General features: G+C 43.1%; 55 protein-coding genes, 1 tRNA gene and 1 pseudogene. 15 read left to right on the top strand and 42 right to left on the bottom strand.

The features are described from left to right. Nucleotides 1-485: 485 nt before the first annotated feature. From der to trmJ, 19 genes are all read right to left on the bottom strand, one after another. On the bottom strand, nucleotides 486-1,970 hold the full coding sequence (der, locus tag Q8W40_RS21405) for a ribosome biogenesis GTPase Der (protein WP_104400488.1): 1,485 nt from the start codon (nucleotides 1,968-1,970) through the stop codon (nucleotides 486-488). Nucleotides 1,971-2,131: 161 nt separating this feature from the next. Next, nucleotides 2,132-3,289, bottom strand: a complete 1,158-nt coding sequence (gene bamB / locus Q8W40_RS21400) for an outer membrane protein assembly factor BamB (RefSeq protein ID WP_305400113.1) — start codon at nucleotides 3,287-3,289, stop codon at nucleotides 2,132-2,134. Nucleotides 3,290-3,301: 12 nt separating this feature from the next. Next, nucleotides 3,302-3,916 carry a YfgM family protein gene (locus Q8W40_RS21395; RefSeq protein WP_101110818.1) on the bottom strand — a complete coding sequence of 205 codons (615 nt, stop codon included), beginning with the start codon at nucleotides 3,914-3,916 and terminating at the stop codon, nucleotides 3,302-3,304. Nucleotides 3,917-3,928: 12 nt separating this feature from the next. After that, nucleotides 3,929-5,197 (bottom strand): histidine--tRNA ligase, encoded by a 1,269-nt coding sequence (hisS, locus tag Q8W40_RS21390; RefSeq protein ID WP_305400112.1) that lies wholly within the window; start codon nucleotides 5,195-5,197, stop codon nucleotides 3,929-3,931. Nucleotides 5,198-5,214: 17 nt separating this feature from the next. Continuing rightward, nucleotides 5,215-6,339 (bottom strand): flavodoxin-dependent (E)-4-hydroxy-3-methylbut-2-enyl-diphosphate synthase, encoded by a 1,125-nt coding sequence (gene ispG / locus Q8W40_RS21385; protein WP_305400110.1) that lies wholly within the window; start codon nucleotides 6,337-6,339, stop codon nucleotides 5,215-5,217. A gap of 25 nt (nucleotides 6,340-6,364) precedes the next feature. After that, nucleotides 6,365-7,363 (bottom strand): cytoskeleton protein RodZ, encoded by a 999-nt coding sequence (gene rodZ, locus Q8W40_RS21380; protein WP_305400108.1) that lies wholly within the window; start codon nucleotides 7,361-7,363, stop codon nucleotides 6,365-6,367. Beyond that, a complete protein-coding gene (pilW, locus tag Q8W40_RS21375) occupies nucleotides 7,353-8,108 on the bottom strand; it encodes a type IV pilus biogenesis/stability protein PilW (RefSeq protein WP_305400106.1) in 756 nt (251 codons plus the stop codon). Before pilW ends, rodZ begins: the two co-directional genes overlap by 11 nt. Nucleotides 8,109-8,153: 45 nt before the next feature. Further along, nucleotides 8,154-9,272 carry a bifunctional tRNA (adenosine(37)-C2)-methyltransferase TrmG/ribosomal RNA large subunit methyltransferase RlmN gene (locus tag Q8W40_RS21370; RefSeq protein WP_104400495.1) on the bottom strand — a complete coding sequence of 373 codons (1,119 nt, stop codon included), beginning with the start codon at nucleotides 9,270-9,272 and terminating at the stop codon, nucleotides 8,154-8,156. A gap of 241 nt (nucleotides 9,273-9,513) precedes the next feature. After that, on the bottom strand, nucleotides 9,514-9,945 hold the full coding sequence (gene ndk, locus Q8W40_RS21365) for a nucleoside-diphosphate kinase (RefSeq protein ID WP_101110824.1): 432 nt from the start codon (nucleotides 9,943-9,945) through the stop codon (nucleotides 9,514-9,516). A gap of 82 nt (nucleotides 9,946-10,027) precedes the next feature. Then, nucleotides 10,028-11,320 carry an aminopeptidase PepB gene (pepB, locus tag Q8W40_RS21360; protein ID WP_305400103.1) on the bottom strand — a complete coding sequence of 431 codons (1,293 nt, stop codon included), beginning with the start codon at nucleotides 11,318-11,320 and terminating at the stop codon, nucleotides 10,028-10,030. 242 nt (nucleotides 11,321-11,562) lie between these two features. Beyond that, a complete protein-coding gene (iscX, locus tag Q8W40_RS21355) occupies nucleotides 11,563-11,763 on the bottom strand; it encodes a Fe-S cluster assembly protein IscX (RefSeq protein WP_305400101.1) in 201 nt (66 codons plus the stop codon). Nucleotides 11,764-11,775: 12 nt separating this feature from the next. After that, entirely contained in the window at nucleotides 11,776-12,114 is a 339-nt protein-coding gene (gene fdx, locus Q8W40_RS21350) for an ISC system 2Fe-2S type ferredoxin (protein ID WP_305400099.1), read from the bottom strand. Nucleotides 12,115-12,138: 24 nt separating this feature from the next. Next, the gene (hscA, locus tag Q8W40_RS21345) at nucleotides 12,139-13,992 is read right to left on the bottom strand and encodes a Fe-S protein assembly chaperone HscA (protein ID WP_305400098.1); all 1,854 of its coding nucleotides are present in this window, start codon (nucleotides 13,990-13,992) and stop codon (nucleotides 12,139-12,141) included. Between the two features lie 13 nt (nucleotides 13,993-14,005). Beyond that, a complete protein-coding gene (hscB, locus tag Q8W40_RS21340) occupies nucleotides 14,006-14,521 on the bottom strand; it encodes a co-chaperone HscB (protein ID WP_305400096.1) in 516 nt (171 codons plus the stop codon). Between the two features lie 104 nt (nucleotides 14,522-14,625). Next, nucleotides 14,626-14,949, bottom strand: a complete 324-nt coding sequence (gene iscA, locus Q8W40_RS21335; RefSeq protein WP_305400094.1) for an iron-sulfur cluster assembly protein IscA — start codon at nucleotides 14,947-14,949, stop codon at nucleotides 14,626-14,628. A 64-nt stretch (nucleotides 14,950-15,013) separates the two neighbouring features. After that, nucleotides 15,014-15,397 carry a Fe-S cluster assembly scaffold IscU gene (gene iscU, locus Q8W40_RS21330; protein ID WP_101110831.1) on the bottom strand — a complete coding sequence of 128 codons (384 nt, stop codon included), beginning with the start codon at nucleotides 15,395-15,397 and terminating at the stop codon, nucleotides 15,014-15,016. 33 nt (nucleotides 15,398-15,430) lie between these two features. Next, complete coding sequence (locus Q8W40_RS21325) at nucleotides 15,431-16,645, bottom strand: IscS subfamily cysteine desulfurase (RefSeq protein ID WP_305400092.1); 1,215 nt, start codon at nucleotides 16,643-16,645, stop codon at nucleotides 15,431-15,433. Nucleotides 16,646-16,695: 50 nt separating this feature from the next. Next, nucleotides 16,696-17,202, bottom strand: a complete 507-nt coding sequence (gene iscR, locus Q8W40_RS21320; RefSeq protein WP_104400502.1) for a Fe-S cluster assembly transcriptional regulator IscR — start codon at nucleotides 17,200-17,202, stop codon at nucleotides 16,696-16,698. A 113-nt stretch (nucleotides 17,203-17,315) separates the two neighbouring features. Beyond that, a complete protein-coding gene (gene trmJ, locus Q8W40_RS21315) occupies nucleotides 17,316-18,047 on the bottom strand; it encodes a tRNA (cytosine(32)/uridine(32)-2'-O)-methyltransferase TrmJ (protein ID WP_305400090.1) in 732 nt (243 codons plus the stop codon). A 233-nt stretch (nucleotides 18,048-18,280) separates the two neighbouring features. On the opposite strand from trmJ, the gene suhB reads away from it, so the two are divergent. Continuing rightward, nucleotides 18,281-19,084, top strand: a complete 804-nt coding sequence (gene suhB, locus Q8W40_RS21310; RefSeq protein WP_305400088.1) for an inositol-1-monophosphatase — start codon at nucleotides 18,281-18,283, stop codon at nucleotides 19,082-19,084. A 188-nt stretch (nucleotides 19,085-19,272) separates the two neighbouring features. Here suhB and secF read toward each other — a convergent pair whose 3' ends face one another. The 7 genes from secF to Q8W40_RS21275 all read right to left on the bottom strand — a co-directional run bounded on the left by secF (nucleotide 19,273) and on the right by Q8W40_RS21275 (nucleotide 28,038). Further along, nucleotides 19,273-20,220: a protein translocase subunit SecF gene (secF, locus tag Q8W40_RS21305; RefSeq protein WP_305400086.1), complete on the bottom strand. Its 948-nt coding sequence runs from the start codon at nucleotides 20,218-20,220 to the stop codon at nucleotides 19,273-19,275. 9 nt (nucleotides 20,221-20,229) lie between these two features. Then, nucleotides 20,230-22,086: a protein translocase subunit SecD gene (secD, locus tag Q8W40_RS21300; RefSeq protein ID WP_305400084.1), complete on the bottom strand. Its 1,857-nt coding sequence runs from the start codon at nucleotides 22,084-22,086 to the stop codon at nucleotides 20,230-20,232. A 21-nt stretch (nucleotides 22,087-22,107) separates the two neighbouring features. Next, nucleotides 22,108-22,440, bottom strand: a complete 333-nt coding sequence (gene yajC, locus Q8W40_RS21295; RefSeq protein ID WP_101110838.1) for a preprotein translocase subunit YajC — start codon at nucleotides 22,438-22,440, stop codon at nucleotides 22,108-22,110. Between the two features lie 88 nt (nucleotides 22,441-22,528). Next, entirely contained in the window at nucleotides 22,529-23,659 is a 1,131-nt protein-coding gene (gene tgt / locus Q8W40_RS21290; protein ID WP_104400506.1) for a tRNA guanosine(34) transglycosylase Tgt, read from the bottom strand. Nucleotides 23,660-23,901: 242 nt separating this feature from the next. Next, the gene (gene queA, locus Q8W40_RS21285; protein WP_305400083.1) at nucleotides 23,902-24,954 is read right to left on the bottom strand and encodes a tRNA preQ1(34) S-adenosylmethionine ribosyltransferase-isomerase QueA; all 1,053 of its coding nucleotides are present in this window, start codon (nucleotides 24,952-24,954) and stop codon (nucleotides 23,902-23,904) included. 192 nt (nucleotides 24,955-25,146) lie between these two features. After that, a complete protein-coding gene (locus tag Q8W40_RS21280; protein ID WP_305400082.1) occupies nucleotides 25,147-26,322 on the bottom strand; it encodes a S1 family peptidase in 1,176 nt (391 codons plus the stop codon). Nucleotides 26,323-26,529: 207 nt separating this feature from the next. After that, nucleotides 26,530-28,038 carry an alpha/beta hydrolase family protein gene (locus tag Q8W40_RS21275; RefSeq protein ID WP_305400081.1) on the bottom strand — a complete coding sequence of 503 codons (1,509 nt, stop codon included), beginning with the start codon at nucleotides 28,036-28,038 and terminating at the stop codon, nucleotides 26,530-26,532. A gap of 363 nt (nucleotides 28,039-28,401) precedes the next feature. Between Q8W40_RS21275 and Q8W40_RS21270 the strand changes: the two genes are divergently transcribed. The 3 genes from Q8W40_RS21270 to Q8W40_RS21260 all read left to right on the top strand — a co-directional run bounded on the left by Q8W40_RS21270 (nucleotide 28,402) and on the right by Q8W40_RS21260 (nucleotide 30,593). Further along, on the top strand, nucleotides 28,402-28,845 hold the full coding sequence (locus tag Q8W40_RS21270; RefSeq protein WP_305400079.1) for a CBS domain-containing protein: 444 nt from the start codon (nucleotides 28,402-28,404) through the stop codon (nucleotides 28,843-28,845). Between the two features lie 199 nt (nucleotides 28,846-29,044). Beyond that, the gene (locus Q8W40_RS21265; protein WP_305400077.1) at nucleotides 29,045-29,593 is read left to right on the top strand and encodes a PadR family transcriptional regulator; all 549 of its coding nucleotides are present in this window, start codon (nucleotides 29,045-29,047) and stop codon (nucleotides 29,591-29,593) included. A 10-nt stretch (nucleotides 29,594-29,603) separates the two neighbouring features. After that, a complete protein-coding gene (locus Q8W40_RS21260; RefSeq protein WP_305400076.1) occupies nucleotides 29,604-30,593 on the top strand; it encodes a BtrH N-terminal domain-containing protein in 990 nt (329 codons plus the stop codon). A 66-nt stretch (nucleotides 30,594-30,659) separates the two neighbouring features. Here the strand turns inward: Q8W40_RS21260 and Q8W40_RS21255 are convergent, their stop codons facing one another. Next, complete coding sequence (locus tag Q8W40_RS21255) at nucleotides 30,660-31,565, bottom strand: hydrogen peroxide-inducible genes activator (RefSeq protein WP_126610091.1); 906 nt, start codon at nucleotides 31,563-31,565, stop codon at nucleotides 30,660-30,662. 188 nt (nucleotides 31,566-31,753) lie between these two features. Between Q8W40_RS21255 and Q8W40_RS21250 the strand changes: the two genes are divergently transcribed. The 4 genes from Q8W40_RS21250 (at nucleotide 31,754) to Q8W40_RS21235 (ending at nucleotide 35,203) form a co-directional block, all read left to right on the top strand. Next, a complete protein-coding gene (locus Q8W40_RS21250) occupies nucleotides 31,754-32,362 on the top strand; it encodes a peroxiredoxin C (protein ID WP_101110847.1) in 609 nt (202 codons plus the stop codon). A 216-nt stretch (nucleotides 32,363-32,578) separates the two neighbouring features. Then, a complete protein-coding gene (locus Q8W40_RS21245) occupies nucleotides 32,579-33,316 on the top strand; it encodes a copper homeostasis protein CutC (protein WP_305400074.1) in 738 nt (245 codons plus the stop codon). A gap of 72 nt (nucleotides 33,317-33,388) precedes the next feature. Then, complete coding sequence (locus tag Q8W40_RS21240; protein WP_305400072.1) at nucleotides 33,389-34,312, top strand: LysR family transcriptional regulator; 924 nt, start codon at nucleotides 33,389-33,391, stop codon at nucleotides 34,310-34,312. Nucleotides 34,313-34,480: 168 nt separating this feature from the next. Then, nucleotides 34,481-35,203, top strand: a complete 723-nt coding sequence (locus tag Q8W40_RS21235; protein WP_305400071.1) for a YadA C-terminal domain-containing protein — start codon at nucleotides 34,481-34,483, stop codon at nucleotides 35,201-35,203. Nucleotides 35,204-35,401: 198 nt separating this feature from the next. Here the strand turns inward: Q8W40_RS21235 and phoU are convergent, their stop codons facing one another. From phoU to Q8W40_RS21215, 4 genes and pseudogenes are all read right to left on the bottom strand, one after another. Further along, nucleotides 35,402-36,100 carry a phosphate signaling complex protein PhoU gene (gene phoU / locus Q8W40_RS21230; RefSeq protein WP_101110851.1) on the bottom strand — a complete coding sequence of 233 codons (699 nt, stop codon included), beginning with the start codon at nucleotides 36,098-36,100 and terminating at the stop codon, nucleotides 35,402-35,404. 63 nt (nucleotides 36,101-36,163) lie between these two features. After that, the gene (gene pstB / locus Q8W40_RS21225) at nucleotides 36,164-36,985 is read right to left on the bottom strand and encodes a phosphate ABC transporter ATP-binding protein PstB (RefSeq protein WP_101110852.1); all 822 of its coding nucleotides are present in this window, start codon (nucleotides 36,983-36,985) and stop codon (nucleotides 36,164-36,166) included. A gap of 2 nt (nucleotides 36,986-36,987) precedes the next feature. Beyond that, nucleotides 36,988-38,364, bottom strand: a pseudogene (pstA, locus tag Q8W40_RS21220) (phosphate ABC transporter permease PstA); the annotation flags it as partial. A 295-nt stretch (nucleotides 38,365-38,659) separates the two neighbouring features. Next, a complete protein-coding gene (locus tag Q8W40_RS21215) occupies nucleotides 38,660-40,867 on the bottom strand; it encodes an ABC transporter permease subunit (protein ID WP_305400066.1) in 2,208 nt (735 codons plus the stop codon). 195 nt (nucleotides 40,868-41,062) lie between these two features. Here Q8W40_RS21215 and ppk1 point away from each other — a divergent pair, with 195 nt between their 5' ends. Both ppk1 and ppx read left to right on the top strand, forming a co-directional pair. Beyond that, nucleotides 41,063-43,162, top strand: coding sequence for a polyphosphate kinase 1 (ppk1, locus tag Q8W40_RS21210; RefSeq protein WP_305400064.1), 2,100 nt, complete (start codon nucleotides 41,063-41,065; stop codon nucleotides 43,160-43,162). Then, entirely contained in the window at nucleotides 43,149-44,645 is a 1,497-nt protein-coding gene (gene ppx, locus Q8W40_RS21205) for an exopolyphosphatase (RefSeq protein ID WP_305400063.1), read from the top strand. Before ppk1 ends, ppx begins: the two co-directional genes overlap by 14 nt. Nucleotides 44,646-44,722: 77 nt before the next feature. Here ppx and Q8W40_RS21200 read toward each other — a convergent pair whose 3' ends face one another. The 3 genes from Q8W40_RS21200 to phoB are packed head-to-tail and all read right to left on the bottom strand — an operon-like array spanning nucleotide 44,723 to nucleotide 47,682. After that, nucleotides 44,723-45,670, bottom strand: coding sequence for a PstS family phosphate ABC transporter substrate-binding protein (locus tag Q8W40_RS21200; RefSeq protein WP_305400062.1), 948 nt, complete (start codon nucleotides 45,668-45,670; stop codon nucleotides 44,723-44,725). Then, nucleotides 45,667-46,974, bottom strand: a complete 1,308-nt coding sequence (phoR, locus tag Q8W40_RS21195; protein WP_305400061.1) for a phosphate regulon sensor histidine kinase PhoR — start codon at nucleotides 46,972-46,974, stop codon at nucleotides 45,667-45,669. Before phoR ends, Q8W40_RS21200 begins: the two co-directional genes overlap by 4 nt. 18 nt (nucleotides 46,975-46,992) lie before the next feature. Next, entirely contained in the window at nucleotides 46,993-47,682 is a 690-nt protein-coding gene (gene phoB, locus Q8W40_RS21190) for a phosphate regulon transcriptional regulator PhoB (protein ID WP_101110881.1), read from the bottom strand. Nucleotides 47,683-47,864: 182 nt separating this feature from the next. Between phoB and rdgC the strand changes: the two genes are divergently transcribed. The 4 genes from rdgC (at nucleotide 47,865) to Q8W40_RS21170 (ending at nucleotide 51,666) form a co-directional block, all read left to right on the top strand. Continuing rightward, a complete protein-coding gene (gene rdgC, locus Q8W40_RS21185) occupies nucleotides 47,865-48,776 on the top strand; it encodes a recombination-associated protein RdgC (protein ID WP_305400060.1) in 912 nt (303 codons plus the stop codon). A gap of 157 nt (nucleotides 48,777-48,933) precedes the next feature. After that, on the top strand, nucleotides 48,934-49,896 hold the full coding sequence (locus Q8W40_RS21180; protein ID WP_305400058.1) for a hypothetical protein: 963 nt from the start codon (nucleotides 48,934-48,936) through the stop codon (nucleotides 49,894-49,896). Nucleotides 49,897-50,022: 126 nt separating this feature from the next. Next, nucleotides 50,023-51,408: a prephenate-dependent tRNA uridine(34) hydroxylase TrhP gene (gene trhP / locus Q8W40_RS21175; protein WP_305400056.1), complete on the top strand. Its 1,386-nt coding sequence runs from the start codon at nucleotides 50,023-50,025 to the stop codon at nucleotides 51,406-51,408. Nucleotides 51,409-51,411: 3 nt separating this feature from the next. Next, a complete protein-coding gene (locus Q8W40_RS21170) occupies nucleotides 51,412-51,666 on the top strand; it encodes a YfhL family 4Fe-4S dicluster ferredoxin (RefSeq protein ID WP_101110861.1) in 255 nt (84 codons plus the stop codon). Between the two features lie 45 nt (nucleotides 51,667-51,711). Here Q8W40_RS21170 and Q8W40_RS21165 read toward each other — a convergent pair whose 3' ends face one another. Genes Q8W40_RS21165 through Q8W40_RS21135 form a run of 7 tightly spaced genes read right to left on the bottom strand, consistent with a single transcriptional unit; the run spans nucleotide 51,712 to nucleotide 57,000 of the window. Then, on the bottom strand, nucleotides 51,712-52,044 hold the full coding sequence (locus tag Q8W40_RS21165) for a DUF1904 domain-containing protein (RefSeq protein WP_305400053.1): 333 nt from the start codon (nucleotides 52,042-52,044) through the stop codon (nucleotides 51,712-51,714). A gap of 54 nt (nucleotides 52,045-52,098) precedes the next feature. Then, entirely contained in the window at nucleotides 52,099-53,304 is a 1,206-nt protein-coding gene (locus Q8W40_RS21160; protein WP_305400051.1) for a tetratricopeptide repeat protein, read from the bottom strand. A gap of 2 nt (nucleotides 53,305-53,306) precedes the next feature. Then, nucleotides 53,307-53,921, bottom strand: a complete 615-nt coding sequence (locus Q8W40_RS21155) for an energy transducer TonB (protein WP_305400049.1) — start codon at nucleotides 53,919-53,921, stop codon at nucleotides 53,307-53,309. Nucleotides 53,922-53,930: 9 nt separating this feature from the next. Next, the gene (locus Q8W40_RS21150) at nucleotides 53,931-54,338 is read right to left on the bottom strand and encodes an ExbD/TolR family protein (RefSeq protein WP_101110865.1); all 408 of its coding nucleotides are present in this window, start codon (nucleotides 54,336-54,338) and stop codon (nucleotides 53,931-53,933) included. Further along, on the bottom strand, nucleotides 54,335-54,880 hold the full coding sequence (locus tag Q8W40_RS21145; protein ID WP_305400047.1) for a MotA/TolQ/ExbB proton channel family protein: 546 nt from the start codon (nucleotides 54,878-54,880) through the stop codon (nucleotides 54,335-54,337). The genes Q8W40_RS21150 and Q8W40_RS21145 overlap by 4 nt, the downstream gene beginning before the upstream one ends. Nucleotide 54,881: 1 nt before the next feature. Then, nucleotides 54,882-56,213, bottom strand: coding sequence for a MotA/TolQ/ExbB proton channel family protein (locus Q8W40_RS21140; protein ID WP_305400045.1), 1,332 nt, complete (start codon nucleotides 56,211-56,213; stop codon nucleotides 54,882-54,884). A 1-nt stretch (nucleotide 56,214) separates the two neighbouring features. Beyond that, a complete protein-coding gene (locus tag Q8W40_RS21135; RefSeq protein ID WP_305400044.1) occupies nucleotides 56,215-57,000 on the bottom strand; it encodes a DUF3450 domain-containing protein in 786 nt (261 codons plus the stop codon). Between the two features lie 268 nt (nucleotides 57,001-57,268). Here Q8W40_RS21135 and Q8W40_RS21130 point away from each other — a divergent pair, with 268 nt between their 5' ends. Then, nucleotides 57,269-57,397 (top strand): hypothetical protein, encoded by a 129-nt coding sequence (locus Q8W40_RS21130; RefSeq protein WP_305400043.1) that lies wholly within the window; start codon nucleotides 57,269-57,271, stop codon nucleotides 57,395-57,397. Nucleotides 57,398-57,488: 91 nt separating this feature from the next. Here the strand turns inward: Q8W40_RS21130 and Q8W40_RS21125 are convergent. Further along, nucleotides 57,489-57,565, bottom strand: a tRNA-Trp gene (locus Q8W40_RS21125). Between the last annotated feature and the right edge of the window lie 106 nt (nucleotides 57,566-57,671).

Here is a 57,671-nt window from a genome sequence, read left to right as displayed (position 1 = left end):
AAGGGCTTTGGGAACATTTGATCTTTCACGATTAGATTTCCTTTTAGATATATACGTTCTAATCACATTGTAAGGTACGTATTCATGCTATTTTTCAATCATCAAACGGTGTTGATTGGGGTCAAGTTGCGAATACAGATCTTTTCCGATCTTCCGCACTAGGACACCTGATCAGCGATCAGCATCAAAAAGAACATTTATATAACCACACCCCGAAAGCATAAGTTACATATGCTGTATTTGAATTTTAAATAGTCATAAAAACCACAACAAGGAAATAAGCTAGCGATTTTTAGAATTTAATATTCGATCAAAATTCAATTGTCATTCGAATGTAAGTGAACATTACAATGTTTGGAATTACACTTAAGATATTGTTTTTAAATGAATATATCTTAATAGATATCTATTTATTGGCAGATCCGTCAGATAAAAATACCGTAATTGCCTTCGAATACAAAAAAGCGCCTTTCGGCGCTTTTTAGTTATTTGTTTCGATTTTTCATCATCGACATAAGTCGTTTGCGTTTTCGCTCTTGCGACAACGTAAGTTTGTTGGACTTACCTTCAAATGGGTTGTCGCTGCTCTGGAATTGAATTCGGATAGGTGTACCCATAATTTCCAAAGAACGACGGTAGTAGTTCATTAAGTAACGCTTATAGGAGTCTGGCAATTCATGTACTTGGTTGCCGTGAACAACAATGATTGGAGGGTTGTATCCACCAGCGTGCGCATATTTCAATTTCACTCGGCGACCACGTACCATCGGTGGTTGGTGATCATCTTGCGCCATTTTCATGATTCGAGTTAGAACAGATGTACCAACACGAGTCGTTGCAGATTTATACGCTTCCTGAACCGATTCAAACAAGTGTCCTACACCAGTACCGTGCAACGCTGAGATAAAGTGGATTCGTGCAAAATCGACAAAACCTAGACGGCGATCAAGCTCTTTCTTCACATGCTCTTTTACATCAGTATCTAAACCATCCCACTTATTCACCGCAATCACAATGGAGCGACCAGAATTCAGCGCAAAGCCTAATAGACTTAAATCTTGATCAGATATGTTTTCTCGAGCATCAATAACCAGCAACACTACGTTAGCGTCTTCGACAGCTTTCAACGTCTTAACAACTGAAAACTTTTCTACCGTCTCATTGATACGTGTACGGCGACGTACACCTGCTGTATCAATCAGGACATATTCACGTTCATCACGCTGCATTGGAATATAAATAGAGTCACGAGTAGTGCCTGGGGCATCAAATACTACGACTCGCTCTTCACCAAGAATACGGTTTGTAAGCGTCGACTTCCCTACATTAGGACGACCAATGATAGCCAGCTTTATTGGTTGATCTTGTAAGCGTTTGAATTCAGCTTCCGCTTCTTCTTCGGTGTAATCCAGTTTTTCTTCTGGGTCTTCAAAATCCGTGAGGTCTTCTAACTCACCTTCAGCATTTGCAATGAGTTCTTCTGCAAATGGATTAAGTGCACGGTCAATCAATGCTGCTACACCGCGACCATGAGATGCCGCAATTTGATACATGTTTTCGACACCAAGCTTCCAGAAATCGGCGCACGCTGCATCGGCATCAATACCGTCTACTTTGTTCACCACCAGCATAGCTGGCTTCTCTATTTTTCGAAGGTGCATCGCAATGGCTTCATCCGCTGGTGTTAAACCAGCACGACCATCAACCATAAAGAGAACCACATCGGCTTCATCAATCGCTGCCAGCGACTGCTGTGCCATCTTTGTTTCTACGCCCTCTTCCGTTCCATCAATACCACCAGTATCGATAACGATGAAATCATGTTCACCCAGTTTTGCTTGACCGTATTTACGATCCCGAGTTAATCCAGGGAAGTCGGCCACTAACGCGTCACGCGTTCTAGTCAGACGGTTAAAAAGCGTCGACTTACCAACATTAGGACGCCCTACAAGAGCAACTACAGGAATCATATGTACCTCTACAATCTCATTTCTTAATGTAGCTATAGGTAAATCATTAGCACTAAAGCTTAGAACTTAGAACTTACCTATAACCACACTTGTTTAATTATCAATAAAACGGCTCTTGACTGAGAACAGCCAAGAGCCGATTGTGAATTATATCACGTTATTTACTGGATCTGCAGTTTCTTTACAGCACCAGAACGCGTCACTACAACGTAACCTTCGTCAACAACAATAGGTCCTACAGCAAAGCCACTGTCGTCTATAAGTTGCTGAGCCACAAACTTGCCAGAGTCCTTCTCCAGCCAATGTAGATAGCCTTCAGTATCGCCAACGACTAACTTGCCGTCGATAATTGAAGGAGCCGTTAATAAACGGTGCTCTAACTGTTTGTTGCTCCAGATTTCTGTACCACTACGCGCATCAACCGCGACGAGATGATCTTTATCTGTAACTAAGTAAAGGTTACTGCCATCCGTCACCATATCGGTTGCAGATGAATAAGTACGCTTCCAAGACGGCGCACCAGAACGTAAGTCAATCGCGACAAGCTGACCGTTTACACCGACAATGTATAACGTGCTACCAATAATGATAGGCGATGCATCGGCATCAACTAAACGATCAATTTCAGTGGAACCTTTAGGCGTCCCCACTGGCTGTTGCCAAATCAGTTGCCCACGAGCCACAATCGCGGCCGCAATTCGACCGTTCGCTGTCCCCCAGAACACACCGCCAGAAATGGTGACCGGAGAACTGTCTCCACGAAGCGTTAAGCTGGGGACTTCTGAACTCACCGTCCACTCTTGGGAGCCGTCTTCTTGGTTTAAGGCGACCAATATGCCGCGAGAAGTATGGACCATCACAAGGTTAGCGTCGGTAGCAGGTGCTGCAAGTACCTCACCCTCTACTGAAGTACGCCAAAGTAGCTCACCGTTTTCTGCAGAAAGCGCTATCAATTCGCCATTTTCGCTACCGATAAACAACTTACCAAACGCCGCCGCAATTCCACCAGACAAGCGAGCCGTGTTTTCTGACTCAACAGTGGTAGACCAGTTTGCTTTACCCGTATTAGGATCCAGCGCTTTTACTTGCCCATCACGACTGGCAACAAATACGTTGTCGTATGCATAGACAGGTTTCAGTTTGGAAAAATAATGCCCAACACCATCACCAACCGAAGTAGACCAGTTACTTGCTGGTGTAAATTGGCTTTCAACAATAGGCAAAGGTGCCATTATGATGGTGTCTTCTTCGCCCGCGCATCCAGCTAAGCCGGCTACAGCCAAGGCGCACATCACAGCTCGGTTGAGCATTTTCTTCATTCGATACAACCCTTACTTCGCCAGATCGTCCAGCTTCATTTGCAGAGCTTGGCTCGCATCTGACTGCTGTTGTGCTTCTGAGTAGGCAGCATACGCACCTTCAGAGTTACCCTGACGAAGCAAGATGTCGCCTTTAAGCTCAGCAACACGACCAGCCCAACCCGCTTCTTTAATCGAATCGAGCTGAGTAAGCGCTTCATCGTACTTTTCTTGCTCTGCAAGCACGCGAGAAGTACGTACTGTTAGCAAAGAAACGATAGCTGTATCTTTTGTGTTTGCTTTAGCCCAATTTAACTGCTCTAGAGCCTTATCCAGCTCTCCTGCTTCAACAAATGCTTTTGCTAATTGCAGCGCAGCTAATACTGAATATTGAGATTCTTTATTCGCTTCGATAAACGCCAGTGCATCAGATGATGACTCTGCACCAGAGTTCTGTATTTGAGTCAGTACTTTATCGTACGCTTGAGAAGCTGCACCTTGCGCTTCTGCTTGCGAGTCCTGATAAAAACGCCAGCCAAAGATACCGCCTAAGCCAACCACCGCACCTACGATGACCGCTTTACCATTCTCTTTCCACCATTCTTTAATGGCTTCTACCTGTTGTTCTTCAGTATCGTAGAGTTCCACGTCCTGTCCTCTTTAGATCAAATGCTTAAGTTGCGCGGCAACGTCTGCCTGTGCAACTGTTGTTTGTTCGCCGCCTGTTAAGTCTTTGACGACTACAGTACCTTCCGCTACTTCGTTTTCACCAAGTACCAAGGCTACGACCGCGCCAACTTTGTCAGCACGCTTAAATTGTTTCTTGAAGTTACCGCCACCGAAGTGCGTCATCACACGTATACCAGGCAATGACTCTCGAATTTGTTCTGCCAGCTTCATGTTCGCCATTAGTGTGCCTTCACCAGCGCTTACCATATACACATCGACTGCACGACGTGTGTCTGCCAGGTCTAGTTCTTCTAACATAAGAACTAAGCGCTCTAGCCCCATAGCAAAACCTACTGCTGGGGTAGACTTACCGCCCAGCTGCTCGACAAGCCCATCATAACGACCGCCACCACACACTGTGCCTTGAGCACCTAAGCTTTCAGTAATCCATTCAAAAACGGTACGATTGTAATAATCCAGACCACGCACAAGACGCTGGTTAACTTGGTATTCGATACCAGCGACGTCAAGAAGTTCACACAATCCTGCAAAATGTGCTTTAGATTCTTCGTCAAGGTAATCGGACAACTGAGGAGCATCAACTAGAATCGCTTGAATATCTGCATTTTTGGTATCCAGAACACGCAGAGGGTTCGTATGCATACGACGTTTACAGTCCTCATCGAGAATATCGATGTGCTGTTCAAGGAATTCAATCAACGCCGTGCGATAGTTAGCACGAGCTTCTAATGAACCAATTGAGTTTAACTCTAGACGCACATGTTTTTCGATACCGAGTTCTCGCCATAGACGAGCTGTCAGCATGATCAGTTCAGCATCGACATCGGGACCATTCAGACCGAATACTTCCACACCACACTGGTGGAATTGACGATATCGACCTTTTTGAGGACGCTCGTGACGGAACATCGGTCCCATGTACCACAGACGTTGCTCTTGATTATAAAGCAAACCATTTTCAATACCTGAACGAACACAACCGGCTGTCCCTTCAGGGCGCAAAGTCAGGCTATCGCCATTGCGGTCTTCAAAGGTGTACATCTCTTTTTCAACAACGTCGGTCACTTCACCGATGGCGCGGCTAAATAGATGAGTCATCTCAACGATAGGCATGCGAACTTCACTGTATCCGTACGCACTGATTACATGTTTAACCGCGCTCTCCACTTTTTGCCAAAGAGGAGATTGTGTAGGGAGGCAGTCATTCATGCCTCTGATTGCTTGTATCGTTTTTGCCACAGTTATTACCGTCGAGATTATTGTTTATCGATTAAATTGATGTCGATGCGATTGCTTTCATCAAGCACCGACGCTTTTGCACGAATTTTGGCTTCGAGCTTGCTAACCAAATCTTCATTATCAAAGCGCTCTTTTTGACGTTTACCGTCTTCATAAAAAGCGCTTTTCTTGTGACTTCCTGCTAACCCTAAGTGAGAAACTTCTGCTTCACCTGGACCATTTACCACACAGCCAATGATAGAGACATCCATCGGCGTAATAATGTCTTCTAAACGTTCTTCCAAAGCATTAACAGTATTGATCACATCGAACTCTTGACGAGAACAGCTTGGGCAAGCGATAAAATTAATACCGCGGGAACGAATTCGAAGGGACTTTAGAATATCGAAACCAACTTTAATTTCTTCTACAGGATCGGCTGCCAAAGAGATTCGAAGTGTATCTCCGATGCCTTCAGTCAGAAGCATACCAAGACCCACCGCGGATTTAACTGATCCGGCACGCGCGCCACCTGCTTCGGTGATACCGAGATGAAGAGGTTGGTCAATCTCTTTCGCTAGAAGACGATAAGAATCAACGGCTAAAAAGACATCAGATGCTTTTACACTGACTTTAAATTGGTCGAAATTCAAACGATCGAGGTAATCAACATGGCGCATTGCTGATTCTACCAGTGCTTCAGGTGTAGGTTCACCGTACTTCACTTGCAGATCTTTTTCCAAAGAACCGCCATTAACACCGATTCGAATAGGGATATTTTTATCACGAGCACAATCGACAACCGATTTTACTCGTGCTTCATTACCAATATTCCCGGGGTTTATTCTTAAACAGTCAACACCGTACTCCGCTACTTTCAAAGCGATTCGATAGTCGAAATGAATATCGGCAACCAAAGGAACATTGACTTGCTGCTTTATCAGTTTAAAGGCTTCTGCTGCTTCCATAGTAGGAACAGAAACGCGAACAATGTCAGCACCAACGGTTTCCAGTGACTTAATTTGAGCCACTGTTGCTTCAACATCCGTTGTTCTGGTGTTGGTCATGGACTGTACCGCGATAGGGGCACCGTCACCGATCGGCACATCACCCACATATATGCGGGTCGATGCACGACGTTTAATAGGGGATTCGTGTTGCATAATGGCTTTTAGACTTACTCAGCTTCTAGGGTAATTTGAATCTTGCTACTTTGCCTGCAGTATACCCAGAAAGGTCTACAGCTTCACCAGCAAATGTCATTGAAACACCTTCAGGTGCACCTAATATTACGCTATATGGAGCCTTGCCACTTAAAGAAAGTTGGTGACCCGCTTTTTTTACACCCGTAGCAAGCACTTTGCCTTCTGCGTCTTTAACCTGAATCCAGCAATCAGCCGAAAACGACATTGAAACTGGGTTAGCAGATGCCGTAGAATCTGAAAAAGCGACGTTAGTACTCTCAGGCGATTCAGCATTAGATGATTCGCTTGATAAAGAAGACGAAACATCACTTGTTGCTGTGTCAGTAATTGAGCTATCAGTGTCTGAAGATTCGGTATTTGAAGGGTTGTTAACTTCTTCGTTGGCAGATGTAGTGTCTTCTGTTGAAACAGCTGCATTGGCAGTTGGCTCAACCTCTTCATTCTGTTGAACTGGTTGAGCTGAAGCGATATTGAGCTCTCTTTGGGCTTCAAGTACCGCCAAATCAGCTTCTGACTCTTGAGAAAGGGAATCTGAAGAAGAAGTCAGCTCCGAAACTGAAAGTGTGTCTAGGCTCTGATTTTGCCACCACCACACAGAAGATATGCCAACCAACACCGCCAGTACACCCCATGTAATTAACATGATTCGACTGTCGTGTTTTTCTCGATTGGTTTTTCTGGAAAAGCTCTGCATGGACTGTTCTTTATGGTTCACCTCTTCTTCCAAAAGTGGCAAAACATCATCATCACTCAGTCCAACAGCCTTGGCGTAAGATCGCAAATAGCCACGGGTAAAAGTGGCTACTTGATCTGACTTGAAGTTGTTATCTTCAATGTTTTGTATCACCGCCAAGCGGAGACGAAGACGGTCAGCAATGTCTTTTTGCGTTAACCCCAGCTTCTCTCGCTGTTGGCGCAGTACATCACCAGGAAGCGGCAATGTAGAAATAGTCATATTTTCTGCAGTTTGTTCAATACTCATTCGCTACGTACTTCTGATATTGAATCGAGTCTGGGTATTTGTCTTTTAATACGCTCGCGTATTTACTTGCAAGAGTGTTATTGCCTGCTTGTTTTTCTAATTCAATTAGCAAGCCCAAACTCGAAGCTTTATACCCATATCTATTATGAAATTTTAAAAGTCTAACCCTAGCTTCCCGATACTTTGCTTTTTGAATTTCTATTTGTGTTAGCTGAAGTATAGAAACAACTCGGTTTGGGTCATGATCCAAAGAACGGGCAAAATAATACTCAGCTTTATCCTGATCGCCGCTTTTTAGCGCGCACATTGCCGCATTTTGATAGCTGGCTGCAATCAGGTAGTAATATGGCTGTTCAATAGCACGGTTAAAGAATACATCGGCTTCATCGTATCGACCGATTTTACAAAGAAACGTACCGTAGTTATTGAGTACATCGCCGTTCTTAGGCGACTCCCTAAGTGCCTTTTTATAGGCTTGCTCTGCCTGACCGATCTCGCCAACTTCTTGATAAAAGTGAGCCATTGCGATCAGTGAACGATAATAATCTGGTGCGTAGCTTACTGCGGTTTCAAGGTTTTCTCTCGCCCGAACCATATCTTTGGACTCAAGATAACTTAAACCTAAGCTTATACGCGCTTCTGCCGCCTTTATCTTATCAAACTGATTATTAGCGGATTGTTCAGTAACTGTAACACAACCTACTAACAAACTAACCAGAAATATGTTCGCAATTCTCACTAACATCACACTCCCTTACTATCTGGGGAGTCTTTCTGGTCAATTATCAACTCAGATTGACTTGACCTCGATTGGTTCCCCGTGCTGTTTAAGTTTTGTCCGTTTTGTTCGATCGATCACATCTCCAACTAGCTGACCACAAGCTGCATCAATGTCATCACCACGAGTTTTACGCACAGTTACCGTGTAATCATATTTCATCAACGTTTTCATAAAACGATCGATGCGCGAGTTACTCGGCTTGCGGTATGGTGAACCAGGATAAGGGTTAAAAGGAATCAAATTTATCTTCGACGGAGTATCTTTTAACAATTCTGCGAGTTGTCTTGCATGTTCCATATCATCATTCACATGATCAAGCAGAACATACTCAATCGTAACTTTGCCACGGTTGGCATTGGATGACGCAATATAGCGCCTAACGGAATTGAGAAAATCCTCGATGTCCCAGCGATCATTAATAGGCATGATCTCACTTCGAAGCTCATCATTTGGTGCGTGTAAAGAAATGGCCAGTGCAACATCGATGTTACCTGTCATTTGATCGAGGCCAGAAACCACCCCTGAAGTTGAAACAGTCACGCGTCGCTTTGATAGGCCAAAACCTAAGTCATCAAGCATGATCTCCAAAGAAGGGATCAGGTTTTTCATGTTCAGTAGCGGTTCGCCCATTCCCATCATCACGACATTAGTAATCGGGCGGCGACCCGTTTCTTTCTGCAAGCCAATTTCTCGTGCTGCACGCCAAACTTGGCCAATGATTTCCGACACTTTTAAGTTGCGGTTGAATCCTTGCTGAGCGGTAGAGCAAAATTTGCACTCAAGTGCACAACCCACTTGGGAGGACACGCAAAGTGTCGCTCTATCGGCATCAGGGATGTATACCGTTTCGACATCTTGATCACCAACGCGCATAGCCCATTTGATGGTTCCATCAGTAGAGTGCTGAGCTTCAGAGACATAAGGCGCACGAATTTCTGAAACACGCATAAGCTTCTCTCGAAGCTTCTTATTGAGATTGGTCATGTTCTCAAAATCGTCGACACCAAAATGGTAGATCCACTTCATGACCTGATCAGCACGAAATGCTTTCTCACCTAATTCATCGGCGAAGTATTTTCGTAGCCCTTTACGGTCAAAATCCAGTAGATTTACTTTTTCGGTGCTCATGTTGTCTCTCGCAGGTGTAACTGTATTTAAGGGCGCGAATTGTACAGCCTTTACCCAGTGACAACAAGGGGGTGAAAGTAAGGTTATTTATAAAGGATTAATTTCAAATTGATTAATTTTCAAACAGAAGAAAAATAACAAGTATGAGGCTTTACATTGAGGGAGAAAAGTTAAGGAATTTAGAAGCATTGCACCTATGAACAACCATAAGTGCAATGATGAGTTCACACTCTAGAAAGCATTAATCTTCTCGAGGGCAAATTTCAGATGCAGGGAAGAAAAACTCTATTTCTCGCGCTGCGGATTCAGGGCTATCACTTCCATGAACGGAATTGTAACGCATGCTTACCGCGTAATCGGCACGAATGGTTCCACATGCAGCTTCTTCTGGGTTTGTTTTACCCATTAACTCACGGTATCGAGCAATTGCATTTTCACCTTCAAGAACCTGAACCATAATCGGTCCAGATGTCATGAACTCTTTCAAACCTTCAAAGAAAGGCTTACCTTCATGCTCAGCATAAAATCCACTTGCTTGGTCATCTGATAGATGAACCATTTTAGCAGCGATAATTCTTAAGCCTGCTTTTTCAAATCGATGGTAGATTTCACCGACAAGATTTCTTTTCACAGCATCGGGCTTAATGATGGAAAACGTTCTTTCTAGAGCCATAAGATGTCCTTCGTTCTTTCGTTATAGTATCCGAGGGTTACATTTAATTTGCTTCCCTCGGATTTTTTAAGTTGAATTCAGTTTATTTCGCTTGTTCTGTCAAAATTCGAGCGAGTGTACGTACACCCATACCCGTTGCGCCAGCCGACCATTTGTCACTCGCACTCTTACGATACGTGCCAGCACAGTCGAAATGCAACCAACCTTTCTTGTAGTCATTCACAAAATACGACAAAAAGGCTGCAGCAGTACTCGCACCAGGAGAATAGTGACCGCTACTGATGTTTGACAAATCAGCAAAGTTTGAAGGCAACATTGAACGGTGGAAATCCGCCAGAGGCAGAGGCCATAATCCCTCACGCTCTTCAACAGCATAACCTACTGCCTTGGATGACAGATGCTGGTCAAATGACAACAGAGCATGGTAATCATTACCCAATGCATTTTTTGCTGCACCAGTCAAAGTCGCGCAGTCGATGATCAGTTCTGGGTTTTGTTCACTAGCAAACAGAAGACCGTCAGCAAGAACCAAACGTCCTTCCGCATCCGTATTCATGATTTCGACAGTCTTGCCATTTTTGTAAGTGATGATGTCACCTAGCTTGAAAGCTCGACCCGAAATCATGTTTTCCGCACAACAAAGGATTAATTTCACACGCTTATTAAGCCCGCGAAGGATAGCCAAACCAAGACCACCTGTAATTGTACCCGACCCACCCATGTCAGCTTTCATAGCATCCATAAACCCAGAAGGCTTAATGCTGTAACCACCTGAATCAAATGTAATACCTTTACCAACTAAACAAGCAAAAACAGGCGCATTTTCGTCACCCGTTGGGTTGAAGTCCAATTGAAGCATTGCAGATGTGCGCTCTGAACCACGACCAACTGCATAAATGCCTTCCCAGCCTTCTGTTAGTAAGTCTTTGTCCTTCACAATTCGGTAAGTCACGTGCTCTGGCGCGAGAGATTTAATAAACTCACCAGCCATAGTTGCAAGTTGACGAGGGGCAACTTCTTCAGCACTTTTGTTGATGATATCTCGGACCCAGTTTCCTGCCTTAATACGAGAATTCAATTCGTGTTGAGCACTCTCTTCTAGATCAACCCACTCAACAGAATTGGTATTTTTAGGTCCGCGGTAGCCTTGGTAGAACGCCCAAATGCTTTCTACATCCCAGCCTTCGCCTTGCAAAAATACGGATTTAATTCCCTGACCGTCCAGCTTACGCCCTGCGCGCTGAATCACATCGACTAACTCACCATCGGTGTGGTGAATCGTTGTACCTTGTTCTGTAAAAGATAAAATTGCGTTTTCGCCCCATTGAGGGAGTGCCGCTTGTGATGAAATGAATACCGGCATTTGTGTAGACATGATTTCTCCTTGTCTTGTCGTCGTAATCTTCGCTGATTTCTATTACGACTTTGTTTCTTTTCACGAGTTGCGGAATGTTAGCATTATGTTCGTAGAAAATGTCATTTGCATAAAAAAAACGGGCTATCTAGCCCGCTTTTTTCAGTAAATAATGTTAAGTCGAATAAACAACCCAACATATAACACAAGTTCTTAGATCTTAAAGATCTGTGTTGACCGAGCCATTTACGTCTTCGATTCAATTAATCAGCTTCATCCATCCAACAGAGGATAATGGCTTCCAGAATTTTTTCATTTGATCGGCTTGGATCATCTTCAAACTCTTCAAGCTCACATATCCAGCGATGCAAATCTGTAAAACGTACGGTTGTAGGATCGGTGTCAGGAAAAAGATCGCATAACTCAATTGCGATATCTCTCGAGTCTGTCCATTTTAAGCTCATTTCGCTTCCTTATTAATGATCTTCAGCAGCGTGATTCAGCGTGTACTTCGGGATTTCGACGACTAAGTCTTCATCGGTGATCACCGCTTGGCAACCTAAGCGGGACTCAGGCTCTAAACCCCATGCTTTATCCAGCATGTCATCTTCAAGCTCTTCACTCTCATCTAATGAATCGAATCCTTCACGTACAACGATATGACAAGTAGTACAGGCACAGGATTTCTCACAAGCATGTTCGATTCCGATGCCATTTTTCAATGCAACATCAAGAACAGTCTGACCAGTTTGTCCTTCTAATACCGCGCCTTCTGGGCAAAAGTCTTCATGGGGTAATACAATAATCTTTGGCATTTTAAATTCTCAAACTTTTAACTGTTATATGTCATCAACTGATTGACCAGATAACGCTGATCGAATCGATTTGTCCATGCGACGAGACGCAAAATCTTGACTGGCTTTGTCTGTCTCTTTGATACCTTGCTCAATTACATCGGCATTGTCTTGGTTACGCAAAGCAACCAAAGCTTCTATCGATGTCAGCAACACCTGCCTTTCTTCCTCAGAAAGCAACTCATCGCCATCAGCTTGCAATGCAGAAACGAGGCCTTCGATTACACGATCCGCTTCTACCCTTTGCTCCGCAATTGCTCTAGCGTGCATGTCGATTTTTGCGTGAGTCATGGACTCTTTTAGCATGTTAGCGACTTCATCATCACTCAAACCATACGATGGCTTCACTTGAATTTCAGCCTGTACTCCAGTGCTCTTTTCCATTGCAGTTACTGACAGCAAGCCATCCGCATCAACCTGATAAGTCACACGTATATGTGCCGCACCTGCAGCCATAGGTGGTATGCCTTTTAGTGAGAACTTAGCTAATGAGCGACAATCATCAATCATTTCGCGCTCACCTTGTGCAACGTGAACGAGCATGCCCGTTTGCCCGTCTTTAAACGTAGTAAATTCTTGAGCTTTAGCGACTGGAATTGTGGTGTTTCTTGGGATGATTTTTTCAACCAAGCCACCCATGGTTTCAATCCCCAATGATAAAGGGATCACATCAAGTAGTAGCATCTCGGAATCTGGCTTATTGCCCGCTAAGATATCCGCTTGAATTGCAGCCCCAATAGCAACAACCTCATCCGGATTGATGCTTGTGAGTGGTGTTTGTCCAAAGAATTCACCAACCATGTCACGAATATGGAGCGTACGCGTTGAACCACCTACCATCACGACTTCTTGTATTTCATCTGTTGAAACACCTGCATCTTTAAGCGCACGACGGCAAGAAAGCAGTGTTTTCTTAACAAGTGGTTGAATAAGTTCATTGAACGTTTCACGAGACAGCGAACCAGACCATGACCCAAATGTCACGTCTGTAAATTCAGTGTTCGACAGCTCGATTTTCGCTTGAGTCGCAACGTCCAGTAACACACGTTGCTGTTCATTAGAAAGCGCACCTAAAGTGTTTGACTGCTCTTTAATGTAGTCCGCCACTATGTGGTCAAAGTCATCACCACCTAAGGCAGAATCACCACCAGTAGCAAGGACTTCAAAAACACCTTTGGATAAACGAAGAATGGAAATATCAAACGTTCCTCCACCCAAATCGTAAACGGCGATCACGCCTTCTTGCGCGGAATCGAGTCCATAAGCGATGGCAGCGGCTGTTGGCTCGTTCAGCAATCGAAGAACATTCAACCCCGCAAGTGTCGCGGCATCTTTCGTACCTGCCCGCTGCGCATCGTCAAAGTATGCAGGAACCGTAATCACTACGCCTGTCAATTCTCCACCGAGCGCTTCCTCCGCACGTTTACCCAATGTTTGCAAAATTTCAGAAGAAACCTGGATTGGATTAACGTTACCTTTTGATGTCTCAATTAATGGCAGACCACTTTCACTGTCAATAAAAGTATAAGGAAGAAAGGGATAGCGTGTTTGAATATCATCTAAAGAACGACCAATAAGCCGTTTTGCAGAAATAATCGTTTGCTTGGGATCGGACTGAGCGTGCTCACGCGCTTTTTCTCCGACTAATGTAGTATCAGAACCATAATAGACAACCGATGGCAAAATGCTTTCATTCTGCTCATCGACTAGTGGTTTTGCCGTTCCGCTAAGAACAGATGCCACCAGTGAGTTCGTCGTCCCCAAATCAATACCAGCCGCCAAACGATGCTCGTGTGGTGCTGAACTTTGACCCGGTTCTGCAATTTGAAGTAATGCCATTGAATGTCCTTTATTATCCGAGCAGTTTGTCTTCTAACTGCTCTATTTCATTTTGTAATTTGGCAATAAATTTTAGCTTACGAATACCATTCGCAGCGTTTTCCAGTGTGTTATCAGTTAATGCCTGAACCATCTCACTCAAAAGCGATTGATACAGTTTACTGACCTTTTTCTCAAAATCGAATAATTCAGATTCAGGATCTGATGATGACTCAATATCCTCTAACGCTTCCCTTAGCTCCATCTGTTCCATTAAAAACATAGGATCTTGCATCGTATTTTGCTCATTCCGAATATCTACCCCTTTAAGAGAAAGAAGGTATTCAGCACGAGAAATCGGTTGTTTTAGCACTTGGAAAGCATCATTGATTTGCGCCGCTTTTTGCACAGCAAGAAGGCGATCTCGCTCGGATGCAGTAGCGAATTTATCTGGATGGAATTGGCGTTGAAGCTCTCTGAACTGAGTGGATAACGCAGTAACATCAAGATCAAACTGGCGAGAAATACCGAACAATTCAAAATGATCCATTTTCTGACTCTCAGTGAAATCTGGGCAAAAAATAAAGATAAGTGGAAAGCACAAAACGCAGCGTTCACTGCGTTTTAAATCGATGTATTTGTTGAGCTTATTTATCAGACATTAAAGCTTTCACCACAACCACACTCACCTTTAACGTTGGGGTTGTTAAACTGAAAACCTTCATTCAAGCCTTCTTTTACGAAGTCCAACTCAGTCCCGTCTAGGTATACTAAGCTTTTAGGATCAATGATTATTTTCACACTGTCCTGCTCAAAAATTTCATCTTCTTCATTAAGAACATCAACAAATTCGAGAACATAAGCCATTCCGGAGCAACCTGTGGTTTTCACCCCAAGTCTTAAACCGATGCCTTTGCCTCGATTATCTAGAAATGATCTGACACGGCTTGTCGCCGCTTCTGTCATGGTAATGGCCATACTGCAACCTGCTAATCTTTAGTGAAATTAAAATGGAAGAAGCGCTAACTCCTTCCATTTACAATTATGACTCGTGTTTCTTTTTGTAATCAGAAACAGCAGCTTTAATTGCATCCTCAGCAAGGATAGAACAGTGAACTTTTACCGGTGGCAATTCAAGTTCTTCAGCAATTTCTGCATTTTTGATAGCCGCTGCTTCATCAATACTCTTACCTTTCACCCACTCGGTGATTAGAGAGCTAGAAGCAATGGCACTACCGCAGCCATAAGTTTTAAATTTCGCGTCTTCAATGATGCCTTCAGAAGACACTTTGATTTGCAGTTTCATAACGTCGCCACATGCTGGCGCGCCAACCATACCACTACCAATGGATGGGTCTTCTTTATCGAATGAACCAACGTTACGTGGGTTTTCGTAATGGTCTATAACTTTTTCGCTGTATGCCATAATTTTTACCTCGAATCCTCTATATCCTTGAGACTAGTGGTGAGCCCATTCAACTGTGCTCAAATCTACACCTTCTTTGTACATATCCCATAGAGGAGACATGTCGCGCAGTTTGTCCACTGCAACACGAATCTTTTCAACGGCGTAATCAATGTCTTCTTCTGTCGTCATACGGCCAAAAGAAAAACGAATGGAGCTATGCGCTAGCTCGTCATCCAACCCTAGAGCACGCAGAACATACGAAGGCTCAAGGCTTGCTGATGTACATGCAGAGCCAGAAGAAACAGCTAGGTCTTTCAGTGCCATAAGCAGAGATTCACCCTCTACAAATGCAAAACTGATATTGAGGTTGTGTGGAACGCGTTGCTCTAGATCACCATTGATCGTCAATGCTTCCATTCCATCAAGACCTTTCAACATACGATCACGCAATGACTTTGCATGGTCGAAATCTTTTTGCATTTCTTCTTTTGCAATACGGAAGGCTTCACCCATACCAACAATTTGGTGAGTCGCCAAGGTACCAGAACGGAAACCACGCTCGTGACCGCCACCATGAATTTGCGCTTCTAGGCGAATACGTGGTTTGCGACGAACGTACAGTGCACCAATACCCTTAGGACCGTATGCTTTATGCGCAGACATAGAAATAAGATCGACTTTCATTTCCTGAACATCTAGTGGCACTTTGCCAGCAGATTGTGCAGCATCAACATGAAAGATAATCTTACGCTCACGGCAAAGTTCGCCGATAGCAGAAATGTCCTGAATGACACCAATTTCGTTGTTAACATGCATGATAGATACCAAAACGGTATCCTCTCGTATTGCCGCTTGAAGTTTATTCAGATCAATAATGCCATTGGATTCTGGCTCAATGTATGTCACTTCATAACCTTCACGCTCTAGCTGACGGCACGGATCAAGAACCGCTTTATGTTCGGTTTTACACGTAATAACGTGCTTACCTTTTTTGCCGTAAAAGTGTGCCGCACCTTTAATTGCTAGGTTGTCAGATTCTGTTGCGCCCGAGGTGAAAATTATTTCTCTTGGGTCAGCGTTTAATAGTTCAGCGATTTGCTCACGAGCAGTGTCTACTGCTTCTTCTGCCTGCCAGCCATAACGATGAGAACGAGAAGCAGGGTTACCAAACGTCCCATCCATCGTCATGTACTGAACCATTTTTTCAGCAACGCGCACATCAACTGGGCATGTTGCTGAGTAATCAAAATAAATGGGCAGTTTCATTTGTTACTCCAATGTAATATTGTCCGCTTAAGCGGTTATATAGACGCTATCTATGAGCGTACATTTACACCGATGGGAGCGGTGCTTGTATTTTTTTGTCCAAACCCATGATTGATCACCAAGTCGATACCCTGACGATCAGATATTTCTAATACTTCATTGTCCAACATCAGCTCGCCTAGAGTGATATTGTTTAAAAACTCACTAATTCTAGCACTCAAGTCACGCCATAGTGTGTGAGTTAGGCAGCGGGAGCCACCTTGACAGTCTGCTTTGCCATTACATTTAGTTGCATCGACAGATTCATCTACGGCAGCGATCACCATACCGACAGCAATATCATTTGCATCAGTACCAAGACGGTAGCCACCACCAGGTCCGCGTACACTTGCAACTAAACCAGCTTTACGTAACTTAGAAAATAATTGTTCTAAGTAAGATAAAGAAATACCCTGACGCTCTGAAATATCAGCCAGCGGCACTGGGCTTTCTTGTGAATGCAGAGCAACATCTAACATTGCCGTTACTGCATATCTTCCTTTAGATGTAAGTCTCATATCACACCGTATCCACAGTAAGTTTGTGGATAGAATTTTTCCATACCCGACTAAATTGGTCAAGTATTTATTTGACTGTTTTAGTCAGGTATTTAACCACATAGCTTAAGTGGTCATTTTTTATTCAACAGATTCTTTTGTACAGACGTTAAAATCCCTCTAAGAATGTTGATTTCTTGGGCTTCAGGGCGTGCTCTAGAAAATAAACGTCGTAATTTATTCATCACCTGACCAGGGTTTCTGTCATCTAGAAACTGAGTTTGAGTGATTACCTTTTCAAGGTGCTCATAGAACATCTCAAGCTCTTTGTGCCTAGGATAATCGTTTTCTTGTTGGTTTGGGTGCTCACTTGCAACGTCATTGAGATGGGCTACTCGCACCTCATATGCCAAGGTTTGAACGGCCATAGCAAGATTCAAAGAACTGTATTCTGGGTTAGCGGGGATGCAAACATGGAAATGACAACGTTGTAATTCGTCATTGGTTAATCCCGTTCTTTCTCGTCCAAACACAAGAGCAACAGGGTGGTTTTTACCTTCCAAAGAGAATAGCTCTCCACACTCTCTGGGCTCTAACATAGGCCATTCTAATGTTCTAGAACGCGCACTAGAACCAACAACAAGACCGCAGTCTTCAACGGCCTCTTCTAGCGTATTCACTACTTTTGCGTTAAGAGCAATTTCACTAGCACCGGCTGCTAACGCAACAGATTGGGAGTCGACTTCACATTGAGGATCAACCAAGACCATGTTGGACAGCCCCATCACTTTCATTGCACGCGCTGCGCTGCCAATATTTCCTGAGTGTGACGTACCAACGAGAACAACTTTTACTTGGTCTAACATGGTGTAATTTACCGACTATTTAAAAACCGCGAAATAGTATCACAACACTTTAAAAAAGGTTATCCCTCTCCCTCAGACAGCCGTAGATTCCTTCACATTACTGAAAAAATAGCTACCAAGTTTATTGTTCAAAATAAGTTGCAAGCTCAAAAAATAACCACTTCCTTTTTACCGATACTCTGATATACTCCCCGCCGCTTTATCGTTCTTTAACATCCGTTGGGAAAAACTGTATGCATCCAATGCTTAACATTGCTATTCGCGCTGCGCGAAAAGCAGGCAATCATATTGCTAAATCACTAGAAAACGTTGACAAAATTGAATCTATTCAAAAGGGCAGTAATGACTTTGTTACTAACGTAGACAAAGAAGCAGAAGCTCTGATCATCGATACTATTAAAACCTCTTACCCAGAGCACTGTATCGTTGCTGAAGAAAACGGTCTTATCGAAGGTAAAGATAAAGACGTACAATGGATCATCGACCCACTGGATGGCACTACAAATTTCTTAAAAGGTCTACCTCACTTCTCTGTATCTATTGCTGTTCGAATGAAGGGCAAAACAGAAGTGGCTTGCGTATATGACCCAATGCAAAATGAGTTGTTCACAGCTCAGCGCGGTTCTGGCGCTCAACTAAACAATGCTCGTATCCGAGTAACGCCACTTAAAGATCTTCAAGGTACTGTTTTAGCAACAGGCTTCCCATTCAAGCAAAAGCAGCATTCAGAATCTTACATGAAGATTGTTTCTGGTCTGTTCACTGAATGTGCCGATTTCCGACGTACTGGCAGCGCAGCACTTGATTTGTGTTACCTAGCGGCAGGCCGTGTAGACGGTTTCTTTGAGCTTGGCTTAAAACCTTGGGACATGGCTGCTGGTGAGCTTATTGCTCGTGAAGCGGGTGCTATCCTAACTGACTTTGCAGGCGGCACGAACTACATGCAGTCTGGTAACATTGTTGGCTCTAGCCCACGTGGTGTAAAATCAATTCTAAAACACATCCGCGAAAACGGGAATGAAGCTATCCTGAAGTAAATCTTCACTGTCACAAGCTGAATTTCTAAAACACCCAGTAACTTTATGCTCTCAAGCAGCAAAGTTACTGGGTGTTTTTTATTGTCACTTGCAAAGTGTCTAACCTTAAAATATCAACCCACAACTCCAGAATACAAAAAAGCCACCTGAGTTAGGTGGCTTTAAGGTAAGACTTAGTTGTCTGTGGACTAAGGTAACTCTTCGAGTTCTTCGCCTTCTTTCTCGATCTGTGGAGGCATAAGGTGCTCGCGCGTAATGCCAAGCTTCAATGCTAATGCAGATGCTACGTAAATAGAAGAATACGTACCCACTGTAATACCAAGAAGTAACGCTGTCGCGAAGCCATGAATCATCGCTCCACCTTGAGTAAACAACGCGATAACCACAAACAAAGTGGTACCAGATGTAATCAAGGTACGACTTAGAGTTTGGGTAACAGAGCTGTTCATTACCTCAGCAGATTCACCTTTACGCATCTTACGGAAGTTTTCTCGGATACGGTCAAAGACAACGATGGTATCGTTGAGTGAGTACCCGACAACCGTTAGCAAAGCGGCTACGATGGTTAAATCGACCTCGATTTGCAGTAAGGAGAACACCCCTAAAGTGATGATAACATCGTGCGCCAATGCCAATACGGCACCTGCTGCTAAACGCCATTCGAAGCGAATTGATACATAGATCAAAATACAGATAAGTGCTGTCAGAATTGCCAGACCACCCGCTTCTGTTAACTCATCGCCAACGTTCGGACCAACAAACTCAATACGACGCATTTCTAGGTTTTCACCAGTGCCCTCTTTTATTGCATCAAGAATTTGATTACCAAGAGTTTCACCTTTAACTCCGTCACGCGGACGAAGACGAACCATCACCTCACGAGATGAACCGAAATTTTGAACGGTCGCATCACCAAAGCCTTTCGCTTCAAGTGCCGCACGTACATCTTCCAAGTTTGCCGGTTGCTCAAAGCCGACTTCAATCAGTGTACCACCAGTGAAGTCTAGCCCCCAGTTCAACCCTTTACCCACTAGTGTGCCTATTGCACCCACGATAAGTAAAACAGAAAGAACAAAGGCACCTTTCGACCAACGCATGAAGTCGATCATTTTGTCTGTTTTCAATATCTGAAACATGATAATTCCTTAGATCGACAACTTGTTGATGCGCTTGCCACCATAAAGCAGGTTCACGACACAACGTGTACCGATAATGGCAGTAAACATGGAGGTCAAAATACCGATAGACAGTGTGACAGCGAAGCCTTTAATCGCACCCGTACCTACTGCGAATAGGATGATTGCAGTAATTAGAGTGGTGATGTTGGCATCGGCAATAGTACTGAATGCGTTAGCATAACCTTGATGAATCGCTTGCTGAGGGTTTCGTCCATCACGAAGTTCCTCTCGTATACGCTCAAAGATGAGAACATTCGCATCTACAGCCATACCAACGGTCAATACAATACCTGCAATCCCTGGAAGCGTCATTGTCGCACCAGGAATCATCGACATCACACCAATGATCAAAATGATGTTAGCGATAAGCGCTAGGTTGGCAAAGATACCAAACTTACGGTAGTAAACCAGGCAGAACAACATCACAGCAACCAAACCAAAGATACACGCTTGAATACCCATATCGATGTTTTGCTGCCCCATAGAAGGACCGATTGTACGCTCTTCAACAATGGAGATTGGCGCGATTAGTGCACCAGCACGAAGCAGCAACGCAAGGTTGTGAGCTTCTGCGGCAGAATCAATACCAGTAATTCGGAAGCTTCGACCAAGTGCCGTTTGAATGGTCGCTTGGTTAATAACTTCTTCATGCTTGTTGAGAATAACTTTGCCTTCAGGTGTACGGCGACCACTGTCTTTGTATTCAGCAAACACGGTAGCCATCAACTTGCCAACATTCTTTTTAGAGAAGCTGGACATCTTACTGCCACCTTCACTATCTAAGTTAATGTTAACTTGCGGACGACCGTATTCATCAGCACTCGAACTTGCATCAGTGATGCTTGAGCCACCAAGAATAATGCGCTTTTTCAGAACGACAGGGCGACCATCACGATCAAACTTGATTTCACTGCCTGCAGGAGCACGACCACGCGCCGCCGCTGCCAAGTCAGCTTTATCATCCACTTCACGGAATTCAAGTGTTGCAGTTGCACCTAAAATTTCTTTCGCACGAGCAGTATCTTGAACACCAGGAAGCTCAACAACGATTCGGCTGGCACCTTGACGTTGAACTAATGGTTCAGCAACACCAAGCTCGTTCACACGATTACGCAAAATAGTAATATTTTGCTCAACCGCATAGTTACGAATTTCTTGCAAGCGCTGCTCGGTGAATGTGGCTTTAAGGGAAAAGCGGCTGCTTGTGCTGTTGTCGACAAAAATCATGTCTTGATGCGTTCTTTCAAGCAAGCTTTCAGCTTGTTCAAGCTGCTCTGCGTCTCTTAAAACAATTTCAACGGCATCTTTACCTGATTTGCGAATAGCACGATAGCGAATACGTTGCTCACGTAATTCACTACGAAACGCTTCTTCTTGCTGACCAACAAGCTTTTCCATCGCAGCGTCCATGTCTACTTCCATAAGGAAGTGAACACCACCACGAAGATCCAGACCCAGCTTCATCGGCGTAGCGCCAATGGCATCTAGCCACTCTGGTGTAGCAGGTGCAAGGTTAAGAGCAACAATGGCTTCTTTTCCTAATGCTGTATTGATAGCATCACGCGCACTGATTTGAGTATCGGTATCTAAAAAGCGAACAAGAATGGAGCCATTTTCTAGTGCGATGGACTTTTTAGGGAGGTTTTCTTTTTCAAGAACTTCGGTAACAGCATCCAGCGTTGACATATCCACTGAGGCACCACGTGCCCCAGTAACTTGAATAGCCGGATCTTCACCATAAATATTCGGAAGTGCATACAATGCGCTGACAAGGATGAGAGTCATCACCATCAGGTACTTCCACAAAGGATAACGGTTTAACACAGCGAGGATCCTTTAGCTGTTTTACAGAGATTTCAGTGTACCCTTTGGCAGCACTGCAGTAACAAAGTCTTTCTTAATAGTCACTTCGTTGTTGTCGTTCAATGCAATTGCAATGTAGTCGTTGTCTTCAGAGATTTTTGCAATCTTACCAACTAGACCACCATTGGTTAGCACTTCATCACCTTTCTGCATTCCTGCCATTAGGTTTTTGTGCTCTTTTGAGCGCTTAGCTTGTGGGCGGTAAATCATGAAGTAAAAAATAACCGCAAACATACCCAACATGATGATCATTTCAAAACCACCACCTTGTGGAGCACCTTCACCCGCGGCGTGTGCAACAGAAATCAAACTCATTGAGAAACATCCTCTATATTATTTTATTTAGTAGTCAATAAATTGGGACGTATTGCCCGACTTTCAAGAGCCGGGCAATAACGCACAACTATTTATTCAACGGTGGCACTTCGCGGTTGCGACGTGCGTAAAAATCTTCAACAAATTGGTCGAAGCGATCTTCATCGATGGCAGTACGGATACTTTCCATAACACGTTGGTAGTAACGTAGGTTGTGAATAGTATTCAATCTAGAACCAAGGATTTCATTACAACGGTCTAGATGATGCAAATACGCCTTTGAATAGTTTTGGCAAGTGTAACAGTCACACTCAGGATCCAAAGGGGTTGTATCGGTTTTATGTGTCGCATTGCGGATCTTGATCACACCGCCAGTCACAAACAAGTGTCCGTTGCGTGCATTTCGTGTAGGCATCACACAATCGAACATGTCGATACCACGGCGCACACCTTCCACTAAGTCTTCTGGTTTACCAACACCCATAAGGTATCTAGGCTTGTCTTCAGGTAACTGAGGACAGGTATGCTCAAGCACTCTATGCATGTCTTCTTTCGGTTCACCAACCGCCAATCCACCAACAGCATATCCATCAAAACCTATGTCTGTGAGGCCTTTAACCGACACGTCTCGCAAATCTTCATAGACACCACCTTGGACAATACCAAACAATGAGTTTTGGTTATCTAACTTGTCAAAGTGGTCACGGCTGCGTTGTGCCCAACGAAGTGACATTTCCATGGATTTTTTAGCTTCGTCGTGCGTCGCAGGGTATGGCGTACATTCGTCGAAAATCATGACAACATCAGAACCTAAATCTTTCTGAATTTCCATCGACTTTTCGGCATCCATGAATATTCTGTCACCATTTACAGGGTTGCGAAAATGCACGCCCTCTTCGGTAATTTTTCGGATATCACCAAGGCTGAATACTTGAAAACCGCCTGAATCCGTAAGAATAGGACCGTGCCAATTCATGAAATCGTGCAAATCGCCATGCATTTTCATCACTTCTTGCCCTGGGCGTAGCCACAGGTGGAACGTATTGCCTAACAGAATTTCAGCGCCTGTCCCCTTCACTTCTTCAGGAGTCATCCCTTTTACGGTACCGTAAGTACCTACAGGCATAAATGCAGGGGTTTGAACAGTTCCACGTTCAAAAGTAAGCTGCCCACGGCGAGCATTACCATTTGTCTTTTTTAATTCGTATGTAAGTTTCACGAAGCCTCCAATACGCCAGAGAAACAATCTGACTATTTACGTACTTTGCGCCAACCAGCTTTAGCTCATCGCGCTCCTTCACACTCTGTTTAAGAGATGTGACAGGATTATCCTTTCCTAAAACCCCTAAGTGACCCCGTGATGCTTTATTCAGCATAGTGACATCACTTTGAGATAAGCTTCACTGGCTCCTTGAGTGAAACAAACGGGAGTATATCGAAATACGCCCGTTGATTGTCTGATTAGCCCCACTTTTTGGTGATAAACATGGCATCACCATAACTAAAGAAGCGGTACTGTTCTTGAACAGCATGTTCGTATGCTCTCATCACATTATCGTAACCCGCAAATGCGCTGACTAACATGATGAGTGTTGATTCAGGTAGATGGAAATTGGTAATCAAGCAGTCAACCAATTGATATTCGTAACCTGGATAGATGAAGATTTCGGTGTCACCAAAAAATGGTTCGAACTCAACACCTTTCTTTTTTGCTTCTTGAGCCGCGCTCTCTAATGAACGTACCGACGTCGTACCAACAGCAATAACCCGACCACCGCGTTTTTTAGTTGCTGCGATTGCGTCAACCACATCTTGAGGAACTTCGACATATTCCGCATGCATGTGGTGATCGTTGATATTATCAACCCGCACTGGCTGAAAAGTACCCGCTCCTACATGCAAAGTAACGTAAGCAAATTCGACACCTTTACTTTTTATTTGTTCCAACAGTGCTTCATCAAAATGTAAGCCTGCCGTAGGCGCCGCTACCGCTCCTGGTTTTTCGTTATATACCGTTTGATAACGCTCTTTGTCGGTGTCTTCATCAGGGCGATCAATATAAGGCGGAAGTGGCATGTGCCCAATATCATTAAGAATATCTAAGACGTTCTTATCTGACTTAAATTGAATCTCAAATAGTGCATCGTGGCGCGCAACCATTTCAGCAAGATATTCATCATTTTCACCGAGGAAAAGCTCTGTTCCCGGCTTGGGTGGCTTCGAACAGCGAACATGAGCCAGAATAGTATGCTCATCTAACACTCGCTCAACTAACGCTTCTAACTTGCCTCCAGAAGCTTTGCGACCAAACATACGAGCAGGAATAACGCGTGTGTTATTAAATACCAGTAGATCGCCAGGTTGTACCTGTTCTAGAACATCTTTGAAGGTACCATCGATTAACGCTCCGCTGTCGCCTTCAAGTTGAAGTAGTCTGCTAGCAGTACGTTCAGGTTGTGGGTAACGAGCGATCAGCTCATCAGGAAGCTCAAAATGAAAATCGGATACTTGCATTGCTATTGGTCTTTATAAAAATGACTGAGAATTACGCAGGGGAAGTAGTATAGGCGTCACATAGTCAATAGCAAGTATTGATGATGGCTTTATTGTAAACGGGCGTATCGACTTGGTTGTTGAAAATATCTCGAACACTTGAGCATTGTGATGATAAAGAGCACTATTCCTGAAAACAGTGCCCTTTAATACCTATTTTCGCCTTAGCCAACCCAACATTCCCAACAGAAATAGGAAGAATAGACTTGGAGATGAGGCACCGTCGGGTGCAACGAAATTACAGTTAGCCGTAGATATACTGTTATTACACTGCGCGTCTTTTTTTGCTTGCTCTTCCGCTTCAATCACGATATTCGGCTTAGTGACAGCACTACTAGGCAGTGTTGTGGAGCTGACATAATCATAAATCCAAGAGTAATAAGTACTGACTTTTGAATAGAAGGCGGGCTTGGTTAATGAACCACAGGTGGGCGAAACTAAAGGACCACCACTCACAATCCCTACTTGAACATCGGTAGCGTCTGCGGCTTTTGCCATCAACGGACCACCACTATCACCTTTACAAGTATCATTACCGTAAACGGTTCCTGCCGCCTCATCGAGTACATATTTTTCGGTCGGTAATGTGCAAATTTTAGATTGATTAGCCCCCGACTCTAGAAGGACAGGTAGCCCTTCAATGGAATTTAATCGAATAAAGCAATCAGCAGTTGGGTAGAAAGCAAGTTGAGTAGTAAGCAGTTCGTCTGTTTTCTTGGTAGCCGCTGGATCAGTAAATCCCCAGCCAAAGGCATCCACATTACTCGGTCTATTGTTATTCCCAACATTACCCGTATCTGCCTGGGCTTCATACCATTCGGTATTGAGTCGATTTTCGATCTCCGACATCACCCCCGGAGAAGCAAGTGTTACTGGTGTCACGTCAGTTACGGGAAGTTGTAAGCGAATCAAAGCCACATCGTTATCAAGAGCCAGACGCTCCACAATTGATGAACCATCAGCTTTAACAATGATTTTGGCTCTATCGCTATAGCTTGGGTGCACAACAACATGGCTTGCCATGTAGAAGTCGCGAGTGGCCGCACCTTTAAGGGATTTAGATCGCGTGGTTATGGTTAAATTACTTGGGTGAGTAACCTTGTACAGCCCATTGTCTAGTGGAAAAACAACGCAGTGCGCTGCCGTAAGTACCCAGTGCGGGGATAAAAGTGTCCCCCCACAAAATGGAAACTCGGCCATATCACTCGAGCGAATAGCAACCCGGTTTCCAGACGTAAGATCAGTAACCGCTTTTCCTTCTACAATCGCTGATGCATTGGTACTACAAAGCCCAATCGCAATTGCCATACCCGCCAGTATTTTCTTCATAATCTTGCCTTGAGATATCAAACTGCGAACAGTGTGAAAGAATCAAAAAGCACAAAGAACCGACAACCTAGACTTATGCGAGATAGCACATATAAATATTTGTTTCTGAAACGAAATCCTTTCATTAAAAAACAATTCGACTCGCAAAACAGATAAAAATGCCCTCATACTATGAGGGCTTAAAGTTGAAACCTAAGGTACGCTTAGCTATTTGAGCCATTCAATCATATCTTTGAGCACTCGTTGAGTCGCGACTATCCCTACTTCGCCACCCACATCACAAAGACCGCTACCACACGTATCGAAGTGATGTCCGGCATTTTCAAGTAAGTGAAGTTCACTTCCATTGGCACATTGCGTCACACTTCTTTGGTCAATAAAGTCAATCTGAGATTTTTGCGCCGGACCATTCTCGATATCGCCACTTAACGCATTACATAAACGTAGTGCCTGACTGACCGAAACTATTTCATCACTCATCCCGTGTGTAATAAACATGGCTGGAGCATGAGTGGGGTTTTGTTCTACAGATTGAAGTAAGCTATTTTTCTGGATGATCGCCTCATCGCCAGTAAGTTCGTTCCAGTGACTTTTTCCTGTTAACGTCGTTATCATCCAACCTATATAGTTACAGTCCAATGTATTAACTTCGGCTGTTTCACAGCGAGATAAATATTCATTGTTTTGTACTTCTTTCAATTGGTGAGCAAAATCAGGTACAGGGAACATCGGAGCGATTTTATCAATAACGCTAGGGAACTGTTGAGACAACCACACCGACATATGACCACCAGCCGATTGCCCCATAACGCGAACCGATTTTTGACTATCCGTAAATTTAGCATTGTTGCTCTGCACCCATTGGAAAGCATCTTTCACGTCTTGCTTGCTATCTTCGATAGTAACGTTGTTACACGCAGGTCCAGCATCGCCAAGCTGACCTGCAAGTCGATAGAAAGGCATGTATACGACAAACCCAGCATTTGTGAAGTGAGCGATTTGTGTTTCTGCGCTGCGCCCAGTATCCAACCTTTGCAACCAGCCGCCACCATGGATCATCATTAACGGCGTACCACTTGTTAAATCTGCATTTCTATAAACTCGCATTTCTAAGTGACAAGCACCCGTATCAGAATAGGTTGTTTTATAAGTATTTCGTTGGACCAAAGGCAACTCAGAAATATCATGCTCTAACGTCGAGATGGGTAATGCAGCATGGTGACCTGGCATCCATGCATCTTGCACATAATTTAAATCCTCGCTATTACCGTAGTTTTCTCCACGATGATCGAAATCACGCAAGCAATATTCCAAGCCTGATTCCTTCTTGAACTCTAAACTATTCAAACACTGGTTATCAGAGTAATACCAATCTCTACCTGCGGTTGCAGGCTCAACAGCCTGGCATTGACCATGGCGTTGATACAAATTAGGTAAAAATTCATTTCCTTTCCGGCTGGATAGAGCACGCAAGCAATAGGCTGCATGTTCTTTCAAGGAATCTAATTCAGGATTATCGTTCGGCTGCTCCAAAAGTTCTTTCAAGCGAGTATCATGATGTTTGAAATACCCCATACTGGCTTCCATAGGAGAGCCAGGCTCACTCGGTTGATTGGTTAAATAGAGGTTCAACAAAATATCTGGTAATGCTGGAGTAGCGTAAGCAGGCAAGCTACTAGAAGCGCATAATGCCGCAAGTGTAAGTACCTTTTTCATAATCATCCTTTTGGTATTTGGGGCACACTGACAAATTGAATCCCATTTTTTGTCAGATATTTAAGCCAACTACCCAAATCGAGATAAATTGTTGTGCTCGCAAGGAGTGAGCGATTTGAGCAATTGACCGACCGTTCGAAGTGTGAAGTATCTCGAATTATCCCCTGAACCATTGATACAAATTTATGCGATCAGCTGCATGAAATTAATCCCGCTTATTGATATTTTCATCCAAAGAATTCATCACCTTAATTCCTCACTAATACTTTTCGTGAATTAAGCCAAAATAGCGATTTACGTCCCAGTTAATATGCAGATAACTACCTATATTGAATGTAGGATGACAATAAGCAGGAGGTCGAGATGATCAAGATTGAAGATATGATGACTCGCAACCCTCATACTCTTTTGCGGTCTCATTCACTACAAGACGCCAAGAACCTTATGGCCGAGCATGACATTCGTCATGTCCCTATCATTGACACCGATTCAAAACTTCTTGGTGTTGTTTCTCAACGAGATGTATTAGCAACTCAAGAATCGGTGCTCACCAAAGAGGCACAAGCAGGCTCCTTCACTCTCACCACGCCAATAGACAAAATAATGGTTTCAAAAGTTATTGCTGTGTCACCAAAAGCGGGGCTAAGAGAAAGTGCGATATATATGCAAAAGCATAAAATTGGGTGCCTGCCTGTTGTTGAGCATAGTAAGTTAGTTGGCATTATTACGGATACAGATTTTGTTGGTATCGCCATTAACCTACTTGAAATAGAAGAAGATACAGAACCCGCAAAGGCTGATTTTTGATTTCATTTTCAACACAAGCTAAGGTCCGAGGTTAGGTCCGTAGTTGAATTGAAAGCGTAATAAGCGCGCTGCCTTTTAAAAGAAGTGCGCGCCCTTTTCGTCTTAGTATTAAGATAAACCACTAAATTCACGCTCACAGTTCTATATTAATATTTCACTAGTGTTATATTTAATTAATGATTTATAGATTCAAAATACGATGCTATCAAATACTGAATTAATGCTACTTCACCTCCTCCATCAAGATGGAAACATGTCGGGCTACGACATTAATCGTTTGGTTGAACAACGGGGTTTTCGAGAATGGGCTGAGATTGGCATGACATCCATTTACGTCAGCCTAAACAAACTCGCCAAAAAAGAGCTCGTTAGAGCAGAGCTGGATACAACAAAGAAAGGAAAAGGTCCTACACCTAAGAAATATTTTTTGCTTCCTGCGGGAACAAACCACCTTAAACAAGAAGTAAAAAATGGGATTCAGGCACTCCGGTTAAAGGACTCTCGATTTCGCCTGTGTATTTCAGCTCTTTCGATTCTTAACAGGGAAGAACAAAAGATGTTGTTTAAAGAAAGGGCTATCGCACTTAAAAATCGAAGACATGAACTAGAACACACGACATACATAAATCAAGGAGGGGAAAAGCTCCCCCAAAACGTGCGCTGGCTGTTCCAATATTCATTCGACGCCCTTCAAATGGAAGTCAACTTTGCAAATAGCGTACTGAAGGATTTATCAGCAGACAGTTAAAGGATCGCTTATGACTCACGTAATTCAGCCTTTTGATACTTTCAACGGCGTACACTGCGAAACAAACACCACTGGATGTTTGCTCAAACAAGCAGGTATAGAACTTTCTGAGCCCATGCTTTTTGGCTTAGGAGAGGGACTAGGGTTTGTTTATTGGAATATGAAAAGCATGGGATTCCCCTTTATTGGGGGACGGCTAAAACCAGGAGAAATAACCCGCAACCTCGCAAAAAATTTATCGTTAGAGGTTGAATTCAAAGAGACAAGTTCAGTCAAAAAGGCGTGGAGCAACGTAAAAGAAGCCTTAGACAATGATATCGCCGTTGGCTTGCAACTGGACTGTTACCATCTAGAATATTTTGGTGCGAAGGTACATTTTGCCGGGCACTTTGCTGCGATGTATGGCTATGACGATGAATTTGCTTACTTGGTTGATACCTCCCCTTCACATGGCTTGGTCAAATCTAAGCTAAACAATCTCGCTATGGCTAGAAATGAAAAAGGTCCGATGGCAGCCAAAAATTTGATGTACACCATTCAACCTCCCAAAAAACCGTTTGATTTGAATCACGCCCTAAAAACATCCATCACAAATAACGCACGTCAGCACATAAACCCACCCATAAAGAATCTTGGCTATAAAGGGATTTTAAAAACCAGCCAAGAGCTGAAATCATGGTTCAAACAGAGCAAGAACTTAGAATATGAATTCACAACCACAGCGATGATTATGGAAAAAGCGGGAACAGGCGGTGCTCTATTTCGCAATATATATCGAGACTTTTTGGAAGAAGCTTATTCAAGCTTGGGAGCACCAGAGCTTAATCAAGCACAGAAGATATTCGAAGGGGTTGCGAAAGATTGGACTCAAGTTGCCCAATGTATTCATGAAGCAGGGGAAAACTTCGATGAAATACGCTTACTAGAAGCTTGTGAACTTTTAGAAAGCTTATCAGAAAAAGAATTCAACGCGATGAGTCTACTGGCTGACCAAAAATAAACAAAACTATATACCCAAGTAATCTCAAAGAATATGTGCAGCAAACAAACCATGCTGCACAGTCAGTCACAAGAGCTCTGAAACCAAATCGGCTAATTTATGGAAGCTTTCAAGCCGTGAGGAGCTCGGTCGCCAAACTAAACCGATATCACGATATGCATGCTGACCTGGCGGTTCAATCACTACCAAGTTTTGGTTTTCCAGCAGCCCATGCTCTATCGCCATCTGAGGAATAAAAGTCGTCCCAAGTCCATTTGCCACCATTTGAACGAGCGTATGGAGGCTAGTAGCAGTAAATGGGTTAATTTTTTCTTTTTTAGTTAGCTTACAAGCGGAAACAGCGTGTTCGGTTAAACAGTGCTCATTCTCTAAAAGAAAAACAAACTCATCGGGTAAGTCGTCGTAGCGAATCGGCACTCGAATCGTGCTGGCATGATTTGCACTAATCACCATCCTAAAGGGATCCTGCCCAACAATTTTGCTGTCCATACCGCCAATGTCGACAGGCAAAGCTAGGATCAGTACATCTAGCTCACCGTGGCGAAGTGCTGCCAACAAATTCGTGGTGGTATCTTCTCTTAGTAACAAATTGAGGTTTGGAAAGCGCTGATTCACCTCTTGAACTAGGTCGCTCAGTAGAAATGGAGCGATCGTCGGGATGCAACCAACCCTAAGCTGCCCTTGCATTGACTCCCCTTGGCATAGGCTTCCTAATTCAACAAGATCTTGCCCTTTAGCCAGAAGCTCTCTTCCTTGCTGCACAACCTTGTCCCCGACAGGGGTAAAGACTAACGGGCTCTTCTTGTCTTTTTTCTCATACAAAGGGCATCCTATCAGTTCTTCTAGATTTTGGATGCCTTTACTCAGCGTTGATTGGCTAACAAAACATTTCTCTGCCGCATCACCGAAATGGCGGGTTTCAAATAGAGTAATGAGGTAATGTAGCTGCTTTAAACTTGGCCACTTATTCATATGATATTTTTACAATTTTGTGAGACTTTTTATGAATTGATTACAGAATAAGCTCATCGCTTTTTTCGATTAACTTAATCTATTAATTTCGCTTTTTTCTATCCTACTTTATGTACTATAGTTTGTCTCGTTGAAACAGGAAGCCAATTCACAATGGTTGGCAATAACTCTATTTTAGGAGCAAAAAAATGGTACTAGTAGGTCGTCAAGCCCCTGACTTTACTGCTGCAGCAGTTCTAGGCAACGGTGAGATCGTTGATAACTTCAACTTTGCAGAATTCACTAAAGGTAAGAAAGCGGTAATTTTCTTCTACCCTCTAGACTTCACATTCGTTTGTCCTTCTGAGCTAATCGCTTTTGATAACCGCCTGGAAGATTTCCAAGCGAAAGGCGTTGAAGTAATCGGTGTTTCTATCGATTCTCAGTTCTCTCACAACGCATGGCGTAACACTGCTATCGAAGATGGCGGTATCGGTCAAGTAAAATACCCTTTAGTTGCTGACGTTAAGCACGAGATCTGCAAAGCATACGACGTTGAGCACCCAGAAGCTGGTGTTGCTTTCCGTGGTTCATTCCTAATCGATGCTGACGGTCTTGTACGTCACCAAGTAGTTAACGATCTTCCACTAGGTCGTAACATCGACGAAATGCTACGCATGGTAGACGCACTAAACTTCCACGAGAAGAATGGTGAAGTTTGTCCTGCACAATGGGAAGAAGGTAAATCAGGTATGGACGCATCTCCAAAAGGTGTTGCAGCATTCCTATCTGAGCACGCTGACGACCTAAGCAAGTAATAACCACTTAACTCTCACCAAGCTCAACGGTGAGTGTGGCTGAATTAGATAGCAAATAGCACGCAGCCAAGATTAAGTCGTAGTTAGCCTTAGAAAGCCCGAAGATGATTCTTCGGGCTTTTCTTTTTTACTTACATGAGTATTACCTCACATACTGAAATAGTTAACTTGTCTATTCTGAATAGACTATTTCTGACGTGGAAAGCCAAACAGTCAATGAGTTATCAACTTGAAGTGTGTGTCGACAACCTAGAATCCTTACTTAATGCCATCGAAGGTGGAGCGACACGAATAGAGCTATGCTCGTCACTCTCTTTAGGTGGGCTAACTCCCAGCCTAGGCTTAATGAAGCAAGCCTCTCGTCTATCCAGTATTCCTATCTATGCCATGATCCGCCCAAGACAGGGGGACTTTCTCTTCAACGAAAGTGATGTTGAATGCATGGTTGAAGACATCGAAGCGGCAAAAGAAGCTGGGTTAGATGGTATTGTGATCGGTGCGTTAACCCCCGATGGGCAAGTTGATAAGAATATCTGCAAACAACTCATTGCTGCCGCAGATCGAATGGGCGTAACTTTTCATCGAGCCATTGATCAATGCTGCGATGTTATTCAAGCGCTTGAGGATATTCAGGAATTGGGGTGTGAGCGCATATTAACATCAGGTCAAGCAAGTAATGCACTTTCAGGTGTCAGCACGATCAAGCTAATGAAAGAACATGTTGGGGATTCAATAAGTATCATTGTCGGTGCTGGCGTAACACCTTCAAACGTAAAACAGATTGTGGCAGAAACAGGGGTCACTGAAGTTCACCTTTCCGGTAAAACAACTCGTTCAAGCCACATGCTTTATGTGTCTGAACAAGCAAAAATGGGCAGTACCGATATCGACGATTTTTCAATTCCAGTGACAAATACAGATACTATTCGCTCTGTCGCTCAGCAACTGAAATAACTCTGAACTTCCGAAAACTCACTTCTCTGGTAATATTGCCCCTTAAGACGTTTTCGGAAAGTTATACTGCTCATGGCAAAGGATTTGTTTGCAACACTGGATTTAAATCTCTTGAGGACTTTTTTAGTTCTTTCTCAAGAATTGAATATGCGTAAAGCTTCTGAGCGCCTGTTCGTTTCTCAGCCTGCTATCAGCCAAGCTTTACAAAGACTTAGAAACCATTTTGGCGATGAGTTATTCGTAAAAAGCCGAAATGGTATGAAAGCCACAAGTTTTGCAGAAGAATTGGCTGAACGAATCGTTCCGCACCTCGATGGGCTCGCCAGTGCTCTTAATCATTCGAGCACCTTTAATCCTGCCGAGATAACTCACACCATAAAAATTGCCATTTCTTCACAAATCATGTTTTCCGTGGCAGGTAAGCTATTTCGAAAGCTCAATGAGGAAGCCCCTAATGCAAAGCTCGAGATCGTCAGTTGGACTAAAACCACCTCTCAAGACATAGAGAAAGGTGAGATAGCCTTTGGCATCAACTACGCTGATATTCGAACATCAAAAGCTGTTCAGAGTCGACACTTAGCCGATACGAAAGGCGTTCTATTGGTCAGAAAAGAACACCCTATACGATCAGAAGTTATTACCCCCAAAGAAGCCGTACAATATGCTATCGCTTCACTCATCATTCCAGAAATTAGTGAGCAAGAGGCACTTTCGATAAGCGTACTAAAGGAGCTGGGATTAAAAGCAGAAATAGGGTTTCGAAGTGAGTTCCTTTTCGCGCTGGTTGATGTCGTAAGAAACAGCGACATGATATTCCCGTCACTGTCTATATTTCCTGTTGAAGAATACCCATACCTTCGCCGAGTCGAAATCGACATTCAGGATGAATACAAATACGGCTATCCCCTCTATGCCTATTTCCACTTAAAAAACCGCAATAGTCCCACAATAGATTGGCTTCATTTATCTCTTACAGAGTTATTAGTCGAGAAATAAATACATTTAGATAATAATCAATACTTATAACCAAAATAATAGGAACTGTTTAGAACCCAATCAAATAACTCCTTAATATTCAGCTCATAGGAAAGACAACGGCAAAAGAAAAAGCCGATTAAGCAGGATGCTGATTACTTTTCACATGAATTTTAAGAGAGTTACATTATGAAAAAGACGGTATTAGCACTTTCAGTTTTACTTCTTCCCGCAACAGTTATGGCAAATGCTGATCGCCCAATTAAAGTGGACCCTGACTTCGGCGTGCCTGCTGCACCTGTTCAACCTCCAATTGTGACGCCTGAGCATCCAATTCAACCAGATTTCGGTAATACACCAGATTGGGGACACGTTGACCCAGACTACGGTGTTCCAGCGGCTCCTGTTCAGCCTCCAATTGCAACACCAGAGCATCCAATTGAAGAAATTGACCCTGATTTTGGTGTTCCAGCAAAACCGGTTCAACCACCTGTAGACAATAGCCCTGAACGCCCGCAACCTGACTTTGGAGACACGCCTGATTGGGGCTTAGATCTTGGTGATACACCAGACTGGGGCGTACCTGCAACTGGCGTGGGTGACCTAGAGATTGCTTTCGATAAATTAGAACAAGAAATGAATGAAAGATTTGATGAGCAATCTGAACAAATTCACGGTATCCGAGCTGGATTACACGCGGTCACGAACGCACGTCCATTTGTGACGACTGGTGAATTCGCTATGGGTGCTGGTGTTGGATTCTCGGGAAGCAAAGAAGCGTTAGCTTTAGGCGGTGCCTACGGGGTATCGGATAGAGTAAGCGTATCGGGGACTTTCCACTACGAATCTTCTGGAAAGTACTCTTCCTCTGAAGTCGCTGGCGGTGTTGGCGTTCAATTCAAGTTTAAATAACGAGACCAACGGAGCCTGATTTGAAGGGAGATCAGGCTTTTATTTTTGAACTTAACCTTTCTAATTTCTCAAATTAACCTTTCTGTGATTAATTTGCATGTTTTGAGTCATTTACCTTTGGTAGCTCTCGCCTCTGCCCTTCCAGAGGTTCTTTTTATTTAACCTCTGATTTTAATAACATTGCGATACGGCAAGACATTACTTGATGATATCGTCGATATCCTGCTCACTAAGATGGCGAACGTCTTTGCCTTTTACAAAGTAGATAATGTACTCACAAATGTTCTGGCAACGGTCGCCTATTCGTTCAATCGCCCTTGCTGACCACATAACCTGCAATACGGCGGGTATACAGCGCGGATCTTCCATCATATAAGTCATTAACTGACGGATAACCGCTTCATACTCCGCATCCAGCTTATCATCTTGCTTGTACACTTCAGCGGCTGCATCTACATCCATGCGAGCAAAAGCGTCCAACACTTGGTGTAACATGTTGATGGCCTGACGGCTCAAAGGCTCAAGCGAGACTTGCCAAGTTCGTACTTTTACCGATTCTGACTCTATAGCCACACGTGCAATTCGCGTGGCGACATCTCCAATTCGCTCCAAGTCAGTGATCGTTTTGATGATCGCCATTATCAGCCGAAGATCTTTCGCCGTCGGCTGGCGTTTAGCAATAATACGCGTACAGGCCTCATCAATCGCCACTTCCATCGAATTGACCTTATGATCGTCTTTGACCACTTTCTTTGCGAGTTCTATGTCTTGTTTGTGCAAAGCTTGCATGGCAAACGTGAGTTGCTGTTCTACAAGACCTCCCATGGTTAAAACATGGGTACGAATAGACTCAAGCTCCACATTAAACTGACCAGAGATATGGCGACCAAACTGCATAAACTGTAGAACCCCTTGTACGTATATTAAATAAATGTATTCATTGGTGACGCTTCCAACAAATTACCCATAGCGACCCGTAATGTAATCTTCGGTTTGCTTTTTCTTTGGCGAAGTGAAAATCGAGTCTGTATCCCCATATTCGACCAACTTACCTTGATGGATAAACGCAGTATGATCACTTACTCTCGCCGCTTGTTGCATGTTATGAGTCACAATGACAACGGTATATTTGGTTTTCAACTCGTTAATGAGTTCTTCAATCGTCAGTGTAGAGATAGGGTCGAGTGCCGAGGTTGGCTCGTCTAGCAGTAACACCTCTGGTTCAATGGCAATAGCCCTTGCTATCACCAACCTTTGTTGTTGTCCGCCGGATAAACCAAACGCATTTTCGTGTAGCCTATCTTTTACTTCTTCCCACAAGGCAGCCGCCGTTAGCGCTTGTTCCGCTGCGTCATCCAGTGCTCGACTATTGCTTATCCCTTGTAATCTCAACCCATAGACAACATTTTCATAAATGGATTTTGGAAACGGATTAGGCCTTTGGAACACCATACCTACACGGCGGCGTAATGTAGGTACATCTACTTGTGGGTGATACACATTTTTACCGTGTAATTTCACTTTGCCGCTAACCACACACCCTTCAACCAAGTCATTCATACGGTTAATACAGCGCAATAATGTCGACTTACCGCAACCAGATGGTCCTATAAACGCGGTTACCTGTCCTTTGGGAATATTCATTGTAACGTCGTGCAAAGCTTGCTGCGTGCCTTGATAGAACAAATTCAGAGACTCGATCGAAATGGCAATCTGCTCAGGAGTCAGATTGTTTACGTCTATGAGGTTCTCATAACCAAAAGTCGAGTTAATTGAAAACATGGTTAGTCTTGTCCTAAGGTGCGATATTTTTCGCGTAAGTTGTTGCGAATACTAATGGCGGTCAGGTTAAGCGCAACAATTACCGTCACGAGCAAAAATGATGTGGCATAAACCAATGGTCTTGCCGCTTCAATATTGGGCGACTGAAAGCCCACATCATAAATATGAAATCCGAGATGCATGAATTTTCGATCTAAATGGATAAACGGAAAATCACCATCGATTGGCAAACTAGGCGCAAGCTTAACTACCCCTACCAGCATCAAAGGCGCAACCTCACCTGCAGCCCGTGCAACCGCAAGTATCAGCCCGGTCATAATTGCTGGGCTGGCCATCGGTAACACGATGCGCCATAACGTTTCAAATTGAGTTGCCCCTAAAGCCAAAGAGCCTTGCCTAACAGAACCTGGAATTCGGGCTAAGCCTTCTTCAGTCGCAACAATCACTACAGGAAGTGTAAGCAGAGCTAATGTTAAAGCCGACCACAATAAGCCTGGCGTTCCAAACGTCGGAGAAGGCAAGTTATCTGAGTAAAAGAGGCTATCAATTGAGCCGCCAATACTATAGACAAAAAAGCCAAGCCCGAAGACTCCATAAACAATAGAGGGTACTCCTGCTAAGTTTATCACGGCAATTCGAATGGTTCTGGTTAGCGCATTATTTTTGGCGTATTCGTTCAAATAGATAGCGGCGATAACACCAAGCGGCATCACGACAATAGACATCACCATCACTAAGAATACCGTACCAAAAATAGCTGGGAACACGCCTCCCTCTGAATTACCTTCACGTGGGTCATCACTCAAAAACTTTTTAACTTGTTTCAACCAATGCAAAAATTTTTCAGAAACCGACATGTCGTTGGGGTACCAGATATCTAAAATGCTGGTAAGAGGAACATACACTCTCTCACCATTCATATCTTCAACGATAAGCGCTTCATCGATGTGAAGTTGCCTTAATTCGGTTAAACGACTTTCTACTTGGAACAGGTAATTCTCGACACTCTCTTTTCGCTTAGTTAACTCATTGAGTTTTTTTTCATCCAGAGTACCGTTCAACTCATGCTTTTTCTGCTCTAAACGTATAATCCCAAGTAAGGCATTGTAATGTTTGAGTTGAGAGTGCGTGATGGAAGCGATGTGTTCACGCGCTTGTTCCACACTTTCAATCCCTTGTACTAGGAATGCATTAATGGATACGTCTTGTGTGGCAACATTACTTCGAAAGCCAACTGGCTTACCAAAGAAATCCCCTTGTTGGGTTCTTTCTATCACTGCCCAAATACTTGGAGTTGTCGGTTCACTTAATTCAAAATCGAATACAGTAATAAAATCGAGCTGGTTTCTATCTCGGTTAGCAATCTTGATACTTAATCTATCGACACTCTCTGCCGTAATATCTAGAGCTGGTGTATTGGTAGCTTGCTGATTCAATCGCTCGATCGGAACTGTTTTGCGTTGATACAGTTGACCGACAACTTTACCGCCGTTTGGAGATTGCCATTCATACAGAGGCGCAGGCCAGAAATAACTGAGCCCTTTCCAACCAATCAAAAGCAACACCGCTAATACAGATATCAAACTAACACTTACCGCGCCAGCCGTTAACCATATCCAAGGTGCACCCGATTTAAACCAATTCGACACAAAAACTCTCACTTAACATACGCCATCAAAGTGCGCGATATTTGTCTCTCAAGCGCTGCCTTACCCACTCAGCCACGGAGTTAACAAAAAAGGTGAATACAAACAGAATCAAGGCAGCGAGAAACAGCAAACGATAATGGGAGCTACCCACATCAGATTCTGGCATTTCAATCGCAATGGTGGCAGACAAGCTGCGCATTCCTTCAAAAATATTCCAGTCCATGATCGGTGTATTGCCTGTCGCCATCAAAACAATCATGGTTTCCCCCACCGCTCGACCAAGCCCCATCATCACAGCCGAAAATATACCGGGGCTAGCGGTGAGTAACACAACGTATATCAAGGTTTGCCACTTAGTCGCCCCTAACGCTAATGAGCCATCAGATAGATGTTTAGGCACAGAGAAAATCGCATCCTCTGAGATAGTAAATATCGTTGGAATCACCGCAAACCCCATCGCTAAGCCGACCACAAGCGCGTTTCTTTGGTCATAGTCGATCCCGATATCAGCCAAATAGACTCGTACATCGCCACCAAACAGAAAAAGCTCAACTTCATGACTAAACGAAATAATGCCAAACGTCACCAACAACAATGTCGGCACAAGAATCAAACCATGCAATCCATTCGGAACTTCAGACAACCACTTCGATGGCAGAAGGTGCCACAGCCACCCAATGATAATGGTCGATAAAGGCAATAAGATGACCAGCGCCAAAGTTGAAGGCAAATGCGTCTCGACAACGGGAGCCAGCCAGAGCCCAGCCAAAAAACCGATAATAACCGTTGGCAAAGCCTCCATTATCTCAATGGCTGGTTTTACCACTTTTCGCATAGGGGTAGACATAAAGTAAGCGGTATAAACTGCACCTAGCACGGCGATAGGTACGGCGAAAATCATGGCAAAAAACGCCGCTTTCAACGTCCCAAAAGCAATCGGCACTAGGCTAAATTTTGCTTCAAAGTCATCACTTCCCGAAGTGGACTGCCAGACATATTGCGGCTCTGGATAACCTTCGTACCAAACTGATTGCCACAATGCAGAAAGTGAAATTTCAGGATATTCGTTATCGACCGAATAAACATCGATACGGCTATGACTTACCACCAGCAAGCTATCTTCATTGCTTGATACAGCTGCAATTTGCACATCTTCTTGCAATAGTGGAGCAGAGAACGTTTTTTCTTCGCTGGTAGTATAAAAACTCTCTATTCGACCTTTATTATCAAAGATATAAAAACCTTTACGGTAAAATTCTGGCAATAGTAATTCCGCAGTACCCGACAACTCAAAATCTCGGATAAAGGTCAGCGTCCGGATTCGCTCTTTTAATACATCAAACCATTGAGCGACGGTATTATCCGTATATTGGATGAGTACCGATTGCGCCCCTGCGAGCAACGACATGGATAAAGCACGTTTATCCCCGCCTTGTGTTAGATCCACTACTTCTCGCACGGAGAAGCCTTGCCCCTGAATCCACGCCATAATCATCATTTCTTGCGGAGTTAATATGAATAGCTGCTGCCCGTCCGGTGTCATCTTAATATCAATGATATTTTCAACCGTTCCGAAAGAAGTCGATTGAGAAGATTCTCCTTCGTTTTCTCGCCAGCTGAATAGCTGATTGCTTTCATTCAATATGGCAAAGGTGGCATTTTCATCACCAATAGCAAACGTAAAATGAGAAACTACTTGTGATTGATTAACGATGTCCTCGGGTATCTCATAATTTGTAGTATCCACTCTCGGCGTAATGACTCGACCTTGCTCATTGAACTGCACCGAGAAGCTCGGTTTTACGGCACTAATACCCTCATTTCCAGAAACGAATGCATGCCAGCCCAAACTTGCTGGCATACCTGAGTATGAAAGTGCATTTGTAGAAATGGATTGAGACTGCATGATACGACCATCAGTGAGGTCAATAAACGCGAGATCCCCTGATTCCATAAGGAAATAACCTAGCTGACCGTAATCATCTACGCCAGCTGCAATAGGCTTATTTGAATGAGAAGTTGTGGTGTTAGAAAATTGGGCTGGTACGCTAGAAACACGCTCAATGTTCGCTGAAGAAAAGACAGGCAGCACCATGAGCAATAAATAGAAAAATATCAATAGCAATGCGACTAATACACTGATGCCACCAGCTTTCACTACGTACCTCATAAACCGGTCTTTTATCAACCGCTTACGATCGCGTTCTTTTAATGAAAATTCTGTGTGGAGCATCTCTTATGGTCTACCTTTTTATAGTCACTGTCATAATATGTCGATTGGATGACAAAAATATTACAGACTTCCGATAAATCCTTGAAATTTGCGTACTCCTGCCTAATGCAATTGTATGCTGAAATAAAAACGTCACAAAAACAATCTAATTTCATTGAGTCAATTCTCAACAAACCTCTCAGTCTGGAATCATTTATGAGCGCGGAAAAGTTTTATGTAGAAAAGGAACTTAGTTGGCTTTCATTCAATGAGCGAGTGCTGCAGGAAGCAGCAGACAAATCCGTCCCCCTCATAGAGCGAGTGCGCTTTCTCGGGATATTCTCCAATAACCTAGACGAGTTCTACAAAGTAAGATTTGCCGATGTAAAACGCCGTATTCTCATCAATCAAGAGCGGGGAGGAAATGACAATTCCAAACGCTTACTCAGCAAGATGCAATCTAAGGCACTAAAACTCAACCAAGATTTTGACGAACTCTACAACGAATTGATTCTGGAAATGGCGAGACACCGAATATTTCTTGTCAATGAAACTCAGTTAAATGAGCATCAGGAAAAGTGGATTAGAAAATACTTCCAGAAAGAAGTTCTTCCACATATAACGCCACTTCTCATGACAGATGAGATCGACGTACTTCAATTCCTCAAAGACGAATACTCATACTTAAGTGTAGAAATGCTTGGCAATGATGCTCCTTTGTACTCCTTGGTGGAGATTCCTACCGAGAACCTGCCCCGCTTTATCATGGTGCCAGAACAAAAAGGAAAGAGACGCAAAACCATTATTTTGCTCGATAACATTATCCGGTTTTGTTTAGACGACATTTTCCGAGGCTTCTTTGAGTACGAAGAACTTAAATGCTACGCAATGAAAATGACACGAGATGCCGAATACGATTTAAGCCATGAGCTCGAGCATAGCTTGTTGGAACAAATGTCTGAAGGCTTGAGTCAGCGCTTAACCGCCATGCCTGTTCGTTTTATTTATCAGCGAGATATGCCGGAGCAAATGCTCACGTTTTTATGCCAAAAACTGCAAATGTCCAATTTCGACAGCCTCATTCCTGGCGGTCGATATCATAACTTCAAAGACTTTATTGGCTTCCCAAACGTGGGACGAGATTACTTAGAAAACAAACCGTTGCAGCCAATTCGTTCGACGGATTTCGACCGATATACAAATGCATTTGAAGCTCTGCGCGCGCAAGATATTTTGCTCTACTACCCATATCATACATTTGACCATATCAATGAATTTGTGAGACAAGCCTCTTTCGATCCAAAAGTACTGGCCATTAAGATCAATATCTATCGGGTAGCGAAAAATTCCCGATTGCTCAACTCTTTGATTGACGCGGTACACAATGGTAAGCAAGTCACGGTAGTTATTGAGCTGCAAGCCAGATTTGATGAAGAAGCGAATATCGAATGGTCTCGTGTATTAACGGAAGCAGGAGTGCAGGTTATTTTTGGTGCTCCGGGGCTAAAAATTCACTCCAAGTTGTTACTGATCAGCCGCAGGGAAGGGGAAGAAATTACTCGATACGCCCATATAGGGACCGGTAATTTCCACGAAAAAACAGCTCGGACTTACACTGATTTTTCTTTGCTCACATCCAAAAGAGAAATTACCAATGAAGTACGTAATGTATTTGGTTACATAGAAAACCCGTACCGTCCGGTAAAATTTAACGAGCTGATCGTCTCGCCACGTAACTCTAGAGAAACGCTGTATCAGCTTATCGATAATGAAATTGCACAAGCTAAAACAGGAAACGCAGCAAGCATAACCCTAAAAGTCAACAACTTGGTGGATAAAGGACTCGTCAATAGGTTGTACAGCGCAAACAATGCTGGCGTGAAAATTCGGATGGTGATCCGTGGTATGTGTGCGTTAGTTCCCGGTGTTGAAGGCGTCAGCGATAACATTCAAATCATAAGTATTGTCGACCGATTCTTAGAGCACCCTCGCGTGTTAATTACTGAAAATGGTGGTGATCCTCTCGTTTATATTTCTTCTGCTGATTGGATGACCAGAAACATTGATCACCGAATTGAGGTTGCCGTCCCAATAAGTGATCCAAAACTTAAGCGTAGGATTATTGATATCGTCAATATTCATTTTACCGATACCGTAAAAGCTCGCCGTATTGATAAAGAAATGAGTAATACATATGTACCACGCGGAAATAAAAGAAAAGTTCGTTCACAAATTGCTATTTATGACTATTTGAAGCACATTGAAAAACAGGAAAAGAAAAAAATGGCATCATCAATAAGTCATGACAAACATTGAATCGAGAGAGATTGCGGCTATCGACTTGGGCTCAAATAGCTTCCATATGGTCGTTGCAAAAGTCCTAGAACAAGATCTTCAAATAGTAAGCCGTCATAAGCAGCGTGTCCGGTTAGCATCGGGGTTAGATCACTTAAACAACATCGACAATGCCGCAATACAGCGTGGATTAGATTGCTTAACGATATTTGCAGAACGCTTGCAGGGCTTTGCCCCTGAAAATGTACGTATTGCTGCAACCCATACGCTCAGACAAGCCAATAACGCTCATATCTTTATTCAACGAGCCGCCAGTATTTTACCTTTTCCCATTGAAATCATATCCGGTCTTGAAGAAGGTCGATTAATCTACACCGGTGTAGCCCACACTCAACCAGAATCCGAAACTAAGTTGGTGATCGATATTGGTGGAGGCAGTACTGAAATGATCATTGGTACTGGTTTTGAACCCACTATGATCAACAGTAAGCGCATGGGTTGTGTCAGCTTTACCGAGAAGTATTTTACTAACGGTAAACTCAACCGTAAGAACTTCACTAAGGCTGAAATTGCTGTTGAGCAACGTTTAGAGTCTCTTACAAATAAGTATATAAAGCATGGTTGGGATGTCGCCATAGGTTCATCAGGAACGACAAAAGCGGTACGCGAAGTCCTCATCAATATGGGGTACGAAGACGGCATCATTACCCTTAAAAGACTTCAACATTTGATTGATGAACTGCTGCAGTTTGACTCTATCGATGATATTTCTTTACCGGGTCTCGCGGAAGAAAGGCAACCCGTATTTGCTGCGGGAGTGGTGATCCTAGAAGGCATATTTAAAGCCCTCTCGATTGAGAAACTGCATTTTTCTCCTGGTGCATTACGTGAAGGTTTGCTCTACGAAATGGAAGAGCGATTTGAACGAAGTGACATTCGCATGCGGACAACGGAAAACCTCGCGAGAAAGCATTTAGTCGATTTAGAACATGCCGATAAGGTTCGCAAGCAAGCCAATGTATTTCTTAAACAATTAGCCCCCCAAATCGGCATCAAAAAGTCCAGTGAATTGTTTGATTTACTCGGATGGAGTGCTTTATTGCACGAAGTGGGTCTGAGTATCAGCTATCAGGGTTTTCATCGCCATTCTGAGTACATTCTAAGAAACACGAATATGCCAGGGTTTAATCAGGAGCAGCAACTTGTATTAGCTACACTGGCGCGCTTTCAACGCAAGGCTCTAAAGCTGCGCGATCTTCCCGAGTTTGCCTTATTTAAAACAAAGCATATCGTTCCTTTAATCCGTATTATGCGTCTTGCAGTGTTGATTAACGGGCAAAGGAATGACTCACCGACACCTAACATTCATATCGAACTTGAAGAGCAAACGTGGCGCTTGAAGTGTACCGATGAAAACTGGCTGGAAGACAATAAACTTCTGGAAGCCGATTTAGCCCTTGAAAAAGAAATCTGGAAGGCTGCTGACTGGGTTCTGGACTACTAAAAGCATCGTCCTGTTAAGACTTATATGCGCTAAAAGCCTAATATGCTAGAAGTCTAATTCGCAATAAGTTAAGCGCGTTAAAGCCCGACTTTTTCAAGCTCTGCTTGCGCCATTTTATATGAAATTGGCGCGTAGCCATCCTTCGATACAAGAGCCTGACCCTGCTCAGAAAATATGTAGCGGACAAATTCTGCCTCTAGATGACCTAACGGCTTTGTGGGATGTTTATTTACATAAACGTACAGGAAGCGTGAAAGCGGGTAATCACCAGAAAGAATATTACCTCGACTAGCCTCTATAAAATCGTCACCTTGATTGGCAATAGGCAAGAGCCGCACCCCCGATACCAAGTAGCCAACCCCGGAATAACCAATAGAATTAATGGATGAAGCGACGGATTGAACGACGGAAGCACTTCCTGGCTGCTCATTCACGTTTCGTTTGAAATCACCACCACACAATGCATTTGTCTTAAAGTAACCGTATGTGCCCGACACTGAGTTACGACCAAACAATTGCAAGCGCCTTTTCGCCCACTCTTGCTTGATACCCAATTGTTGCCAGTTTTGAATGGGTTCTTTTGCTCCACAACGCAATGTTGACGAGAAAATGCTGTCGATCTGGGTAAAGTTAAGCCCCTGTATGGCGTTATCACGGTGCACAAAAATTCCAATGGCGTCTATAGCCACTCTTAAAGCTGTCGGCTTGTAACCGTGTTGACGCTCAAATGCTTCAACCTCACGAGCACGCATTGGTCGGCTCATTGGTCCAAATTGAGCGGTTTCTTCAACTAAAGCAGGAGTTGCCGTTGATGAGCCTGACGCTTGGACTTGCACATTTATATTGGGATAAATATCGTTAAACTCTTCTACCCAAGATGTCATCATGCTTGCTAACGTATCGGAGCCAACAGAAGATAGGTTTCCTGATATTCCATTCACTTTTTGGTACGGATCCAAAGCCTCTTCAGCATGGATAAGCTGAGGTAAAAGTAATATGGTTAATAGAAGAGCGAAACTTCTCATCGTAAGGACTCTACCGACAATTTTTTAGGAAGCACAAAAGAGAAACAGCTCCCTTTACCCACTTCACTTTGAATATCGAGATGTGAGTCATGATGGCTAAGCGCATGCTTCACAATGGCCAATCCTAGCCCACTTCCTCCCGTCTCTCTCGAACGAGCCTTATCGATTCGATAAAAACGCTCTGTTAGACGATGAATGTGTTGAGGCTCAATACCATCCCCTGTATCTGAAACTTTTAACTCAGGTCCATCTGGGGTATCTCGCCATTGGACAGCAACTTCTGCACCTGGAGGCGTGTACTTCACCGCATTGTAGACCAAGTTGGAAATGGCGCTTCGAAGCTGATCTTCGTCTCCCAAGACTCTCAGTTTTGGATCCACATTAAATTTAAGTACATGCTGATTATCCCCACTCAATGTTGATGCCTCTTTTTCTAGTACCTCCAGCATCGCAGGGACATTGACCACCTCATCCAATTCATGCATTGGTGCTGCTTCAATTTTAGAGAGCGTGAGAAGTTGGTTGACCAAACTGTTCATGCGGTTAAGCTGCTCTGTCATCACCCCATGAGCTTTGTCCCACATTGGGCCAACTAGCATTTCAGGATCTTGAGTCATCTCTAAATAGCCTTGAAGTACGGTCATCGGAGTGCGTAATTCATGAGAGACATTTGCAAAGAAATTGCGTCGCATACCTTCCAACTGTTTCACCTGAGACACATCACGCACGACCATTAAGTGTTCACCTTCGGTATAAGGCACAATACGAAGTTCAAGAATACGTTCCACGTTTAAAGGTGAACGCATTTCCAAAGGCTCAGAAAAGTCCTGCTTGTTTAAGTACTTAATAAAATCAGGAGTGCGAATGAGATTAGAAATAGGCTGGCCTGAATCGTCTGGCCATCGAAACCCTAATAGATGCTGAGCAAGCTTGTTGCACCATACGATATTGCCTTCCCCTCGAAATACCACTACTGCATCGGGAAGGGATTCTGCGCCATTGCGGAAACGGCGAATAAGGTTCGTTAGCTCTTTACGCTTCTTTCTTTGTCTTTGCTGAATGCGGTAAATCCCATTAAATAGAGATTCCCACATTCCTGTTCCAGCAGGAGGGGTTAAGCGCTTGTCATCCCAAAGCCATGTAGATAGGCGAACTTGGTTATGTAACTGCCACCCAAGCTGAATAGCCGTAGCTGCAAGAAGCAACCACGGCATATATCCAAATATCCAACCTACCACAACCCAAGGTAGGTAAAAAAAAGCCAGCGACCAAACTAGCTTTTTCCAAGTTAACCTTTCTACCATTCGCTCTCCGCTTTGTTCTTAAGCTCGTGTAGAAAAGCGGTAGCCTGCACCACGCACAGTTTGAACCAGCTTATCATGACCAGCACCTTCAAGTGCTTTTCGAAGACGTCGAATGTGTACATCTACTGTACGATCTTCTACATAAACGTTTGTACCCCAAACATTGTTAAGCAATTGCTCACGGCTATATACACGCTCTTGGTGAGTCATGAAGAAATGCAGCATTTTAAATTCAGTCGGCCCCATATCCAGAGCTTCTTCATTGGCCGTCACTCGGTGAGATACAGGGTCGAGTTTTAACCCTTGAACGTCAATGATGTCTTCTAATGCGGTAGGTGTCACACGACGAATAACAGCTTTGAGTCGAGCTATCAGTTCTTTAGGTGAGAATGGTTTGGTGATGTAGTCATCCGCTCCAACCTCAAGCCCACGAACTTTGTCTTCTTCCTCACCGCGTGCTGTCAGCATGACGACAGGAATATTTTTTGTCAGTTCTTCGCGCTTTAAATGCTTAATAAAATTAATGCCAGAGCCACCTGGTAGCATCCAATCCAACAAAATCAGGTCTGGGTATGGTTCACATAGTTTGCTGATGGCAGTATCGTAATCTTCCGCTTCAACAGCTTGGTAACCTTTTTGTTCAAGCACAAAACACAGCATCTCTCTGATCGGTGCTTCATCTTCAACCACCAGAATCCTTCTAGACATAATTGAATTACCTTTAAATTTAATCAACGTCATGCATTATCATGATTAATTATGACACTTTTGTGACCCTTGAAAACAAATTTTCATATAACTTTCATTATGATTTTTCCTCGGTCTAATAAGACAACTGAGAAAAAATCCCCTATCATCAGTTCCCTAAATAGAAAGAGATGAGATCAGATATGTGGTTTAAAAACTGCCTTGTATATCGCTTCAATCGTGGTATCGAATTTAACGCCGACAAACTGGAAGAACAGCTGCAAGAATTCCGTTTCACTCCTTGTGGCAGCCAAGATAAACAAAAGTTTGGCTGGACGACTGCAATGGGTAGACATGGAGACATGATGACTCATGTTTCTGATAACCAAATTCTTATCTGCGCCAAGAAAGAAGAAAAAATGCTTCCTGCGTCCGTGATTAAAGAATCTCTAAACGCAAAAGTAGAGGCGATGGAATCAGAAGAAGGTCGCCCACTGAAGAAAAAAGAAAAAGACACGCTAAAAGAAGACATCATTATTGATTTACTACCGCGTGCGTTCAGTAAAAGCAATGTTACCTATGTCCTTATCTTACCGAAAGAAGGCTTCATTCTGGTTGATGCCAGCAGCTATAAAAAAGCAGAAGACGTATTGGCGCTTTTGCGTAAAACCATGGGTAGCCTACCTGTTGTTCCAGCCATTCCAGAACAAGCGGTTGAATCGACAATGACTGATTGGGTGAAATCATCAAATGCGGCATCAGGCTTTACTATTTTGGATGAGGCAGAATTGAAATCTGTTTTAGAAGATGGCGGTGTTATCCGCTGCAAAAAACAGGAGCTTTCTGCTGATGAGATCTTATCCCACATTGAAGCAGACAAACTTGTTACCAAACTCGCGCTAAACTGGGAAGACCGAATTGAATTTGTTCTCGCAGAAGACAGTAGCATTAAACGCTTAAAGTTCAGTGATGAACTAAAAGATCAAAATAAAGACATTCCTCGAGACGATCAAGCCGCAAGATTTGATGCCGATTTCTCCCTGATGTGCGGCGAATTCAGCGCCTTTCTCCCTTCGCTATTCGAAGCGCTGGGTGGATTGCCACATAGCGAGTGATAAATAGACTCTCCCAATATTAGGTGCTCGTAAGTACTTGCACCTAACCTTCAAATGTGAATCAAGTCGAACAATTATGTAACTCTACTAGAACAGGTATTCTATTACATGTAGCTTTCGCGCCTTCTAACTTTCACAGATTTAAAAAGGAATGAATGTGAAGACAAAAGTCGCATTGGCATGTATTACCACTCTAGTACTATCTGGTTGTGGTGGCGGTAGTAGTGAAGGTAATGAAGGTAATAATGTTACAGCAGTAATTTCCGAACCCATTCCAACACGCATATCCAAAAAGTTCATAGATTTTGACAACGATGGCGTACCAGAGTTTGAAACTCTATACACATACAATAGCGACGGCTACGTTACTTCAGAGCTAACTAGACGACTCACATCTGATAAAAACCTAAAATATGGCAATTTATTACCAACACATAAATCTTCAGAGTTAATCATTAACTTCGATGACAAAAACTTTCCCGTATACATAGAAGAACTCTTCAATGGAGTAAGCAGTTCGAAAACGCAATTTACATTCGATGGTTCAAAAAAAATCAGTAATATCGTCAAGGGAAATAGTACATATCACTTTTCTTACAATTCAGGTGGTAATACACAAAAAATTGACGTTTACAATTCTGAAAACACTATTATAGATACGTATACGTACACCTATAATCAACGTAACCAGTTAACGGAAGTTCAATCCCAAAGGCTTAACTTTAATTTTGGCTGGAACAAAGACGACCTTATAAGAACCTTAGATGTATCCGGTGCTCAAAGAAATAGTCAATTTTTACAAAACAGGCAGTACACATACGAATCCGGAAAGCTGAAAAGGGAAAATATCAGTTCCACCATTCCACTCGACAATAGCACCTCCATAAAATATTTTGCTCTTTTTGAGTACATACATGATGAGAAAACTGGCAAACCCATTGGAGAAAAACGAATATTTAATGAAACTGCAGGCAATATGGACAATTTGTTTTCATATGAAGCATTATATGAAGTAGAAGAAGGGGTCTGCGTCGAAGTAGGAAACATGTATGCAATGACATATAAGACTCCTCGAAAAAGTGGGAAAACAACGCAGCTACTTAACAATTGTAACCTTTAAGGTCCATGGTAATAACCCTTACAAATTTACTGGTAAGAAGCTTCCAGAAAGCGTAAAATTTGCGCCCTCCGATGCCACTGGGTGGCATCGGTCTGACTTGAAATCAGAAATAGAGAAGAAGAAGCAATGTTCAAACCAGAATTACTGTCGCCGGCCGGAAGCCTTAAAAATATGCGCTACGCATTTGCCTATGGCGCCGATGCGGTCTACGCAGGTCAACCTCGCTATAGCCTTCGCGTTCGCAATAACGAATTCAATCATGAAAACCTAAAAATAGGTATCGATGAAGCTCATGCTCAAGGTAAAAAGCTTTATGTGGTTTGTAATATTCAACCGCATAACTCAAAGCTAAAAACCTTTATCCGCGATCTCAAACCTGTTGTAGAAATGGGTCCAGATGCGCTGATTATGTCTGATCCTGGACTTATCATGATGGTTCGTGAAGCGTTTCCAGACATGCCAATCCATCTTTCCGTTCAAGCTAATGCTGTTAACTGGGCAACGGTTAAGTTTTGGGCAGCCAATGGCATTGAGCGCGTGATCGTATCCCGTGAGTTGTCGTTAGAAGAGATTGAAGAGATTCGTGAACATTGCCCGGAAACAGAATTAGAAGTATTCGTACATGGTGCCTTATGTATGGCATATTCTGGTCGCTGCCTTCTTTCTGGGTACATGAATAAACGCGACCCAAACCAAGGCACGTGCACAAATGCATGCCGCTGGGAATACAATGTAGAAAAGGGCAAAGAAGACGAATCCGGTCAGATTGTAGAGAAATTTGACCCTGCTGAAGTTCAATCCATCGAAGTTAAAGACGAGCGACCAGACAACACGCTTGGTCTTGGTAAGCCGACCGATGAAGTTGTTTTACTCTCTGAGAGCCACCGTCCAGAAGAAAAAATGGCTGCGTTTGAAGATGAGCACGGTACTTACATCATGAACTCGAAAGATCTTCGAGCTATTCAGCATGTTGATCGCCTCACGAAAATGGGGGTTCACTCTCTTAAAATTGAAGGGCGTACCAAATCATTTTACTACTGCGCTCGTACTGCGCAGGTGTATCGTAAAGCCATCGATGATGCCGTCGCAGGCAAGCCATTTGATGAGTCTTTAATGGGGACATTGGAAAGCCTCGCTCACAGAGGTTACACCGAAGGGTTCCTTCGCCGTCATACTCATGATGCTTACCAAAACTACGATTATGGCTACTCTATATCCGATTCACAGCAGTTTGTAGGTGAATTTACGGGTAAGAGACGTGGCGATCTTGCTGAAGTTGAGGTGAAAAATAAGTTTCTTTTAGGTGATAGCCTTGAACTTATGACACCAAATGGCAATGTAATATTTACGCTTGAAGCGATGGAGAATAGAAAATCTCAGCCAGTAGACGATGCAAAAGGCAACGGTCACTTTGTATTTATCCCAGTGCCTGAAGATATGGATCTTAGTTATGGTCTACTTATGCGTAACCTAAACCCAGGGCAGGATACACGTAACGCTACAGGTAAGTAAGAAATGGCACTGCTGATTAAAGACAGCTGCATCAATTGCGACATGTGCGATCCCGAGTGCCCAAATGGAGCAATTACAATGGGAGACAGCATTTACGAAATTGACCCAAATTTATGCACTGAGTGCAAAGGTCATTATGAGAAGCCGACTTGTCAGTCGGTATGTCCAATAACAAAATGTATCATCACGGATCCCAATAATATTGAGACTGATGAACAGCTGTTAGAAAAGTTTGTCATTATTCAAGGTCTAGCATAAAAAAAGTCCTGGGAATTCCCAGGACTTTTTCAATTCGTTCGAGCATTAATAATGCTTACCATTGTCATAGTATTGAGTCGCAGACAGTGCTGTAAATATGACAGCAACGTCCACTTCCTTCCCTACAACCTTACGGACTTCATCTGTTAATAACATAGCCACCTTATCTTGAATGTCCTGACCTCGGTCAAACCACAATACCTCCACAAATGGATAGGCTGGGTCGACATTCCCACTGTGGAAAAATGTGGTATAGATGTACTCAAATGTGAAGTCTTCTTTTGGGCAATCCATTAAAGGCTGAAGATCTTCTATCAGTGTTTCTGACAAAGATTGGACTGTTTGAGGCTCTACAGCCCTAAAACGCAGATGTGGCATGACATGCTTCCTTTTGTAATTTGAGCGAAAGCATATCACGCTTAGTAAAGTTTGTTAGGAAGAAACCTTATTGCTTAGGTAGCTTACCCACCCCTTAGCGGCACTGGATGGAACCTTTTCATCCAGCCTTTTAGCTTCAGCTAACGCATCTTGATATCGATTCAGTTTGTACAACAGCCGTATCTTTGCCATAGAGAAATCATTTCGATTTGCGTAGGGTTTAGCTTTATCAATTATTCCCAACGCTTGTTTGTAGCGGGATTGTTGAATCAAAAGTTGTGCAAGGCGCCAATGGTATTTAGGATTTATACTGGCTACTCGATGCCATCCACTAATCGCTTTATTCCATTCTTTCGCTATTTGCCAATAATTTGCCTGCAGCTTCAAATGTTTTTCGCTTTGGGATTTAGGATATTGATTAAACATCTCTTTAAGTATGCGTGCAGCTTTCTCTGGCATTCTATGCTGCCCATAAAGCTGCGCCAAAACAACATACTCGCTCTGCGTTAGTTGTATTCCTTGAAGTTTACTTAACGCATAACTTTCCAAAGCACTGCGTTGTTTTCCTTGCTGAAGTTGGGTAGAAATAAGTTGCTGCCACCACGATTTTTGATTGGGTTCGAATCGAATTATCCTACCAACGGTTTTTTCAGCATCTTTCCATTTTTCTAGCTGAAGTTCAGATATAACTCGAATTTTAAGTGCTTGTAGCGTTTCCTTAGTATCACGAGGTTGATAGCGCTTTATTCGGCTTAGTGATGACGTCCAATTTTGCTGCTGATAATAAGCCATAGACATACGAAGCTGAATATCGTTTTTATCTTTAGCTAACTGATTTTTCTCGTTACTGTCAGAGGTAGGATAATCATTTTTTAAAAGTATTAGATAGTTTCTATTAGCGTCATTAAATTTCTGCTCGGAGAACTGTATGTCGGCGAGCATTTGCCTTGTTTTCCATTGTTCTTTAGGTTGCAGTGCTTTTACATCAACGGACTTATTCAGGGCTACGATTGCTTTGCTTGCCTTTTCAGACTGCCAGTAATAAACACCTAAAATTCTATTGGCGAATGCTTTGTCATAGTCAGACTTCAAATCCATGTTTTCCATCAGAGAGATGGCTTCATCTAGCTTATCTTCCTGCTGTAACTGACTGGCTTTGTGCAGTTTTTTCCCCGCGTAGCTAGATAACTTGTTCGCGTGAACATTCATGTTCGTAACAATTAGCAGAACACCTAACAGTATTGAAAAAATTCGATTCATAGTTATTTGCTCATTTTAAATTCTATCTTCACTCTTTGGTTCAACTGCTTAACCGCTTTGCCACCCTCAAGTTTTGGCTGATACTTCCAACGCTTAAGTGCATTCATAGCTTCACGAACAAAAATTTTGTTTGGATGAACTTCTAATAAATTAATATCTTCTGGACGGCCTTGTTCATCAATTGTGAAGCTCAATATGACATACCCTTCCATACGACGTTTTTGAGCTCTAGGCGGGTATCTAGGTTCAACACGATAGAGAGGTAAAGCTTGTTGGTCTTGACCAATCCCATCGAGAGAAGGCATAGAAATCGCAACGCCTAAGCTAGCCAAAGCCAATTTAGGTGCCGACAACATTTGAGGCATCTGCGTTTGAGTTACATTAGGGGTTGAAGTTGGCAATGGTTTCGGTTGATCCGGCAACTTCGGTGGATCTGGTAATTGCCTCTGTCGGCGCTGAACATTTGCTTCAGGTTCTTGCATTACCAAATCAAACATTACCGCTGGTTTTGACTCTTCAATCTTCCCTTTTTGGCTACTGACCATCCAAGCCATGAAATAGAATAACGAAGAAGCAATAACAAGCGCTAACGGTAAGGCAAGTAACAATCTTTTCATGAAACATACTTACCTTTTGTCTTCGGTAGCCAGCGCGATCTTATCGACACCAGCCCCCTTCGCAGCATCCATCACTTCAACAACTGTGCCATTGTATGAATGCTTATCTGCCTGAATAACTAAGCTGGCATCTGGCTTATCAAGTAGAACTGTTTCCAAAACAGCTTGAACTCGTTCAACGTCCACTCTTCGCTTATCGATGTAAACATCATTAGAAGCCGTAATAGCGATAAATATCCCAGCGTCTTTCTGGCTACTTGCGTGAGCCGCTTGCGGGCGATTAACTTCAACACCAGACTCTTTCACAAACGAACTAGTCACGATGAAAAATATAAGCATGATAAATACAATATCCAGCATGGACGTCAAGTCGACCGTTGCGTCTTCCTTTGCTTTTGTTGGACGAACTAACCTCATTCGCCACTCCTTAACTGTTGTTCGAGTTTCAGTGCTTTTTTATTTGCCATTTTTACAAGCCTTGAGTGGGCAAACATACCCGCTAATGCTGCGACCATACCTGCCATAGTTGGCAGGGTAGCCATCGATATACCGGATGCCATTAATTTTGGTTCACTGCTACCAGCCAGTGCCATTAAATCAAAGACAGCGATCATTCCTGTTACGGTGCCGAGTAATCCCAACATAGGGCATAAACTAACAAGAGCCTTAATAAAATCTAAATGCTGATTCAGCTGTAAATTGGCTTTCTGCATCACACCATTTTTTTGTGCTAATGCATACCACGACTGATGGTCTTCACGCCTTTTCCACGCTTCAATCCAGCTTCTCTTTTGCTTCCCAAAACTAAAGCTAAAGAAAATAATACGTTCAACAATCAACAACCAGCATAAAAAAACTACGCCAGCCAACCACCAGAGTACTTGTCCACCTTTCGCCATAAACTCAGCCAATGTATTGATTTCTGTTTGCTGGTAAACCAGTGCTAAGTTTTCGATCATTTTAAGCAGCCTCAGCCATTTGCTCAGACTCTGCTCGTTGAGCAACGATACTCACGCCTTGCTTTTCGAGAGTACCTTTGATTGCTTCCGCTCTGCTTGAAAGGAAATTATGAGCAAGTAGTAGAGGCATCGCTGCAACGAGTCCCATCACAGTGGTAACCAGTGCCATAGAGATCCCGCCCGCCATAACTTTCGGATCACTATTGCCAAACTGTGTTATCACTTGGAATGTTTCAATCATACCCGTTACTGTACCAAGTAAACCTAGCATTGGAGCTAGTGCGGCCATCAACTTAAGCATTGAAAGCCCTTTCTCTAGACCATGCTGCTCATCAAGTATTCTTTCGAGTAATCGAAGCTCTATAGCATCGATTGACTGCTGTTTTTCGTTATCGAATGCCTGAAGAATTCTCCCCATAGGGTTATTTCCTGGCTGTTCTGGATTTTTAAGCTGTTGAGAAATCCGTGCTTGAGTTATCAGTAAAACAGTCCCTCGGAACAAAGCTATCAATAAACCAGAAGCTAAAAGCGCGATGATTATTTTTCCTACCACACCACCTTGTTCAATTCGTTGTATTAAATTCGGTTGGTTTGCATATTGTTCAAGCAACAAACCACGAGTTGGGTCTAAAAGAATATCGTTACCAGCAATTACATCTGAACTCGTTGAGGTATTTTTGGGAAGTGCTTGATACGCTGTTGAAAACTTGTTTTTTGAATCCCACTTCAAGTAACCCAGTTCTGAAATCAAAGCCATATCACCTAACCTAATAGCGGCTTGATCTGAATGTGTGCCGTCTCCGTTAACAAACGGAACCGTAACCTTGCTTAATTGTCCACTCGCCTGAATTTTAAATGATGCTGATAACCAAAAGTCTTCCAGCATTTTTAACGAAGGTAGTGTATCTGTACTGATCACTCTTTCCACAAGAATCAACTGTTCGTCGGCGTCTGTAATAAGTGAATTTTGGTAGTCTTGTTTTACTTCTTTAGCAGACTGTCTTACAACACCAAATAATTCACCTAAGCTACCTGTTTCAATTTGCAGCTGTTTCTCTTTTTCAGAAAGCAATTGTTCATTAACACTAAACTGCTCACTAAGTTGAGTATTTTCTTTTTCTAGCTCGGCTAACGCTTTTTCTAATTTCGCTTTCTTGTTCGCCAATTCTATTTTTTGCTCTTTTGTTAACTGAACACGCGTTGCATTGTGTACACGTTCAACTTGATAAACCTTATTCGCACTATTGTCGATTTGGGAAAGGCTTTGTTCAGCGAATGAAGAGAACGTAACAATGGCAGCAATAAAACCTAATGTATTTAAAGCATATTTCATACTACAGTCCCTTCTCTATAGAGCTAATTGAAAGCGGTAATGTGACCACTGAAGGAGCCTGCTGTTTTGCAGCCATGGCAAAAGCTTTGTTTACTTCCAACCCTTTGTCTTTAGATAGCTCATTCCAAGTTTTACTTTCTTGGCGCCATACCCAAAATTGCTTATGATCTAGACTCCTTGCAACAAGACTCACTCGACCGAAATACAGTTGCTCAACTTGACGAGTGTTGCCTTCGAATTGAATTTCGGCTGGATACGCCCCTAACTTGGTCCCATAATCTATTTCTATCTGGTAGGCTTCAAGAATTCTTCTGTATTTCTCAGCTTCGGCTATATCGGCCCGTCCCATCAGGAGTTTAATATCTTCCAATCTTTTCTGACGTGTTACTTTTCGCAAAGGAACATCCTGACTAACAATGGAATCTAACCCATCAATCATTCGATACATGAGAGGAACAATACCTTGGCGAGTATCTTCAATATCATTTAGCTGTTGTTCCAAGCTAACTAATTCAGAGTTTTGACTAGAGACCAATTTAGTTAAATGATCCCTATAAAGAGTTAAGTTATCTATTTGAGTTTCTAGTTGCTCTATCTCGGATTGAAGAGTAAATGACGCCTCGACATTTGCATCTACATTCGATTGAGCGTTTTGAATAACCTTATTGGTTTTCTTTTCAATTGCTCTGGCTATATCCAAGTCATCAGCATACAAAGAATTAGGAATTCCCATAGCTGCTAGTATCACAACTAGAGTTTTTGCCCTTTTAGAAACTATCTCTTTCATTAGTAATTCTCAGGCGAATCCGTATCGCCAAGCACATGTGGTATGAATGAACAACGTTTTGAAACTCAGACGCTATCTAATAAGGTCGCCTAGATTCAAAATCGATGTATAGCAGTTAAGGCGAATATTAAATCAAAGATGGGAATAATTTTCATTAACTTTCTTATCTTTTACATTTGATAAGATTCTAAATGTAAATTATCTAGATTCTTAACATTTTTAGTTCAAACGGATTACTACTTAACAGCACAATCGTCTAATGAACAAGATGTCTAAGTATATGGGTTTAACTCGATTGGCAATTCAGATAAATAAAGCAGTAGACAAAAAAACTCTGCCATCGACTCATGTTTATGTATACAGCATAGAGAATGAAGTAGGTATGCGAGAAAGCTGATTGGATTGAGCTATGCCCCAGCTAGCAATTTCCAAAATTGAGAAATCAATAGATACAAAAAAGCCTCGTCTTTCGACGAGGCTTTCAAATATGGCAGGGGTGGAGAGATTCGAACTCCCAACACGCGGATTTGGAATCCGCTGCTCTGCCAATTGGAGCTACACCCCTGTAGTTCGTATTTTATGAGTCGACACTCGAATAAATGGCGGAGTGGACGGGACTCGAACCCGCGACCCCCGGCGTGACAGGCCGGTATTCTAACCAACTGAACTAC

The organism is Vibrio penaeicida (assembly GCF_030689305.1).
Lineage (GTDB): Bacteria > Pseudomonadota > Gammaproteobacteria > Enterobacterales > Vibrionaceae > Vibrio > Vibrio penaeicida_B.
The sequence above is the reverse complement of the archived record's forward strand: the minus strand, read 5'-3'. Positions and strand labels throughout refer to the sequence as shown.

What these genes read in the sequence shown, in the direction of transcription:
- Q8W40_RS21280 (WP_305400082.1), bottom strand. Translation starts at nt 26,322, where the DNA reads ATGAAGAAAATACTGGCGGGTATGGCAATTGCGATTGGGCTTTGTAGT.
- ppk1 (WP_305400064.1), top strand. Translation starts at nt 41,063, where the DNA reads ATGAGCGCGGAAAAGTTTTATGTAGAAAAGGAACTTAGTTGGCTTTCA.
- iscU (WP_101110831.1), bottom strand. Translation starts at nt 15,397, where the DNA reads ATGGCATACAGCGAAAAAGTTATAGACCATTACGAAAACCCACGTAAC.
- queA (WP_305400083.1), bottom strand. Translation starts at nt 24,954, where the DNA reads ATGCAAGTATCCGATTTTCATTTTGAGCTTCCTGATGAGCTGATCGCT.
- iscR (WP_104400502.1), bottom strand. Translation starts at nt 17,202, where the DNA reads ATGAGACTTACATCTAAAGGAAGATATGCAGTAACGGCAATGTTAGAT.
- iscA (WP_305400094.1), bottom strand. Translation starts at nt 14,949, where the DNA reads ATGGCCATTACCATGACAGAAGCGGCGACAAGCCGTGTCAGATCATTT.
- iscX (WP_305400101.1), bottom strand. Translation starts at nt 11,763, where the DNA reads ATGAGCTTAAAATGGACAGACTCGAGAGATATCGCAATTGAGTTATGC.
- pepB (WP_305400103.1), bottom strand. Translation starts at nt 11,320, where the DNA reads ATGTCTACACAAATGCCGGTATTCATTTCATCACAAGCGGCACTCCCT.
- Q8W40_RS21370 (WP_104400495.1), bottom strand. Translation starts at nt 9,272, where the DNA reads ATGAGCACCGAAAAAGTAAATCTACTGGATTTTGACCGTAAAGGGCTA.
- Q8W40_RS21265 (WP_305400077.1), top strand. Translation starts at nt 29,045, where the DNA reads ATGCTATCAAATACTGAATTAATGCTACTTCACCTCCTCCATCAAGAT.
- rdgC (WP_305400060.1), top strand. Translation starts at nt 47,865, where the DNA reads ATGTGGTTTAAAAACTGCCTTGTATATCGCTTCAATCGTGGTATCGAA.
- Q8W40_RS21200 (WP_305400062.1), bottom strand. Translation starts at nt 45,670, where the DNA reads ATGAGAAGTTTCGCTCTTCTATTAACCATATTACTTTTACCTCAGCTT.
- Q8W40_RS21170 (WP_101110861.1), top strand. Translation starts at nt 51,412, where the DNA reads ATGGCACTGCTGATTAAAGACAGCTGCATCAATTGCGACATGTGCGAT.
- Q8W40_RS21325 (WP_305400092.1), bottom strand. Translation starts at nt 16,645, where the DNA reads ATGAAACTGCCCATTTATTTTGATTACTCAGCAACATGCCCAGTTGAT.
- pilW (WP_305400106.1), bottom strand. Translation starts at nt 8,108, where the DNA reads ATGTTAGTGAGAATTGCGAACATATTTCTGGTTAGTTTGTTAGTAGGT.
- Q8W40_RS21270 (WP_305400079.1), top strand. Translation starts at nt 28,402, where the DNA reads ATGATCAAGATTGAAGATATGATGACTCGCAACCCTCATACTCTTTTG.
- Q8W40_RS21130 (WP_305400043.1), top strand. Translation starts at nt 57,269, where the DNA reads ATGTCTAAGTATATGGGTTTAACTCGATTGGCAATTCAGATAAATAAA.
- Q8W40_RS21235 (WP_305400071.1), top strand. Translation starts at nt 34,481, where the DNA reads ATGAAAAAGACGGTATTAGCACTTTCAGTTTTACTTCTTCCCGCAACA.
- Q8W40_RS21275 (WP_305400081.1), bottom strand. Translation starts at nt 28,038, where the DNA reads ATGAAAAAGGTACTTACACTTGCGGCATTATGCGCTTCTAGTAGCTTG.
- ppx (WP_305400063.1), top strand. Translation starts at nt 43,149, where the DNA reads ATGACAAACATTGAATCGAGAGAGATTGCGGCTATCGACTTGGGCTCA.
- hscB (WP_305400096.1), bottom strand. Translation starts at nt 14,521, where the DNA reads ATGGATCATTTTGAATTGTTCGGTATTTCTCGCCAGTTTGATCTTGAT.
- phoR (WP_305400061.1), bottom strand. Translation starts at nt 46,974, where the DNA reads ATGGTAGAAAGGTTAACTTGGAAAAAGCTAGTTTGGTCGCTGGCTTTT.
- Q8W40_RS21150 (WP_101110865.1), bottom strand. Translation starts at nt 54,338, where the DNA reads ATGAGGTTAGTTCGTCCAACAAAAGCAAAGGAAGACGCAACGGTCGAC.
- trhP (WP_305400056.1), top strand. Translation starts at nt 50,023, where the DNA reads ATGTTCAAACCAGAATTACTGTCGCCGGCCGGAAGCCTTAAAAATATG.
- yajC (WP_101110838.1), bottom strand. Translation starts at nt 22,440, where the DNA reads ATGAGTTTGATTTCTGTTGCACACGCCGCGGGTGAAGGTGCTCCACAA.
- Q8W40_RS21165 (WP_305400053.1), bottom strand. Translation starts at nt 52,044, where the DNA reads ATGCCACATCTGCGTTTTAGGGCTGTAGAGCCTCAAACAGTCCAATCT.
- Q8W40_RS21260 (WP_305400076.1), top strand. Translation starts at nt 29,604, where the DNA reads ATGACTCACGTAATTCAGCCTTTTGATACTTTCAACGGCGTACACTGC.
- ispG (WP_305400110.1), bottom strand. Translation starts at nt 6,339, where the DNA reads ATGCAACACGAATCCCCTATTAAACGTCGTGCATCGACCCGCATATAT.
- Q8W40_RS21255 (WP_126610091.1), bottom strand. Translation starts at nt 31,565, where the DNA reads ATGAATAAGTGGCCAAGTTTAAAGCAGCTACATTACCTCATTACTCTA.
- ndk (WP_101110824.1), bottom strand. Translation starts at nt 9,945, where the DNA reads ATGGCTCTAGAAAGAACGTTTTCCATCATTAAGCCCGATGCTGTGAAA.
- fdx (WP_305400099.1), bottom strand. Translation starts at nt 12,114, where the DNA reads ATGCCAAAGATTATTGTATTACCCCATGAAGACTTTTGCCCAGAAGGC.
- pstB (WP_101110852.1), bottom strand. Translation starts at nt 36,985, where the DNA reads ATGTTTTCAATTAACTCGACTTTTGGTTATGAGAACCTCATAGACGTA.
- Q8W40_RS21140 (WP_305400045.1), bottom strand. Translation starts at nt 56,213, where the DNA reads ATGAAATATGCTTTAAATACATTAGGTTTTATTGCTGCCATTGTTACG.
- der (WP_104400488.1), bottom strand. Translation starts at nt 1,970, where the DNA reads ATGATTCCTGTAGTTGCTCTTGTAGGGCGTCCTAATGTTGGTAAGTCG.
- bamB (WP_305400113.1), bottom strand. Translation starts at nt 3,289, where the DNA reads ATGAAGAAAATGCTCAACCGAGCTGTGATGTGCGCCTTGGCTGTAGCC.
- Q8W40_RS21245 (WP_305400074.1), top strand. Translation starts at nt 32,579, where the DNA reads ATGAGTTATCAACTTGAAGTGTGTGTCGACAACCTAGAATCCTTACTT.
- trmJ (WP_305400090.1), bottom strand. Translation starts at nt 18,047, where the DNA reads ATGTTAGACCAAGTAAAAGTTGTTCTCGTTGGTACGTCACACTCAGGA.
- rodZ (WP_305400108.1), bottom strand. Translation starts at nt 7,363, where the DNA reads ATGAGTATTGAACAAACTGCAGAAAATATGACTATTTCTACATTGCCG.
- Q8W40_RS21250 (WP_101110847.1), top strand. Translation starts at nt 31,754, where the DNA reads ATGGTACTAGTAGGTCGTCAAGCCCCTGACTTTACTGCTGCAGCAGTT.
- Q8W40_RS21145 (WP_305400047.1), bottom strand. Translation starts at nt 54,880, where the DNA reads ATGATCGAAAACTTAGCACTGGTTTACCAGCAAACAGAAATCAATACA.
- phoB (WP_101110881.1), bottom strand. Translation starts at nt 47,682, where the DNA reads ATGTCTAGAAGGATTCTGGTGGTTGAAGATGAAGCACCGATCAGAGAG.
- phoU (WP_101110851.1), bottom strand. Translation starts at nt 36,100, where the DNA reads ATGCAGTTTGGTCGCCATATCTCTGGTCAGTTTAATGTGGAGCTTGAG.
- secF (WP_305400086.1), bottom strand. Translation starts at nt 20,220, where the DNA reads ATGTTTCAGATATTGAAAACAGACAAAATGATCGACTTCATGCGTTGG.
- Q8W40_RS21155 (WP_305400049.1), bottom strand. Translation starts at nt 53,921, where the DNA reads ATGAAAAGATTGTTACTTGCCTTACCGTTAGCGCTTGTTATTGCTTCT.
- Q8W40_RS21135 (WP_305400044.1), bottom strand. Translation starts at nt 57,000, where the DNA reads ATGAAAGAGATAGTTTCTAAAAGGGCAAAAACTCTAGTTGTGATACTA.
- Q8W40_RS21160 (WP_305400051.1), bottom strand. Translation starts at nt 53,304, where the DNA reads ATGAATCGAATTTTTTCAATACTGTTAGGTGTTCTGCTAATTGTTACG.
- hscA (WP_305400098.1), bottom strand. Translation starts at nt 13,992, where the DNA reads ATGGCATTACTTCAAATTGCAGAACCGGGTCAAAGTTCAGCACCACAC.
- Q8W40_RS21215 (WP_305400066.1), bottom strand. Translation starts at nt 40,867, where the DNA reads ATGCTCCACACAGAATTTTCATTAAAAGAACGCGATCGTAAGCGGTTG.
- suhB (WP_305400088.1), top strand. Translation starts at nt 18,281, where the DNA reads ATGCATCCAATGCTTAACATTGCTATTCGCGCTGCGCGAAAAGCAGGC.
- Q8W40_RS21240 (WP_305400072.1), top strand. Translation starts at nt 33,389, where the DNA reads ATGGCAAAGGATTTGTTTGCAACACTGGATTTAAATCTCTTGAGGACT.